The sequence below is a fragment of the Trueperaceae bacterium genome, from assembly GCA_023954415.1.
Classification (GTDB): domain Bacteria; phylum Deinococcota; class Deinococci; order Deinococcales; family Trueperaceae; genus JAAYYF01.
Genome location: JAMLIB010000001.1, coordinates 482,676 through 538,885, shown reverse-complemented (window position 1 = coordinate 538,885; position 56,210 = coordinate 482,676). Strand labels below are relative to the sequence as shown.

General features: G+C 70.7%; 52 protein-coding genes, 6 tRNA genes and 1 pseudogene (2 of these 59 cut by a window edge). 33 read left to right on the top strand and 26 right to left on the bottom strand.

The features are described 5' to 3' along the window. Positions 1-1,102 carry the 5' portion of a YibE/F family protein gene (locus M9914_02445; GenBank protein MCO5173025.1) on the bottom strand. The gene continues 68 nt to the left of window position 1, outside the view, so 1,102 of the gene's 1,170 nt are visible here — the first part of the coding sequence; its start codon is at positions 1,100-1,102; its stop codon lies off the left edge, out of view. A gap of 147 nt (positions 1,103-1,249) precedes the next feature. Further along, positions 1,250-1,600 (bottom strand): TfoX/Sxy family protein, encoded by a 351-nt coding sequence (locus tag M9914_02440; GenBank protein MCO5173024.1) that lies wholly within the window; start codon positions 1,598-1,600, stop codon positions 1,250-1,252. A 128-nt stretch (positions 1,601-1,728) separates the two neighbouring features. Between M9914_02440 and M9914_02435 the strand changes: the two genes are divergently transcribed. Continuing rightward, positions 1,729-2,049 (top strand): type II toxin-antitoxin system VapB family antitoxin, encoded by a 321-nt coding sequence (locus tag M9914_02435; GenBank protein MCO5173023.1) that lies wholly within the window; start codon positions 1,729-1,731, stop codon positions 2,047-2,049. A gap of 49 nt (positions 2,050-2,098) precedes the next feature. On the opposite strand, the gene M9914_02430 is transcribed toward M9914_02435, so the two are convergent. Further along, positions 2,099-2,584, bottom strand: a complete 486-nt coding sequence (locus tag M9914_02430; GenBank protein MCO5173022.1) for an SRPBCC domain-containing protein — start codon at positions 2,582-2,584, stop codon at positions 2,099-2,101. A gap of 242 nt (positions 2,585-2,826) precedes the next feature. Here M9914_02430 and solA point away from each other — a divergent pair, with 242 nt between their 5' ends. Then, positions 2,827-3,981: an N-methyl-L-tryptophan oxidase gene (solA, locus tag M9914_02425; protein ID MCO5173021.1), complete on the top strand. Its 1,155-nt coding sequence runs from the start codon at positions 2,827-2,829 to the stop codon at positions 3,979-3,981. A 6-nt stretch (positions 3,982-3,987) separates the two neighbouring features. Here solA and M9914_02420 read toward each other — a convergent pair whose 3' ends face one another. From M9914_02420 to M9914_02410, 3 genes are all read right to left on the bottom strand, one after another. Beyond that, complete coding sequence (locus M9914_02420; GenBank protein MCO5173020.1) at positions 3,988-5,805, bottom strand: ABC transporter ATP-binding protein/permease; 1,818 nt, start codon at positions 5,803-5,805, stop codon at positions 3,988-3,990. After that, a complete protein-coding gene (locus M9914_02415; GenBank protein ID MCO5173019.1) occupies positions 5,805-7,643 on the bottom strand; it encodes an ABC transporter ATP-binding protein/permease in 1,839 nt (612 codons plus the stop codon). The genes M9914_02420 and M9914_02415 overlap by 1 nt, the downstream gene beginning before the upstream one ends. A 66-nt stretch (positions 7,644-7,709) precedes the next feature. Then, positions 7,710-8,813, bottom strand: coding sequence for a YbfB/YjiJ family MFS transporter (locus M9914_02410; protein ID MCO5173018.1), 1,104 nt, complete (start codon positions 8,811-8,813; stop codon positions 7,710-7,712). Between the two features lie 106 nt (positions 8,814-8,919). On the opposite strand from M9914_02410, the gene M9914_02405 reads away from it, so the two are divergent. The 5 genes from M9914_02405 to M9914_02385 all read left to right on the top strand — a co-directional run bounded on the left by M9914_02405 (position 8,920) and on the right by M9914_02385 (position 13,327). After that, positions 8,920-10,119 carry a serine protease gene (locus M9914_02405; GenBank protein MCO5173017.1) on the top strand — a complete coding sequence of 400 codons (1,200 nt, stop codon included), beginning with the start codon at positions 8,920-8,922 and terminating at the stop codon, positions 10,117-10,119. A 127-nt stretch (positions 10,120-10,246) separates the two neighbouring features. Beyond that, positions 10,247-10,323: transfer RNA gene (locus tag M9914_02400), tRNA-Arg, on the top strand. A 140-nt stretch (positions 10,324-10,463) separates the two neighbouring features. Then, on the top strand, positions 10,464-11,657 hold the full coding sequence (locus tag M9914_02395; GenBank protein MCO5173016.1) for an ABC transporter substrate-binding protein: 1,194 nt from the start codon (positions 10,464-10,466) through the stop codon (positions 11,655-11,657). 91 nt (positions 11,658-11,748) lie between these two features. Continuing rightward, positions 11,749-12,867 carry a peptide chain release factor 1 gene (prfA, locus tag M9914_02390; protein MCO5173015.1) on the top strand — a complete coding sequence of 373 codons (1,119 nt, stop codon included), beginning with the start codon at positions 11,749-11,751 and terminating at the stop codon, positions 12,865-12,867. Further along, complete coding sequence (locus tag M9914_02385) at positions 12,854-13,327, top strand: NUDIX hydrolase (GenBank protein ID MCO5173014.1); 474 nt, start codon at positions 12,854-12,856, stop codon at positions 13,325-13,327. Before prfA ends, M9914_02385 begins: the two co-directional genes overlap by 14 nt. A gap of 111 nt (positions 13,328-13,438) precedes the next feature. Here the strand turns inward: M9914_02385 and icd are convergent, their stop codons facing one another. Continuing rightward, on the bottom strand, positions 13,439-14,701 hold the full coding sequence (gene icd / locus M9914_02380; protein MCO5173013.1) for an NADP-dependent isocitrate dehydrogenase: 1,263 nt from the start codon (positions 14,699-14,701) through the stop codon (positions 13,439-13,441). A gap of 221 nt (positions 14,702-14,922) precedes the next feature. Between icd and M9914_02375 the strand changes: the two genes are divergently transcribed. Beyond that, a complete protein-coding gene (locus M9914_02375; protein ID MCO5173012.1) occupies positions 14,923-15,546 on the top strand; it encodes a DNA-3-methyladenine glycosylase in 624 nt (207 codons plus the stop codon). On the opposite strand, the gene M9914_02370 is transcribed toward M9914_02375, so the two are convergent. The 3 genes from M9914_02370 to M9914_02360 are packed head-to-tail and all read right to left on the bottom strand — an operon-like array spanning position 15,543 to position 18,140. Further along, entirely contained in the window at positions 15,543-16,550 is a 1,008-nt protein-coding gene (locus M9914_02370) for a cation diffusion facilitator family transporter (protein MCO5173011.1), read from the bottom strand. The two genes, M9914_02375 and M9914_02370, sit on opposite strands and share 4 nt — an antisense overlap. 1 nt (position 16,551) lies before the next feature. Next, entirely contained in the window at positions 16,552-16,992 is a 441-nt protein-coding gene (locus tag M9914_02365) for a hypothetical protein (protein ID MCO5173010.1), read from the bottom strand. Continuing rightward, positions 16,989-18,140, bottom strand: a complete 1,152-nt coding sequence (locus M9914_02360) for a M20/M25/M40 family metallo-hydrolase (protein ID MCO5173009.1) — start codon at positions 18,138-18,140, stop codon at positions 16,989-16,991. Before M9914_02360 ends, M9914_02365 begins: the two co-directional genes overlap by 4 nt. A 61-nt stretch (positions 18,141-18,201) precedes the next feature. On the opposite strand from M9914_02360, the gene M9914_02355 reads away from it, so the two are divergent. Next, a complete protein-coding gene (locus tag M9914_02355; GenBank protein ID MCO5173008.1) occupies positions 18,202-19,002 on the top strand; it encodes a hypothetical protein in 801 nt (266 codons plus the stop codon). A gap of 28 nt (positions 19,003-19,030) precedes the next feature. On the opposite strand, the gene M9914_02350 is transcribed toward M9914_02355, so the two are convergent. Then, on the bottom strand, positions 19,031-19,351 hold the full coding sequence (locus M9914_02350; GenBank protein ID MCO5173007.1) for an MGMT family protein: 321 nt from the start codon (positions 19,349-19,351) through the stop codon (positions 19,031-19,033). Between the two features lie 81 nt (positions 19,352-19,432). Between M9914_02350 and M9914_02345 the strand changes: the two genes are divergently transcribed. The 4 genes from M9914_02345 (at position 19,433) to M9914_02330 (ending at position 23,240) form a co-directional block, all read left to right on the top strand. Further along, complete coding sequence (locus tag M9914_02345) at positions 19,433-19,609, top strand: hypothetical protein (GenBank protein ID MCO5173006.1); 177 nt, start codon at positions 19,433-19,435, stop codon at positions 19,607-19,609. A gap of 29 nt (positions 19,610-19,638) precedes the next feature. Then, complete coding sequence (miaB, locus tag M9914_02340; GenBank protein MCO5173005.1) at positions 19,639-20,988, top strand: tRNA (N6-isopentenyl adenosine(37)-C2)-methylthiotransferase MiaB; 1,350 nt, start codon at positions 19,639-19,641, stop codon at positions 20,986-20,988. Positions 20,989-21,141: 153 nt separating this feature from the next. After that, a complete protein-coding gene (locus M9914_02335; GenBank protein MCO5173004.1) occupies positions 21,142-22,725 on the top strand; it encodes an aminoglycoside phosphotransferase family protein in 1,584 nt (527 codons plus the stop codon). Positions 22,726-22,802: 77 nt separating this feature from the next. Then, positions 22,803-23,240, top strand: a complete 438-nt coding sequence (locus M9914_02330) for an NUDIX domain-containing protein (GenBank protein MCO5173003.1) — start codon at positions 22,803-22,805, stop codon at positions 23,238-23,240. Between the two features lie 103 nt (positions 23,241-23,343). Here the strand turns inward: M9914_02330 and M9914_02325 are convergent, their stop codons facing one another. Then, positions 23,344-23,910, bottom strand: coding sequence for a hypothetical protein (locus M9914_02325; protein ID MCO5173002.1), 567 nt, complete (start codon positions 23,908-23,910; stop codon positions 23,344-23,346). A gap of 104 nt (positions 23,911-24,014) precedes the next feature. Here M9914_02325 and M9914_02320 point away from each other — a divergent pair, with 104 nt between their 5' ends. The 4 genes from M9914_02320 (at position 24,015) to M9914_02305 (ending at position 25,049) form a co-directional block, all read left to right on the top strand. Beyond that, positions 24,015-24,527, top strand: coding sequence for a hypothetical protein (locus M9914_02320; protein MCO5173001.1), 513 nt, complete (start codon positions 24,015-24,017; stop codon positions 24,525-24,527). Positions 24,528-24,741: 214 nt separating this feature from the next. Beyond that, positions 24,742-24,818 (top strand) — tRNA-Pro (locus M9914_02315). 54 nt (positions 24,819-24,872) lie between these two features. Next, positions 24,873-24,948, top strand: a tRNA-Gly gene (locus M9914_02310). A 25-nt stretch (positions 24,949-24,973) separates the two neighbouring features. Then, positions 24,974-25,049 (top strand) — tRNA-Arg (locus M9914_02305). A gap of 55 nt (positions 25,050-25,104) precedes the next feature. Here M9914_02305 and M9914_02300 read toward each other — a convergent pair. Together M9914_02300 and M9914_02295 are read right to left on the bottom strand one after the other, a co-directional pair. Beyond that, positions 25,105-26,322: a winged helix DNA-binding domain-containing protein gene (locus M9914_02300; protein ID MCO5173000.1), complete on the bottom strand. Its 1,218-nt coding sequence runs from the start codon at positions 26,320-26,322 to the stop codon at positions 25,105-25,107. Next, positions 26,319-26,645, bottom strand: coding sequence for a helix-turn-helix domain-containing protein (locus M9914_02295; GenBank protein MCO5172999.1), 327 nt, complete (start codon positions 26,643-26,645; stop codon positions 26,319-26,321). Before M9914_02295 ends, M9914_02300 begins: the two co-directional genes overlap by 4 nt. 98 nt (positions 26,646-26,743) lie before the next feature. Here M9914_02295 and M9914_02290 point away from each other — a divergent pair, with 98 nt between their 5' ends. The 8 genes and pseudogenes from M9914_02290 to clpX all read left to right on the top strand — a co-directional run bounded on the left by M9914_02290 (position 26,744) and on the right by clpX (position 33,409). Continuing rightward, entirely contained in the window at positions 26,744-27,226 is a 483-nt protein-coding gene (locus M9914_02290) for a hypothetical protein (protein ID MCO5172998.1), read from the top strand. Between the two features lie 517 nt (positions 27,227-27,743). Then, complete coding sequence (locus M9914_02285) at positions 27,744-28,973, top strand: MFS transporter (protein MCO5172997.1); 1,230 nt, start codon at positions 27,744-27,746, stop codon at positions 28,971-28,973. A gap of 219 nt (positions 28,974-29,192) precedes the next feature. Next, positions 29,193-29,798 (top strand): hypothetical protein, encoded by a 606-nt coding sequence (locus M9914_02280; protein MCO5172996.1) that lies wholly within the window; start codon positions 29,193-29,195, stop codon positions 29,796-29,798. Beyond that, positions 29,789-29,865: transfer RNA gene (locus M9914_02275), tRNA-His, on the top strand. The genes M9914_02280 and M9914_02275 overlap by 10 nt, the downstream gene beginning before the upstream one ends. A 103-nt stretch (positions 29,866-29,968) precedes the next feature. After that, a tRNA-Leu gene (locus M9914_02270) sits at positions 29,969-30,052 on the top strand. A 101-nt stretch (positions 30,053-30,153) separates the two neighbouring features. After that, positions 30,154-31,548 (top strand): trigger factor, encoded by a 1,395-nt coding sequence (gene tig, locus M9914_02265; GenBank protein MCO5172995.1) that lies wholly within the window; start codon positions 30,154-30,156, stop codon positions 31,546-31,548. Between the two features lie 131 nt (positions 31,549-31,679). Then, entirely contained in the window at positions 31,680-32,300 is a 621-nt protein-coding gene (locus M9914_02260) for an ATP-dependent Clp protease proteolytic subunit (protein MCO5172994.1), read from the top strand. Next, a pseudogene (gene clpX, locus M9914_02255) lies at positions 32,297-33,409 on the top strand (ATP-dependent Clp protease ATP-binding subunit ClpX). The gene M9914_02260 and the pseudogene clpX overlap by 4 nt, the downstream one beginning before the upstream one ends. A gap of 111 nt (positions 33,410-33,520) precedes the next feature. Here the strand turns inward: clpX and M9914_02250 are convergent. The 4 genes from M9914_02250 to rho form a co-directional block, all read right to left on the bottom strand. After that, positions 33,521-34,684 (bottom strand): cysteine desulfurase, encoded by a 1,164-nt coding sequence (locus M9914_02250; protein MCO5172993.1) that lies wholly within the window; start codon positions 34,682-34,684, stop codon positions 33,521-33,523. A 13-nt stretch (positions 34,685-34,697) separates the two neighbouring features. Further along, entirely contained in the window at positions 34,698-35,147 is a 450-nt protein-coding gene (locus M9914_02245; GenBank protein MCO5172992.1) for an Rrf2 family transcriptional regulator, read from the bottom strand. Positions 35,148-35,301: 154 nt separating this feature from the next. Then, positions 35,302-35,892 carry a M23 family metallopeptidase gene (locus M9914_02240; protein MCO5172991.1) on the bottom strand — a complete coding sequence of 197 codons (591 nt, stop codon included), beginning with the start codon at positions 35,890-35,892 and terminating at the stop codon, positions 35,302-35,304. Between the two features lie 13 nt (positions 35,893-35,905). Continuing rightward, positions 35,906-37,138, bottom strand: a complete 1,233-nt coding sequence (rho, locus tag M9914_02235; protein MCO5172990.1) for a transcription termination factor Rho — start codon at positions 37,136-37,138, stop codon at positions 35,906-35,908. A 1,122-nt stretch (positions 37,139-38,260) separates the two neighbouring features. Between rho and ileS the strand changes: the two genes are divergently transcribed. From ileS to M9914_02210, 5 genes are all read left to right on the top strand, one after another. Beyond that, entirely contained in the window at positions 38,261-41,629 is a 3,369-nt protein-coding gene (gene ileS, locus M9914_02230) for an isoleucine--tRNA ligase (protein ID MCO5172989.1), read from the top strand. A gap of 220 nt (positions 41,630-41,849) precedes the next feature. Next, positions 41,850-42,842, top strand: coding sequence for a type I glyceraldehyde-3-phosphate dehydrogenase (gene gap / locus M9914_02225; GenBank protein ID MCO5172988.1), 993 nt, complete (start codon positions 41,850-41,852; stop codon positions 42,840-42,842). A 16-nt stretch (positions 42,843-42,858) separates the two neighbouring features. Continuing rightward, positions 42,859-44,049 (top strand): phosphoglycerate kinase, encoded by a 1,191-nt coding sequence (locus M9914_02220; GenBank protein MCO5172987.1) that lies wholly within the window; start codon positions 42,859-42,861, stop codon positions 44,047-44,049. Beyond that, positions 44,046-44,684 (top strand): RimK-like ATPgrasp N-terminal domain-containing protein, encoded by a 639-nt coding sequence (locus M9914_02215; protein MCO5172986.1) that lies wholly within the window; start codon positions 44,046-44,048, stop codon positions 44,682-44,684. The genes M9914_02220 and M9914_02215 overlap by 4 nt, the downstream gene beginning before the upstream one ends. Further along, positions 44,672-45,547, top strand: a complete 876-nt coding sequence (locus M9914_02210; protein ID MCO5172985.1) for a hypothetical protein — start codon at positions 44,672-44,674, stop codon at positions 45,545-45,547. The genes M9914_02215 and M9914_02210 overlap by 13 nt, the downstream gene beginning before the upstream one ends. On the opposite strand, the gene M9914_02205 is transcribed toward M9914_02210, so the two are convergent. From M9914_02205 to M9914_02185, 5 genes are all read right to left on the bottom strand, one after another. Further along, positions 45,522-46,700 (bottom strand): peptidase C39 family protein, encoded by a 1,179-nt coding sequence (locus M9914_02205; protein MCO5172984.1) that lies wholly within the window; start codon positions 46,698-46,700, stop codon positions 45,522-45,524. The genes M9914_02210 and M9914_02205 overlap by 26 nt on opposite strands. Before the next feature lie 38 nt (positions 46,701-46,738). Further along, positions 46,739-47,689: an electron transfer flavoprotein subunit alpha/FixB family protein gene (locus tag M9914_02200; GenBank protein MCO5172983.1), complete on the bottom strand. Its 951-nt coding sequence runs from the start codon at positions 47,687-47,689 to the stop codon at positions 46,739-46,741. 11 nt (positions 47,690-47,700) lie between these two features. Further along, positions 47,701-48,456, bottom strand: coding sequence for an electron transfer flavoprotein subunit beta/FixA family protein (locus M9914_02195; GenBank protein ID MCO5172982.1), 756 nt, complete (start codon positions 48,454-48,456; stop codon positions 47,701-47,703). A 99-nt stretch (positions 48,457-48,555) separates the two neighbouring features. Next, positions 48,556-49,695, bottom strand: coding sequence for an acyl-CoA dehydrogenase family protein (locus M9914_02190; GenBank protein MCO5172981.1), 1,140 nt, complete (start codon positions 49,693-49,695; stop codon positions 48,556-48,558). A 105-nt stretch (positions 49,696-49,800) separates the two neighbouring features. Next, entirely contained in the window at positions 49,801-50,919 is a 1,119-nt protein-coding gene (locus M9914_02185; GenBank protein MCO5172980.1) for an acyl-CoA dehydrogenase family protein, read from the bottom strand. A 320-nt stretch (positions 50,920-51,239) separates the two neighbouring features. Here M9914_02185 and M9914_02180 point away from each other — a divergent pair, with 320 nt between their 5' ends. Next, on the top strand, positions 51,240-51,599 hold the full coding sequence (locus tag M9914_02180; protein MCO5172979.1) for an SCP2 sterol-binding domain-containing protein: 360 nt from the start codon (positions 51,240-51,242) through the stop codon (positions 51,597-51,599). An 86-nt stretch (positions 51,600-51,685) separates the two neighbouring features. Here the strand turns inward: M9914_02180 and M9914_02175 are convergent, their stop codons facing one another. Genes M9914_02175 through M9914_02165 form a run of 3 tightly spaced genes read right to left on the bottom strand, consistent with a single transcriptional unit; the run spans position 51,686 to position 53,801 of the window. After that, the gene (locus M9914_02175) at positions 51,686-52,147 is read right to left on the bottom strand and encodes an 8-oxo-dGTP diphosphatase (GenBank protein MCO5172978.1); all 462 of its coding nucleotides are present in this window, start codon (positions 52,145-52,147) and stop codon (positions 51,686-51,688) included. After that, complete coding sequence (locus tag M9914_02170; GenBank protein MCO5172977.1) at positions 52,144-52,431, bottom strand: hypothetical protein; 288 nt, start codon at positions 52,429-52,431, stop codon at positions 52,144-52,146. The genes M9914_02175 and M9914_02170 overlap by 4 nt, the downstream gene beginning before the upstream one ends. A gap of 38 nt (positions 52,432-52,469) precedes the next feature. Beyond that, the gene (locus tag M9914_02165; protein MCO5172976.1) at positions 52,470-53,801 is read right to left on the bottom strand and encodes an aspartate kinase; all 1,332 of its coding nucleotides are present in this window, start codon (positions 53,799-53,801) and stop codon (positions 52,470-52,472) included. A gap of 67 nt (positions 53,802-53,868) precedes the next feature. Here M9914_02165 and M9914_02160 point away from each other — a divergent pair, with 67 nt between their 5' ends. Further along, a complete protein-coding gene (locus M9914_02160) occupies positions 53,869-55,233 on the top strand; it encodes an FAD-dependent oxidoreductase (protein ID MCO5172975.1) in 1,365 nt (454 codons plus the stop codon). 269 nt (positions 55,234-55,502) lie between these two features. Beyond that, positions 55,503-56,210: the 5' portion of an ABC transporter ATP-binding protein gene (locus M9914_02155; protein MCO5172974.1), read on the top strand. 72 nt of this gene lie beyond the right edge of the window; 708 of the gene's 780 nt are visible here — the first part of the coding sequence; its start codon is at positions 55,503-55,505; its stop codon lies off the right edge, out of view.

The following is a 56,210-nucleotide window of genomic DNA, read 5'->3' as shown; positions in this document are numbered from 1 at the left end:
CCGCGATCGCCGTGGTGATCGGGACGGACAGGACGAGCCCGATGGAGCCGACGAGGGTGTGAACGACCTCGGTGGCCACCAGCTCGATGTTGACGGCGCGGGCCAGCGTGAAGTCGCCCATCGTGAGCAGCACCAGGAGGGGTAGGGCGGAGCCGGCGTAGGCGAGCACGAGGGTGTTCACCAGGGAGCCGATGTGGTCGTAGCCAACGCGCATGCCCGAGCTGTAGAGGCTGAGCCACGGCAGTTCGGGGTCGACGTGCGCCAGCTCGCGCACCACGCTCGCCTGCACGATCGTCGTGTCGGTCAGCGCGCCGAGCGCTCCGACGAGCAGGCCGGCCAGCAGCAGGCCGCGCATGCTCACTTGGCTGGCGCCGAAGGAGATCATCATGGCCTCCTCGGTGCCGAAGCCGGTCAGCCGAGCGAAGTGCATGAAGGCGACGCCGAGGACCATCGTCACCACCACGGCGCCGAAGGTGCCGGCGATCGCGGCGGTCGTGGACCAGTTGAGGCCGTGCACGAAGTAGATGGAGAGGAGGAGGATGCTGCCGGCCCCCACGAGGCTGACGAGTATGGGGCTCCAACCGTCGAGGATGCGGGGCACGATGAACGCGATCACGATGGCCAGGCTCGCACTGGTGGCCACGAACGCGCGTAGGCCCTTGAAGCGCGCCACGGCCACGCTCGTGAAGAGGAACAGCGCGACCAGCACGAAGAGGGCCGGCCGCCTTATCCAGTCGACCACCACGACGGTCCGCTGCCCGCCCGGTCCCTGCGAGTAGTAGAGCTCGACCTGGTCGCCCACGCGGTAAGGGGTGATGGCCGAACCCGCGACCTCGACCGAAGCCGGCACCTCCGCGTTCACGCGTTCGCCGCTGCCGAGCCTCACCACGGCGGCCCCGCCTGCGGTCGGCGCGGCCGGGTCGGTGTACTGCAGCTCGACTATGCGCCCTTCGAGGTAGCCGAACTCCGGGTTGGGCGTCTGGGCGCTCGCCACGGCGGCGAGCAGGCTCAGCAGTAGCCAGGCAGAGGCAAGCAGCAGACGGGCCGGCCGCAGGCGGCGCGGCGCGGTCGGCACGCTCGGGCATGTTTGGCTGTCACGCACGGTGGGGCTCCGATCACGATCCGCGGGCGTGCGAGCCGTTCCGGCCGCCCCGGGGATCTCCGAGGATACGCAGGCGCAGCGGACAGATGCAACCGCCCTACCTGGCAGCTATCTCTACCTGCGCAGACCAGGGGTACCTCCCATCCTTCACCCGCGTCCCCGGGCCGCGGACTCGTTGTGGCTCATCGCGGCAGCGATCCAGTAGGCCAACTCCTCCTCGGCCGCGAGCGACTCCGCGGAGACGGTCAGCCAGCCCGGGCCCATGGTGCGGCCGGCACCCATCTCGGCTTGCCTCGCTCCGGGTCGAGCGAGCAACTCGTCATGGCGGCGCGCCGGAACGCGCACGAGCAGTTCACCGCTCCTGCTAGCGCTGACGATCATCTTCTCGTTCACCATGACCGCCCGACCGCCGAACATGGCCACCTCGCGCACGGGGAGGTCGGGCGAGAGCAGGGAGCGCACGCGGAGGATCAGCTCTTCTTGGAGGGCCGTTGCCATGAGCGTGACGATATCCTCTCCGCGGGGCGGTAACGCCGGCTGGCACGGTCGAGTCGACAAGCGCCCGAGCACCGCTCCCCTTTCCACCTTCCACCGCAAAAGGTATGTGGTGGAACCAGGAGGCGCGCATGGCGCTCAACATCAAGGACGCGATCACCCACCGCCTGGCCCGTGAGTTGGCCGAGAGGCGCGGCACCACCATGACCCAGGCCGTCGCGGACGCGCTGGCGGAAGCGCTGGCACGAACCTCGACACCGCCAGCGTCCCCGAAACTCTCCAGGCTGGAAGCCGACCTCGCGAGGCTCGCCTACGCCAAGTACGGCCGCGGAGCGCATAGGGCCGCCCTGAACTTCGGCGACTGCTTCGCTTACGCGCTCGCGACCAGGCTCGGAGCGCCCCTCCTCTACCAGGGCACGGGCTTCTCGCTCACCGAGGTCACCAGCGCCTGACCGCCGCGCTTCTCGTAGGCGAGTCGGGCGCTCGAGCACCGCGTGCGTCCTACGGTTCTCGCAGCACCTCGTCCAGCTGCTCGAAGTTCGTGTCCATGCCCCCGTCCATGCCGCTCGCGACCATGGCATCGCAGGCCTCCCTCGACGTGAAGGTCGAGAGGACCTCGAGCGCGCTGCGACCGCCGGGCAGGTCGAAGAACCTGAGCGTCTCGAGCGTGGCGCCCGGCTCGTCCTCGTACTCCCACGTGTGGACGATCTGGCCAGGCGAGACCTCGTGGTACGACCCGCGGAACGCCCACCTGCCCTTCTCAGCCTCGACGATGTAACGGAACGCGCCGCCCGTGACCGCGTCGAAGTGGGCGATGCTCACCGTGGTACCGCGGGGGCCCATCCACCGCACGAAGAGCTCCGGATCAGTGTGGGCGCGCTGCACGAGCGCGGCAGGGGCGTCGAACTCGCGACGGTGGAAGAGGCTCTGCTCGCCTGTCCGGGTGTGCGTGGTCGGCTTGGGGTCGCTTGCGTGGTCGTGGCTCATGGTCTCTCCTTCGTGGCTCCGAGTAGCGGTTCGTCCAGCCCGCGGTAGCCTCCTCGAGGCGCGCCCGGCGCGCTCGCATGCGGCCCTCGGCGTCCTCGAACGCGGCGGGCCGGAGCTGCCCCGCCTCGTGCAGCCCTTCGCGGTGCCTGACTATGTCAGATGCTAGGCAGGGGTGTCCGTGTCGGCAGCGAGGGCGACCGGTATGCGCTCGCGACCCCCTGATATGGCATACTTGGCCGCCGATGACCACCTTCGACACGATCGTGATCGGCGCCGGCGTGATCGGCGCCGCGGCCGCCCGCAGACTGGCCCTGGACGGTAGCGTCCTCGTCCTGGAGCAGCACGAGCTCCTGCACGAGCGCGGCTCGTCGCACGGCGGCTCGCGGATCTTCCGCCATGCGTACGTCGACGAGTTGCACACGCGCCTGGCCGTGCGTGCCGACCCGCTGTGGGGCGAGTTGGAGGCTGAGACGGGTGAGCGGCTCCTCTTCCGCACGGGCGGCGTCGACCTCTTCGCGCAGGAGGACGAGGACGCCGAGGCCATGCTGGACTCGCTGGCGGCCGCCGGCAGCCCGGGCGAGCGCCTGAGCCGAGCCGACCTGGCGGCGCGCTTCCCCATCTTCGACGTCCTCGACGGCACGCACGCCGTCTACCACCCCGCCTCCGCGGTCCTGCCCGCCACGCGCGCGGTCGCCGCCCTCCTCCGCTCGGCCGCCGCCCGCGGCGCCGAGCTGCGCGAGCGCGAGCCGGTGCTCGAGGTGCTCCCGGGCCCGAGCGGCGTGGCGGTGAGGACGTCCCGCAAGACCTACGCGGCCGGGCGGCTCGTCATCGCGGCCGGCGCCTGGCTCGGCCGCCTCACGGCCGACCTGCGGTTGCCGCTGGTCGTGGAGCAGCAGCAGGTCGTCTACCTGCCGATCGAGTGGAACGCCGACCGGCAGAACGCCGACCGGCAGAACGCCGGCGCCTACCTCGTCGGACGCATGCCCGTCTTCATCGAGCGCCGCGCGAACCGGATCGACGGCATCTACGGCCTGCCCGCCTTCGAGTACCCGCACGCCGTCAAGGTCGCGCACCACGACCGGACGACGCCCTTGAAGAACGCCGACGAGCGCGACTTCGCGCTCGACCAGGCGCGCGCGGCCGACACGGTCGCGGCGGCGACGCGGCTCCTGCCGGGCCTGGGCGACACCCCTATCGCCGGCACCACCTGCCTCTACACGCGGACGCCGGACGAGGCCTTCATCGTCGACCGCCACCCGCTGCACGCGAACGTCGTGCTCCTGGGCGGCGGGTCGGGGCACGCGTTCAAGTTCGGACCGCTGTTCGGCGACTTGGCGGCCGACCTGCTTGACGGCGCGCCCGCCATACGCGAGTTCCGCGCGGACCGCTTCGGTTGAGCCCGCTCAGACCGCCGACGGGTCGTACGCCGCGCTCTGGTGCCTGAAGTACGTGTCGTACAGCTCGGCGTAATGCCCGCCCCGGGCCAACAGCTGCTCGTGCGACCCCTGCTCGACTACGGCGCCCTCCTCCAGGACCAGGATGCGGTCGGCCGAGCGCACGGTCGAGAGCCGGTGGGCGATCACGATCGCCGTGCGCCCCGCCAGGACCTCGTCGAGGCCCTCCTGGATCTGCGCCTCGGTCAGCGGGTCGACGCTGGCCGTCGCCTCGTCGAGGATCAGGATGCTCGGGTCCTGCAGGAGCACCCGCGCCATGGCGACGAGCTGGCGCTGGCCCATCGACACGCCCCTGCCGCCCTCGCCGACGTCCGTGTCGAGCCCGTTCGGGAGCGCCCCCAACCAGTCTCCCCCGCCGATGCGCGCGGCGGCGGCCAAGACCTCGGCGTCCGTGGCGCCTTCCTTGCCGTAGCCGATGTTGTCGCGCACCGTCCCGCTGAAGAGGAACGGGGTCTGCTGGACCACGCCGAGGTGGCGCCGGTAGCTCGCCAGGTCGAGAGTGCGGATGTCGCGCCCGTCTATCGTCAGGCGCCCGCCCTGGAACTCGTAGAACCGCGCCACGAGCTTGCCTATGCTCGACTTGCCCGCGCCCGTGTGGCCGACGAGCGCGACGGTCTCCCCCGCCTCGATCGTGAGGTCGAACCCCTCTAGGACGAGCTCCTTGTCGGTGTAGCCGAAGTCGACGCCCTCGAACCGGATGCGCCCGGCCACGCGCTCCGACTGGACCGCGTCCGTCTGCACCACGCGCGCCTCGGCGTCGATGAGCGCGAAGACGCGCTCGCTGGCGGACAGCCCGAGCTGGAACTGGCTCCAGAACGACGCGATCGAGGTGAGGGGGAACCAGAAGAGGCCCACGACCTGCACGAACAGGAACCACTCGCCGGCCGTGATGCTGCCGTCGAGCGCGCGTAGCCCGCCGAAGTAGACGATGAGCGCGGTGCCGACACCGCCGACGATGCCAAGGACCGGGAAGATGGACGAGAAGATGTAGCCCTGCAGGAGGTTGAGGCGGTAGGACTGGTCGTTGACACCGAGGAACAGGCGGTAGACGGCGTGCTCCTGCCTGAAGGCCTTCGCGACCGAGATGCCGGTGAGCGACTCCTGCACGTTCGCGTTCACTTCCGCGAGGACGCGCCGAGCCTGCACGGTGACCACGCGGGCGATGTGCCTGAACGCTAGCGCGATGGCCACCACGACGGGCGCGATTGCGAGGGCGATGAGCGCGAGGCGGGCGTCGATGTAGAGCAGGATGCCGAGGAGGATGACGACCTGCAGCACCTGGCTGATCAGGTTGAGGGTCAGCGTGACGACGTTCGAGAAGTCCTGCGTGTCGGACGTGACGCGGCTGACGATGCGCCCGGTCGAGAACTCGTCGTAGAACGACATGTCGCGCTGCATCACGGCCTCGAAGGCGTCGTAGCGCAGCTCGAGCACCACGTCCCCGACGGCGCGCGCCGTCAACCATTGGCGCAGGAAGTTGAGGCCCCAGGAGAGCGCCCCCGCCAGCGCGAACGCCGCCACGAGCCAGCCCGCGCGGTCCCACAGCTCGCGGCGCATGTCCTCGGCCGCCGCCAGGCCGTCGATGCCGGCGGACACGAGCACGGGCAGGGTGGCGTCCAGCGCCGCGGCCACGAGCACCGCCAGCCCGACGATCAGCATGATGGCGAGGTGCGGCCTGAAGTACTTGACGATGCGCCTGACGAGCTGACCGTCCGTGTACTCGCGGTCGTAGCCTTCGGCCGAGAGGCCGTCCATGACGAAGCCCATCAGTCCTGCCTCGCGAAGATGCGCCGGTAGAGGTCGCTACCGGCCAAGAGCTCCTGGTGGTTGCCGCGCGCCACGACCCTACCGCCGTGCATGAGGAGCACGAGGTCGGCGCGGCGGATCTGCGCGAGGCGGTGCGTGATCATCAGGGTGGTCCTGCCCTCCAGAACGGCGTTGATGGCGCGCTGGATGGCGTCCTCCGTCGCGCTGTCGATGGCGCTCGTCGAGTCGTCGAGTATCAGGATGCGCGGGTCCGTTAGGAGCGCCCGCGCGATGGCGAGGCGCTGCCTCTGACCGCCGGACAGCGTCGCGCCGCGTTCGCCGATGACGGTGTCGTACCCTTCCGGCATCGCCATGATGAACTCGTGCGCCTGCGCGGCCTTGGCCGCCTCGACCACGCGCTCGCGCGTGGCGGACTCCCCGAGCCCGAAGGCGATGTTCTCCGCCACTGAGCGGGAGAAGAGGAAGACGTCCTGCTCGATGACGGAGACCTGCGAGCGCAGGGCCTCGAGGTTCCAGTCGCGGGCGTCGACGCCGTCGATGAGCACGCGGCCTTGCGTCGGGTCGTAGATGCGGTTGACGAGCTTGGTGATGGAGCTCTTGCCCGACCCGGTCTGCCCGACGACCGCGACCGTCTGGCAGGGCGCCACCTCGAACGAGACGTCCTTGAGCGCCTCCTTGGCGTCGGCCGCACCCTCGTAGGCGAAGGTCACGCCGTCGAAGGCCAGGGCGCCGGCGATGCGCGCGTTATGGCCGGCGGCGTTCTCGTCCATCTCGACCTCGGCCGTTATGAGGTCGAGGATGCGCCTGGCGCCGGCCATGCCCATCTGCACGAGGTAGAACGTGAAGATCGAGATGAAGGCCGGGAAGCGCATGACGGCCATGAGGCCCATGTAGGCGACGAGGTCGCCCGTTGAGATCGCGCCGTGCGCGAGGAGGTAGAGGCCGTGGGCGAACGCGCCCGCGACGGCCAGGCCTATGAGCAGCAGGGGCAGGTAGCGCGCCTGCACGAGCCCGGCCTTGACGAAGTAGTCGCGGAACGCCTTGGCGTTGCGCGCGAACGCGAGGCGCTCGGCGTCCTCGCGCACCGTGGACTTCACGACCATGATGCCCGTGATGGTCTCGTTGAGCGCCGCGTTCAGGACGCCGAACTGCTGGCGCTGAGCCGTCGAGACGGGCTCGAGCTGCCGCATGTAAGAGCGCAGGGCGAAGTAGAACGACACGACGAACAGGGCGGGCGCGAGGAGCAAGCGGACGTCGATGAGCGCGATGAACACCATCGGCGTCACGAGGCTGGCGAGCGACTCCGTTATAAGCGCCACGCCGGGGTTCATCATCGGGTTGAGCTGGCGCACGTCGTTCGCGGCGCGCGCCATCACGTCGCCCACGCGGTTGCGGTTGTGGAACGTCTGGCTCTTGCCGAGCAGCGCCACGTAGAGCTCGTGGCGCGCGTCGCGCTCCAGCCGCTGGCCGAGGGTCTCCACGGAGAAGCTCATGGCCAGGTCGAGCACGCCGCGCGCGGCCACCAGACCGAGGATGAGGAGCCCGACCCTCAGCAACGCGCGCGCGTCTGCCTGGCCCGAGATGACGAGGTCGAAGGCGTCGCCCGTCACGCGCGGGATGATCGAGACGAGCACGTTCGTGCCGACGGCGCAGGCCAGGAAGGCGAACAGGAGCGGCCAGAACTGGAGCAGGTGCGATAGCACCCACCTGAGCGGGCTGCGGCGGTCGTACTCGCGCAAGCCGGCTACGGCGAACTCGCCCTGCGCCTGCGAGCCTGGCGGCTGAGGGCCCGGCGGCTGGGCGCCCTGGCCTCTAAGTGTCGTGGTCGGGATAGCCATCGGCTGCGGCCCTCCGAAGGCCGGCAACCAGTCTAGACCGGAAGACGCGGTTTCCGGCCACAGGGGTCATGGCCCGGTGGCCGGTCGCCCCGCGCCCAGGAGCGCCACGACGAGCGCGAGCGCCAGCAGGGCGCTGCCCGTCCAGAGCGCGCCGGTCGCCCCGCCGAAGGCCTCGCCGAGGGCGCCGGTGAGGGCCGGGCCGAGCGCCTGCCCGGCGGCGAACGCCGCGGTGGACAGCCCCATGGCCCGCGGCCAGGCGCCGGCCGGCAGCCGCGCCCTGATCAGCACCGTGATCGCCGTGACGACGCCGAGGAACGAGACCCCGAAGAGGAGCGCAGAGACGTGCGGCGCCGCGGCGACGAGCGGGGGCAGGCTCGAGACGAGCAGGGTGAGGAGGACGACGGCCTGCGCCACCGGACCCCCGAGCCGCCCGGACAGGGGCCCCCACACGGGACCGTTGAGGACGGCGCCGAGCCCGAGGACGAACCAGAACGGGCCGGTAGCCACCCGCAGGTCGGTGGTCACGAACGTCATGTAGGCGATGTAGCCGGCGCCGTAGAGGCCGTAGCTGACCAGCGCCGCGACGACGGGGCGCAGGCTGCCCTCCCCGGCCGCCACCGGCGGCGCGGGCTCGCGAAGCCGCGACCACGCGCAGAGGCTCACCGCCACGAGCGCCGAGGCGAGCAGCCCAAGCCACAGCCACCCGGTCCGCCAGTCGGCGGCGAGGGGAAGTACGGCCGTGGAGACGGCCATGCCGACGCCGATGCTGCCGAAGTAGAGCCCGAGGCTCGACGCCCTGCCGCCCGCCGCCATGACCAGCGCCGCTCCGCCGACGAAAACGACGGCGCCGAGCACCCCCTGGGCGAGCCGCAAGGCGGCCATGGCCCAGAACGGCGGGGCGGAGGCGAGCGCCAAGAGCGTCAGGCACTGCAAGGCCGCCGCCAGGTAGAAACCCTTCCCGTGGCCGGCGGCTCGCAGGATGCGGTGGCTGCCGAGCGCCCCGAGGAGGTAGCCGCCCGTGTTGGCGCTCCCGAGGAGCCCGGCTTGGGTGAGGCTCAGCCCGAGGCCGGTCAGCATGTCGGGTAGCACGAGGGCGTAGGCGAAGCGCCCCACCCCCACGGCCGCCGCCGGGCCGAGACCGAGCAGGGCGGCGGCGACCAGTGTGCTCACGGGCTCCCCACGCGCGGCAGGTGTTGGCGATGTCACGTCCTAGACGTTATCAGGTCGGGCTACAATGACATATCGACTCCCCCCTTCACCCGAGAGGAACCTGCCGATGCGCGTCGCGTATAAACTCCTAACCCTGCTGCTCCTCGCCACGAGCGCGGCCGCGCTCGCCCAGGCGATGCCGCGGGAGACTCGTCTCTCGATCCTTCAGGCGGTCGTGCAGATCGTCCCTTACGACACGGCCGCCGACGACCTCGTCAACTGGTCCGGCTCCGGCACCATCATCAGCCCGTCCGGCTACGTCCTCACCAACTTCCACGTCGCAGGCGACCTCACTACCCGTCGCAGCTACGAGTGGCACACCATCTGGGTCACGGATCCGGAGTTCACGGACCAGCCGCCCGAGTTCTACTTCTGGGCGCAGTACGTGGCCGGCGACCCGACCCACGACCTCGCGCTCCTCAAGATCGTCGAGTGGTACGACGAGGAGCCCGTGGAGGACGGCTTCGTGTTCCCTCACGTGCAGGTCGGCGACTCGAACAACCTCATCCCTGGCGACCCCATCACCATCGTCGGCTACCCCGGCATCTCGGGCTCCACCATCACCTTCACGGCCGGCCTCATGTCCGGCTGGGTGGGCGAGAACTTCGAGAGCGGCGGCAAGCAGTGGATCAAGACAGACGGCAAGATCTCCCACGGGAACTCGGGCGGTGGCGCGTTCGACGAGAACGGCTACCTGATCGGCGTCCCGACGGCCGGGCGCACGGTCAAGTACGACGACCTCGACGTCGAGGAGCAGGCTTACGTGAGGCCGATCAGCCTCGGCTGGGCCCTGATCGGGCCCAACGTGCCAGACGTCGCGCGCGCCGGCTCCAGGGCGCCCGTGGCGCAACCGGGCACCACGCAGTCGAACACCCAGACCAGCGACCAGCCGGCTGCCCCGAGCAGCAGCGGGGTCGGACCGTGCGACTTCTGTTACGTGCAGGAGCTCAGCCTCGGCGACAAGGTGACGTACGCCATCGGCGGAGTGCCCCAGTACATCAACTTCCACTCTTACAGCGTGAACGTGCCGGCCGGGACGGCGGAGCTCACCGTCCTGCTCGACTCGGACGACGACCTCGACCTCGCCATCAAGTTCGGCGCGCCCATCGAGTCCTGGGGCGACGAGGGCGACTGGGAGTACCGTGACATCACGGAGGCTCCGGGCGGAGCCTTCACGATCTCGCTGCCCACGCCGGGCGAATGGCATATCGACGTCATCCAGTACTACGAGGACCGCAGCACGAACTACACGCTCTCCGTCAGGTAAGGCCCGGTCCCGGTCAGGCCGACCGCGCCCTGGGGGTGGAGCCGGGCCACCTAACCTCGCGCCCTAGCCACACCTGTTATCATCGGTCGCGCTCCTTGGAACAGCACGAGGAGCGCGACCTTCGCGTGCGCCCGTAGCTCAGTTGGATAGAGCGGGGGACTCCTAAGCCCTAGGCCACAGGTTCGACTCCTGTCGGGCGCACCACCTTCCCCGCCACCCCCCACGCCTGCCTTCCTGCTTGTTGGGGTAATCGTGGGAGTAGTTACAGCGGGGGCAATCGTGGGGAGCCGCCCCCAGCCAGTGATCGACGGTCGCCAGGCAGGGCAAGAACCGGTAGGTGCAGCATGCGCAGACTCGTCCTCACCGCCTCGCTCCTCGCGGCGCTCACCGCGCCGTTCCTGTTACTCCCGACCGCCTCCGCCGCCTCCGAGCTCATCGTCGGCCTCATCGCCTCGCGCACGCTCGCGCCCGGCGCCGCCCAGACGCTCGTCGGCACCGCATGGGCGTCCGAGGTGCGGGCCGGAGGCGGGGTCTTCGGCGTGCCCGTCGAGCTCCTCATGGCCGACGATGGCGGCGACCCGCAGCGGGCGGCCGAGCTCGCCGAAGGGCAGATCGCGAACGGAGCCTTGGCGCTCGTCTGCTGCACCACGACGGCGGCCAGCCGCGCGGTGGCCGCCGTCGCCGAGGCGGCCGGGGTCGCGCTGCTGGCGCCCGTCCCGTTCGAGCCGGCCGACCGGCAGAACTACTGGGCGTTCTCGCTCGCGCCCTCGGATACGGACGCGCTGGCCGCCATCGTGGCCGACGCGTACCGCAAGGGGCGTTCGTCGCTCGCCCTCCTCGCGCCCGACCTGCCCCTCACCGCCACGGCCGGCGATCAGCTCGTCGCGCTGGGCGCCATCGTCGGCATCAGGCTCGTCGCCGACGAGCGCTACCCGGCGGGCCAGAGCGAGCTGCGACCCGAGGCGCTCCTGGTGGCGAGCAACCGGCCGGGCGCGGTGGTGGTCTGGGGCTTCGCGGACGACCTGGAGAACGCGGTCTCGGCCTTAAGGCGCCGGGGCTACGAGGGCGACGTGTACGGCAGGAGCCTGCCGTTCTTCCCCGGGGGCGAACCGCCGGCCGGAGCGCGCGTCGCCGACATGCTCGTGGCGGCTCCGCCCGCCGCCGCGCTGGCCGGGGACCGCGGACTTGCGCGGTCGCTCGACGACCCCGACGCCGTCGGACCGTGCACCGCGGCCGCGACCGAAGACGCCGCGCGGCTGGCCGAGGTTCCCGGGGCCGCGCGCAACGCGCTCGTCACCGCGCCGGTGCTGGCGGGGCTCGATCTCCTGCGTTCGGCTTTCGAGCAGGTCCTCGCGCTCCAGATCCCGACGAACGACGCGGGCGTCCTACGTCAGGCGGTGAGGGACGCCCTGGTCGGCCTCCCGCCGACCTGCACCGGTGCCGGCAGCATCGACCTGGAGGACGGCCGCACGAGCGCGGTCCAACCGCGCGGTCTGGTGATGATCGAGGTGACACAGACCGGTCTGACCGTTCGTTGAGGCACCCTCACCAGGGTAGCAGACCGGTCTATCTATGGCTTTTCTTGCACGCGCTCGGGAGGGTCGAGGCTCGGAGAGTACACTCTAGGCAATGACCGAGCGCATCCAACCCCTCAAGTACGAGTTCGAGACGCTGGAGCGCAGCCTCTCGGACCCGACCCTCCTGGCGGACGCCACCGCGTACCGACGCGTGCTCAAACGTTACGGCGAGGTCAAGAGCATCCTCGACACGGCCGCGGACGTCGCCCGCCTAGAGAGTCAGCTGGACGGGCTCGCCGAGCTGCTGTCCGACCCCGACCTCAGGACCGAGGCCGAAGACGAGGCTGAGCGCCTAGAGGAGTCCGTAGCCAAGCGCAGGGCCGAACTCGCCGACCTCCTCACGCCCCGCGACCCCTTCGACGACAAGGACGTCATCGTCGAGATCCGCGCCGCCGCCGGCGGCGACGAGGCCTCGCTCTTCGCCCGGGAGATGCTGGGCATGTACTTGCGCTACGCGAGCGGCCTCGGGTTCAGGACCGAGCTCATCGACTCCCACCCGACCGAGGTCGGCGGCCTGTCGAAGGTGTCGTTCGCCGTGACCGGCGCGGGCGTCTACCGCGCCTTCAAGTTCGAGTCGGGCGTGCACCGCGTCCAGCGCGTGCCGGCAACGGAGGCGCAGGGGCGCATCCATACGAGCACGGTCACCGTGGCCGTCCTCCCCGAGGCCGACGAGGTCGACGTCGCGCTCTCCCCGAGCGACTACCGCGTCGACGTCTACCGGTCGAGCGGGCCGGGCGGGCAGTCGGTCAACACGACGGACTCGGCCGTCAGGGTCACGTACCACCCCGGGGAGGCCGACGAGATCATCGTGACGTGCCAGGACGGCAAGTCGCAGATCAAGAACAAGGAGCGCGCCCTCACGGTCCTGCGCTCGCGGCTCCTGGAGCGCGAGCGGGAACGCGCCATGAGCGAGGCGCGTGAGGCGCGGCTCGTGCAGATCGGCACGGGCGACCGCTCCGAACGCGTCAGGACCTACAACTTCCCGCAGTCGCGCGTCACCGACCACCGCATCGACTTCACCACCCACGACCTCGCGGGCGTGCTGGCCGGCGAGCTCGAGGACCTCACGGCCGCCCTCCAGGCCGAGGAGCGGGCAAGGCTAACGCTCGAGGCCGCGCACGCGGGTGGCGACGCCCTCGCCGAACGGCTGGGCGCTCGTGGCGCGGCGTGAGTTCGTCGTTGCCGCGGCCATCCTGCTCGACCCGTCCGGTCGAGTACTGCTCGTAGGCAACGACTGGCAAGGGCACGGCCGGGTCCGGTACACGCTCCCGGGCGGGGTGGTGGAGCGCGGCGAGTCAACGCTCGACGCCTTGGTGCGCGAGGTCAAGGAGGAGACCGGCCTCGAGATAACGGGCGTGAAGGGCTTGGCGTACGCGGTCCACGTGGAGGACAGGCGCCGCAACGACCGCGCCGTGTCGTTCGCGTTCTTGGCCGAGTACCAGGGGCTCCTCAACCCGCGCGACCCGGACGGGTTCATCGTCGAGGCGCGCTTCTTCCCGGTCGAGGAGGTCGCCATGATCGTCCCCATCCCGCCGCTACGCGACCCGCTCGTGACCTACCTGCGCGAGCGCGTGCCGGGGCGCTTCTACGCCTACGGCGGTTGGGACGGCCGGGCTTTGCAGAAGGCCTGACGCTCACCATCATGGTGTCAGCGCGGCAGGCGAACGGCCAGGGCGCCTAGCGACGAGAAAGGCGGCGAACGCCATAGCGCGTTCGCCGCCCCGTCGCCTAGGAGGTACGGCTCAGAGGTTCTCTACGAGCGCCTCGCCGAACTCGCTGCACTTGAGGAGAGTGGCGCCTTCCATGAGCCGGTGGAAGTCGTACGTCACGCGCTTCTGCCCGATCGTCCCGCTCACGGAGCCGAGCACCATGTCGGCGGCCTCCGTCCAGCCCAGGTGACGCAGGAGCATCTCGCCGGAGAGGATCACGGAGGACGGGTTCACCTTGTCCTGGCCCGCGTACTTGGGTGCCGTGCCGTGCGTCGCCTCGAAGACGGCGTGGCCCGTGAGGTAGTTGATGTTCGCGCCGGGCGCGATCCCGATGCCGCCCACCTGGGCGGCGAGCGCGTCGGACAGGTAGTCGCCGTTGAGGTTGAGTGTCGCGATGACGCTGTACTCGCTGGCGCGCGTGAGGACCTGCTGCAGCATGGCGTCGGCGATGACGTCGTTGAGGACGATGTCGCGGCCCGTGCGCGGGTTCTTGAAGGTGCGCCACGGCCCGCCGTCGAGGAGCGTGGCCCCGAACTCGCGGTCGGCGAGCTCGTAGCCCCAGTCGCGGAACGCCCCTTCGGTGAACTTCATGATGTTGCCCTTGTGGACGAGCGTGACGGTAGGCTTGTCGTTGTCGATGGCGTACGCGATGGCGGCGCGCACGAGCCGCTCAGTGCCCTCGCGCGACACGGGCTTGATGCCGATACCGGACGTGGCAGGGAAGCGGATCTTGTCGTACGCCTTCGGGAACTCGCGCTTGAAGAGCTCGAGGAAGCGCGCCGCGTCATCGGTGCCCTCGCGGAACTCGATGCCGGCGTAGATGTCTTCCGTGTTCTCGCGGAAGATGATCATGTCGACGTCCTCAGGGCGCTTGACGGGGCTGGGCACGCCGGTGAAGTACTGGACGGGCCGCACGCAGGCGTAGAGGTCGAGGAGCTGGCGGATGGCGACGTTGATGCTCCGGATGCCGCCACCGACCGGCGTCGTCAGGGGGCCCTTGATGCCGACCAGGTACTCGCGGATGGCGTCGACCGTCTCGTCAGGCAGCCAGACCTGTTCGCCGTAGACCTCGTTGGCCTTGTCGCCGGCGAACACTTCCATCCAGGCGATGGCGCGCCTGCCGCCGTACGCCTTGGCCACGGCGGCGTCCAGCACGCGCTGGGAGGCGCGCCAGATGTCCGGGCCCGTGCCGTCGCCCTCGATGTACGCGACGATCGGCCGGTCGGACACTTGCAGCTGGCCGTCCTGCAGGACGATGCGGTCCCCTTCCGGGACCTTGATGTGGCGGTAGCTCATGCGCTTCCTCTTCCGTGCGCCCACGCCTCGCCGTCGACGGCGCCCATGGGCCACCCAAGCAACTGATCGCCTCTCGCCGCCGGCATGGAACCTAGAACCCGGCGGCGTGCGTCGCAGGCGAGTTTACCACGGTGCCTGGCGCGTTCCGGACGCCGCGGGCGGCGCGGCGCGTAGCCGGTCCGCCGAGGAGCGCCCGCCTCCACGGCTAGACTGGCGGGTCGATGGTGCCTGACGACCACGAGACCCGGATCTCCACCCTGCTCGGCGCGCCGCTGCCGGAAGCGTTCTACCGCCGCTCGGCTGACGAGGTGGCGCCCGACCTCCTCGGCGCCTACCTCGCCGTGCGCCCGGCCGGCGAAGCCCCACGCGTGGGCCGCGTCGTCGAGGTCGAGGCTTACGTCGGCGAGGAGGACGCGGCCTGCCACGCCTACAAGGGCCGGACGAAGCGCACCGCCACCCTCTACGGCCCGGCCGGCACGGCGTACGTTTACCTCGTGTACGGCATGCACGAGCTCTTCAACGTCGTCTGCCAACCCGAGGGCGTGCCGCACGCCGTCCTCGTAAGGGCGGTCGAGCCCGTCGAGCGCACGGGCGCCGACCCGCGCGCCGCCAACGGACCGGGCAAGCTCACGCGTCTCCTCGGCATCGACCGCAGCCACGACGGCGGCTCGCTCCTCGCGCCCCCGATAACGCTGCACGCTGGACCAACGCCACGGCGCATGGTGATCACGCCGCGCGTCGGCGTGGCGTACTCCGGGCGCTGGGCCGACGCCCCGTTGCGCTACTACGACGCGGACAGCCCGGCCGTCTCACGGCCGCCCAGGGGGCGCGTCGGGAGCGGCTAGCCGTTCTCGACCTCCTCCTTGAACTCCTCCTTGGGAGTGAGGGTGCGGTCGCGCACCCCTTGCACGAACGGCTCGACGTGGATGGTCGTTACGAGGTCCTCGAGCTCGGCGTGGATGGCGTCCTCCACCCTCCCGACCAGGTCGTGGGCCTCCTTGACGGTCAGCTTCGGGTCGACGAACACGTCGACCTCGGCGAAGCTCGCATGCCCGGAACGCCGCGTCCGCAGGCGGTGGAAGCCGAGGACGCGCGGGTCGGCTTCCAACACGGCGAGGATCTTCGCCTCCTCCCGCTCGGGGAGGCGCTCGTCGAGGAGCCGCGAGAGGGCCTGGCGCATGACGCGCACGCCGACCACCACGATGTTGGCGGCCACGACGAGGGCTACGAGCGGGTCGAGCGGCTGCCAGCCCGTGAGCGCCACCAGCAGCACGCCGACCACCACGCCGAGCGAGGTGTAGACGTCCGTGAGGATGTGGCGGGCGTTGGCCGCGAGGGCGTCCGAGCGCTCCTTGCGCGCCACGGAGAAGAGGTAGACGGCGAGGAGGCCGTTGAGCACGGCTGCGAGGACCGAGACGCCCACCCCAAGTGCGACGTTGGTGAGCGCCTCCGGGGCCAGGAGGCGACCCACGGCGCTCCACGCGATGACCCCGGCCGCGACGATGATGAGGGCGGCCTCCAGCACGCTCGAGAGGTACTCCGCCTTGGCGTGCCCGTACGGGTGCCGGTAGTCGGGCGGCGCCACGGAGACGCCTAGCGCCACGAGGAGGACCACGGCGGCGACGAGGTTGACCAACGACTCCGCCGCGTCGGAGAGGAAGCCGACGGAGCCTGTCGCCAGGTAAGCGGAGAACTTCAGGCCGAGGATGAGCACGGCGCCGGCCAGGCTCACCCAGGCAGCCCGGCCGCGACGCCCGCGCGGCGCCTCGGCCGCTGGGGTCCCGGTTCCGGGCGCCTCGGCTCCCCGTGCCGCTTGCGGCCCGGCGCCGGCGAGGGCTTCCGGCGTCATGTCAGGTCGGTTCGCCCTCGTCGCCGGTACGAGCCGTCCAGCCGGCGTCCTCGTAGCGTGCGGCTCCTTCGTCGCCGTCTTCCCCGGCCTCGCCCTCCGCCGCTTCATCGCCCCAAGCGTCCATGAGCTCTTCCGGGACCTCGCCGCGCTCCATGCGCTCGAGGAGCTCGGCCAGCTCGTCGCCCTCGAAGTCCGTCACCGTCTCGGCGATGACGGCCATGGCGCGCTCGCCGTCCGCCTCGGGCACCAGGACGTACGTCGCCTGGGCCGAGGTGAGGCCGAGGTGGGAGAGCACGTCCGTGAACGACTCAGCGCCGCGGATCGTGGTGATCATGCCCTCGTCCTCGAGGATGGTGGCGACCATCTCGGCCAGCGGCATGGCCGGCGCCACGTCGACGATCGTCCAGCGGTCGCCGTTGATGAGGACCTTCTCACCCTTCATGCTGTCTCCCCGTTCTTCCGGCGCGCGAGGTAAGCCTTGGCGAACTCGGCGTAGGCGCGCCGGGCGGCGTGCAGGTCGGCGACGGCCACGCTCTCGTTGGTGGTGTGCGCCAACTCCTCCTCGCCAGGCCCGAAACCGATGACGGCCGCGCCGCGCCGCGCCAGGTGCGGGGCGTCGGTGCAGAACCACCACACATCTTCCTCGAAGCGCCTGCCGACGGCCGCGAGGGCGCGCCCGAACGCCTCACGCGCCACCCGGACGGCCGGGGCGTCCGGATCGGCCAGGTACGCAGCGGTGGAGCGTAGCGCGTCCTCGCCGCCCCTGCCGCTGTCCGCGATCCGCACGACGATGCGCTCGTCGTGCGCGATGGAGCGTAGCCGCTCGACGACCTCTGCCGGCCCCTCGCCGGGCACCGACCGGTAGTCGACCGTGAGGACGGCGGAGCCGGGGACGACGTTGGTCGAGTCGGACGGCGAGCTGACGACGCGCGTCGGCGTCGCGCTGGAGCCGCCCAAAGCTCCCCCGCGCGGCAGCTCGAGCCCCTCGAGCGCGAGGACGTAGCGGGCGACGTGCGCCAAGGCGTTCTCGCCGAGCGAGGCCCGCGCCGCGTGCGCGATGGCGCCCGGGAACACGACCTCGACGACGTTCGCGCCGCGGTGGCCTAGCATCATGCGGCACTTGCTCGGCTCGCCGAGCACCACCGCGTCGTAGGCGAGCGTGGCCGCGATGTGCCTGGCCCCGAGGCCGCCGACCTCCTCCTGGACGACGCCGCTGACGATCAACGTGCCCTCGAAGCCGGCCGCGGCGGCGTCCGAGGCCGCCATGACCATGCAGGCGAGCGCGCTCTTCATGTCGCAGGCGCCGCGCCCCCAGAGCCGCTCGTTCACCACGGCGCCGGAGAGCGGCGGGTAGGGCCACAGGTCGGGGTCTCCGACCGGCACGGTATCGATGTGGCCGTTGAGCATCAGCGTCCTGCCCTCGCCCCGGCGGATCACGCCGATGGCGTTGCCGACCTCGTCGAGGTAGGCCTCGTCGAAGCCGTTCGCCTCGAACGCCTCCAGCATCACGGCGGCGGCAGGCCCTTCCTTGCCGGTCTGGCTCGGCGCCTTGATCAGCTCGGAAGCGAGGGAGACGAGGGAGTCTTGCATCCGGTCATCATACGAATAATCGCAGCGGCGCCGGACGGCGGGCAATATGCTGGCTGCCGAGATGACCAGCGCTACCGCCCTGCCCGCCGGCGCGTGGGCTTGCCCCGCTTGCGGGCAGGTGAACCTCGCGGGCGTCACCTGCGAGGCGTGCGGCATCGCGCTTCGCTCGCTGGACGACCCGCCGCTCGACATCCCGTACCAGCCACGCCTCACCCGGCTCCCGAGCTTCTGGTTGGCGCTCGTCTGGGCGTTGGCCGCCGTCGGCGGGCTCGCCCTGTGGCTCTCCCCGGTCGCCAGGAGCAACCTCGGCAACCTCTTCCTCGTCGGCGAGGTGGTCGCCTCGGGGGCCGCCGCCTTCTCGTCGCTCTTCACGGCGTTGTGGCAGCGGGTGTTCAACCAGCTCGAGGTGGTCGTCCCGCCGCACGTCAAGAGCGGGGAGGAGCTGAACGTGGAAGTGCGCCTCGTCCCGTACGCGACGGTGGGTCCCGTCTCCGTGGACGTGCGGCTCGTGGATCGCTTCTACGTGAAGGTCGACGACCGGGTCGAGACCGCCAAGCGCGAGTTGGGAAGCACGAGCCTGCTGAAGCGCGGCAGACTGCGCGGACGCCGGCTCACGAGCCTGTCGGCGCGGTTCGTAGCGCCGTTCCCCGCCACCACGCACCAGAGTTTCCAAGTGGACGTCATGGCCGACCTGCTCGGCATCCTGGCGTTCGCGATCCCGGCCCTAGGCTGGCAGGCGCGCAACCTGAAGGAGCATGGCGGCTACTACGTCGAGGCGGTCGTGCGCGTCGGGCCGCTCACCAGGCGCTACCACAAGCGCGTGCTCTCTTACCTCGTCGGCGAGAGGCTCTACGTCGGCTGAGCCCGGTGGCGTGCCGCGGAGCTCCTACCTACTCGACGTCGCCGAGCCACCTGTAGCGCCGCAGGTCGACGCGGTCGTCGCTCACCTCGACCCCCTCCGAGCGCAGCAGCGCGACCTGCAGCTCGCCGGAGCCGACCTTGTACGTCGAGATGCCGCCGCTAGCGTTGATGACGCGTTGCCACGGCACGTCGTCGACCTCGCCGCCGCGTAGCCCGTAGAGGATCGCCCCCACCTGCCGCGCGTGGTTCGGCCTGCCCGCCAGGAGGGCCACCTCGCCGTACGTCGTCACCCTGCCGGCGGGAACGGCGCGCACGACGCGCAGGACCGCCTCCCTGAAGCCTTCGTCCATGCCCGATGCTAACGCCCACAGAGGTGCCGTGGGGCGTGTCGGCGCGGCCCGCTTCCGTTATCCTCTCCCTCGGAGGCGCTGGTGCTGACGTTGACGGTGCAGGTCGCCAGTTACGTGTTCCTGGTCGGCGTGCTGCTGCTCTTCTCGAGCGCCGCGCCGAAGGTGCGCGAGAGGTTCCCGCGCGGCTTCGCCATCGGGTCGCTCCTCGCGTTGGGCAGTGTCCTGCTGGTCCTCGTCGGGGCGCTGGTGTTCCGCTGAGGCGTTCGGCGAGGCGATTGGAGCGGCAGTTGCGAGCACACGTCATCACCTTCGGGTGCCAGATGAACGAGTACGACACCCACACCATCCAGTCCGAGCTGGTTGCCGGCGGGCACGAGCTCGCCACGCACCCGGCCGACGCCGACCTGCTCCTCCTCAACACGTGCGCCGTGCGCGGCAAGCCGGTCGAGAAGGTCATCAGCGTGCTCGGCGACCTGCGCAAGCAGCGCTCCGAGGGGCGCGACGTGACCGTGGGGCTGATGGGCTGCCTCGCCCAGTTGGACGAGGGGCGCGAAGTGGCGCAGAAGTTCGGCGTCGACCTCCTCGTCGGGCCCGGCGCCATCACGGACCTGCTCGAGGCGCTGGAGGAGTACGGCAGCCTGCGCTCCGGGGAGCGCGGCGGCATGATCGAGCGGCTCGGCTTCCAGGCCGAGCTCCACGACTACCAACCGCCGGCGCCCCGAGGCCTGTCTGGCTTCCTCACGATCATGCGGGGTTGCAACCACCACTGCACCTACTGCATCGTCCCCGACACGCGCGGACCGGAGGTCTCGCGCGCGCGCGAGAGCGTCATGCGGGAGGCGGCCGCGATGCGCGCGGCGGGGCTGGCCGAGGTGACCCTGCTCGGCCAGAACGTCAACTCCTACGGCATGGGCCAACCCGGCATGCCAAGCTTCCCGGAGCTCCTCCGCGCGGTCGCCGACCTCGGCTTCGAGCGCGTCAAGTTCACGACCAGCCACCCGATGAACTTCACGAGCGAGCTCATCGACGTCATCGCCACGCATCCGAACGTCTGCAACGACATCCACCTCCCGATGCAGTCCGGCTCCGACCGGGTGCTGCGGCGCATGGCGCGCGAGTACCGCATCGAGCGGTACCTGGACATCGTCAGGGAGATCAGGGAGAAGGTCGCCGAGGTCGTCATCTCGACGGACATCATCGTCGGCTTCCCCGGCGAGACGGAGGAGGACTTCCAGGCGACGCTCGCGGCCGCCGAGACGGCGGCGTTCGAGCAGGCGTACATGTTCATGTACTCCGCCCGCCCGGGCACGCCGAGCTACAAGCACTTCGAGGACATGCCCCGCGAGGTGAAGGTCGAGCGCCTGCAGCGGCTCATCGAGGCCCAGAAGGCGCGGAGCCTGGCCGCCAACGAGGTGCTCGTCGGCAAGACCTTGCGCGTGCTGGTGAAGGACCTCGGCCGCGACTCGCGCTACGCGGTGGGCCACTCGGACCAGAACCACACGGTCCTCGTGCCCGCCGAGAGCGTGACGAGCATGGGCGTGAAGGACGTGACGATCACTGGCGCGACGCCGCACGCCCTGCACGGCGAGGTAGTCGGGGCCGCCCCGCGCGGCATCGAGCTCGTGATGGCGTCGTGATGGCAGCGTTGATGGCAGCGTTGATGGCGTCGTGATGGCAGCGTTGATGGCAGCGTTGATGGCAGCGTGGCGGCAGCCTGGTCGCAGCGTGATCGCGGCGCGATCGACCCGCCGACCAGCTCGCCGCTGGACTCGTGACGCGGTCGTGAGCGCATGACCGACATCGCACCTCAGCACCTGATGCGCCGGCACCTAGTGATCGTTCACCCCTCGCAGCCCAAGGTGCTGCTGGAGCGCGGTCCGGACGGTGCGCCGCGCCTGCCCGTGCAGGACGAGCCGCTCGGCGACTCACGCAGCGCCCTCGGGCTCGCCGGGCTGCTCGGGCCGGAGCTGCCACTCGTGTCGCTCGGGCAGATCGCCTTCTTCCGCCGCGCGGCGGAAGAAGGGGCCGACGGCGTGGTGACGGAGCTCCTGACCACCTGCGAGCTCTTCCCCGCCCCGCCGGTCGACGTCCTACGGCGGCACGAGTGGTCGGGCGCCGGAGAGGGCGCGACGGTCCTCGGGCTACCCACGCCGCTCGCGGAGGCCCTGGCCGGGTACCTGGGCTGGCTGGCCGCCGAGAACGGCGCCACGGAGGCGGAGCCGGCCCCCGCAGAGGGCGCGGCGCGGCGCGGTCACGCCCCCGGAGCGCCCGCTCCGGCCGAGCCACCGCCCCACAGCCTGCCGGGCTCGACCGCGGCGCTGGCGGCCGCCATGCGGGCGGAGGTAGCGGAAGGCGACGGCACCCGCGAGGGAGCCTGTTCGACCCTCGAACCCCTCGTGCCCGGCGACGGCTCAGCCGCCCCGTTGCGGCAGCTCCAGTCGTGGGTCCTGTCCAGCGTGTGGCTCGGGGACGCCGCCGCCGTCAAGGTCACCAACCCGCTCTGGCCGAACGAGCCCGCCGTCACCGCGGCCATCCACTCCCTGAGACCGGACCTCGTGCCCGCGGTCGTGGCGCACGGCCGTTACGCGGTGGCCCGCGGGGCGTCCGAGCCGGCGCGCGGCGGGTCGGCGGAGCCGGCGCTTGGCGGTTCGCACGTTCCGGACCGCGACCACCGGGTCGCCGCATGGATGGTGACGCGCCGGTTCGAGGAGGACCACGTCCGTACGGCCACCACGAGCGACGTCCTGAACGCCCTCGCCGAGCTCCAGGCGGCCGCTTCCGGGCGTCACGCGGAGCTGCTGGCGGCGGGTGTCCTGAAGCGCGGGCCCCACGAGGTGGCGGCCGACCTCGGCATGCTCTGGTCGTCGCCTCAGCTCGCGCACCTCACGGACGCCGAGCGCGCGGCGTTGCCGGTGCTGGAGCGCCGGCTCGGAGAGCGCCTCGCCCGGCTGGCGAGCGCGGCCCCGCTCCTCCTCACGCATGGTGACCTCCACCAGGGCAACGCTGCGTTCACGCGCGCGGGCGGCGAGCTGCCCGTGCTCTTCGACTGGACCGACGCGGCGCTCGCCTGGCCGGGCGTGGACCTGGTGACGCTCGCCGGGATAGACGAGGAGCCGAACGCCGCCGAGCTGCTCGCCCTGCGCGACGCCTACCTGGTCGCCGTCCGCGCCGCGTTCCATGACCACCCCGGCCTACTGACGGGCGTCGAGGCGACGCTCGACGAAGGACTGGCGCTCGCGCCCGTCTACCACGCCGTCGCCTACGCCCATATCGCGGCGGCCGTGCCACCGGCGCAGCGCGCGTTCGTCGACGCGGGGCGGGTGGTCTCCTGGGTGGTCAGGAGCATGCTCGCACGGTGGCGGGCGGACGCGTGAGGCGCAGCGTGACGGACGGGTCGGGCGCAGCATGACGGACGCGTCAGGCGCAGCATGACGAACGCGTCAGGCGCAGCATGACGCGCGACTTGGCCGTCAGCGTGTTCGTGGTCTGGCGCGACCGGGTGCTGCTGCACCGCCACCGGAAGCTGGGGATCTGGCTGCCGCCCGGCGGTCACGTCGAGCCAGGTGAGCTGCCTGACGATGCCGCGACGCGCGAGGTGCTCGAGGAGGCCGGTATCGCCGTCGAGCTCGTCGGGCCGCCGCCGATCGTCGCCCCCGGTCCCCGCCAGCTCGTCAGGCCCCGCGGCGTCCAGTTGGAGGCCATCGCGGCGGATCACGAGCACGTCGACCTCGTCTACCTGGCGCGGCCGGTCGCGTCTTACGCGGGCGCCTTGGCCGGTGAGGAGCCGAGCATGGGCTGGTACGACCTCGTGAGCGCCCTTAGCCTGGGCCTCACGCCTGAGCTCGACGCCTGGGTGCGGTTGGCCTTGAGCGAACTCGGCGAGGGTTGAGCCGCGCCGTCAGGGGGTCGTGAGGGTCGGCCTGCCGCTTAGAGGGCGGCTGCTCTAGCGGAGGCGCAGCGCGGCTCCCCGCCGCTGCCCGAGCGCTGGACGGCTACCCTAGCGGCTCCCCTAGCCCAGCCAGCCACGCTTCGGCCTCGGCGGGCGACCGCAGTCGCACGACGCTCAGCTCCGGGCGCAGCTCCAACAGCTCCGCGACCCGCTTGGGCGTAGCCTCGTGCGTGCGCCAGGCCCACCGGACGATGTGATCGCGGTCGACGAGGACGCGCCAGAGGCCACGCTCGCGGTTGCCGTTCCACAGCTCCTCGTTGCGTATGCGGCGCCTGACGGTCCGCGCGACGACGCGGCGCATGACGACGTGCCGCGGGTAGTCGAGCCACACGAGCAGGTCCGCCCTCTCTGCCAGGAGCGGCCTCACCGTGTGGTACTGCCACTCCGTCACCCAACCGGTACGAGACGTGAAGCGCTCCACGTCAGCCACGAACTCTGGGCGCGGCACCCAGCCGGGGCCGTGGAAGAGCCCGTCGATCTCCACGTGCTCGAGCCCGAACACGGCCGCCAGGCGGGCGGCCAAGGTCGACTTGCCGGAACCGGAGGTGCCCGCGACGAGCACGCGGCGCGGCGGCCTCATCAGGCGGTCGGTGACTTCCAGCAGCGGCACGGACGGAGTCTAGCAACCGCTCCACGCAATCTGCACCGGACGACGCCATGCTCCTACCAAGCCGGCCGGAAGAGCCACGGGACCGGCAGACTAGGAGAAAGACCATGAAACGTTCAGCCCGCCTACTGGCCGCCCTCGCCGCCCTCCTGACCAGCGTCAGCCTGGCAGCCGCCCCCATCCGCATCGACGACTCCGGCGTCAAGTACTCGAACAGCGACCTGACCACGGCGTACCTAAGCTTCGCTAAGGTCGGTGACACGTTCTCCGTCGTGCTGAACGACCGCGTCGCCACTGCCCTGCCTGTCGACATGGACGGCATCCCCGTCATCGTCGGCACCAACTTCTTCGGCTCCACCACGTACTCCGGGGAGCTCAACGGTGAAGGACCCGTCGCCGTGGAGTCGACGGGCAACGTCGTCGACGGCGTCAGCCTCGAGCATGACGGCATCGAGCTGGCGGACGCCGTGGCCGCCTACCAGGCGAGCCTCGCCAGCGTCGGCGAGTCCGTCACCGTCGAACTCGACGGCAACTACGCCGTGATCACGAGCGCCTCGGGCCTTCGCATCGTGCTCCAGGACGTCTTCGACGGCGTGAAGGCGCACATCGCCGCCGGCTGAGCGCGCCGCGGGCTCGAGACCCAGCCATCTGACCTCCCTCCCCAGCCGCACTTCCGAGAGCCGCCTCGCACCGTCCACGACCGACGTGCGAGGCGGCCGCTTTCTCGTCGTCAGGGTCGCGCCGGGGCCGTGCGTAGCGTGCGACCCGCCCTTCCGGGTATACTCCCTCCGCTGCCAGCGGGTCGTGGTTCGTCCTCGGCCCGGCCGTCCTCGTCGGGGCGTAGCGCAGTCTGGTAGCGCACCTGGTTTGGGACCAGGGAGTCGCTGGTTCGAATCCGGCCGCCCCGACCACGCCACTCGCCGGTAGCGGTGTGAGTAGGCCGAGGCGGCGCCACGCAGGGTCGGGCGGGAGTAGCTCAGTTGGTAGAGCGACAGCCTTCCAAGCTGTATGTCGCGGGTTCGAATCCCGTCTCCCGCTCCACACCTCACGCCGCACGCGGTCGCGTGCACCAGTAGCTCAGGGGATAGAGCAGCCGCCTTCTAAGCGGTAGGCCGAGGGTTCGAATCCTTCCTGGTGCACCATATGCACGTACGGTTCGACCGCGCCGATCGCCGCCCGGCTACGCGGCCGGGCCCTTCAACGACCACCGAACTCGACAGCGGCAGACGCCGCTCCACGCAACCTCGCCACGTGCTGCGCCTCTTCCCGCAGCTCCTTCATGGCCCGCTCGGACAACGGGCCGAAGGCCTCGACAGTGACGACGAGCTTCCGACCGCTCTTGCGCGGCCGCCAAGTACCGACGATCTCGCCGTCGACGAGGAGCGTGCCCAGCTCGCCGACTGCCTTCCAGATCTGTCGGTGGTACTTCTCATCGACGATCGTCGCCCGGTCACGCAGCTGCGTGTAAGGGTCGCGCGGCGGGAGCATGCGCACGCCTTGTGGGGCGGACGACGCCCGCAGGGCGTCGAGGTCGGACGTGAGTAGCCAGGAGGCTCCACCGAACTCCACGCGCGTCAGCTCGCCCTCGAGCAGGCTCCACCAAGGTTCGGCATCGCCGACCGTGACGCCCAACCATGCGGCGAAACCAGCGCGGCTCGCCGGGCCGTAGCAGCGCAGGTAGCGGCGCAGCAGCTCGGCGCGCGCCGCTGGCGCCTCCACGTCCGGAACGGGTTCGCCCAGCCACTCCTCGACGAGCACGAACGGCGCCTTGTTGTCGGATCGGGGCGCGAAGCAGACGACCCGCTGCAACGCGAGGACCCGGAGGCAGAAGTGCACGACGGCCTCGCCGACGGGCTGGCCCGGAGCATGCGGGCCCTCCGCCTGCCAAACGGGGCGTTGGTCCTTCGTGAGCCTTCCCGTGATCCGCTCGGCGAGCTCCGCGCCGAGCTCACCGATGGCGAGCCGGCGCCCCGCCAGCACCCCTCCGATCTCCGCTCGCGTCAACTCGACCGCCGCCGTGACGTCGATACCGAGCCTGGCGACGGACTGCTCGATGCCCGGGATGAAGTGCCGCAGCGCGGCCTCGGTCGGCGGCAACACGCCGGCCGTGAACACGGCCGCGTCCGCGGTCGGAAAGTAGAACGGCGCGCCGCGCATGCTCCAGGTCTGCAGGAGGCTCTTCTCCTCGGCGACGGCGTGGTCGACGTCCGCTCGCGCGAGGTCCCGCACCCGCGCCTGCAGCGCGAGCAGCGCCGAGCCCGGTGGGCTGTTCTGAACGCCGCAGGCACCGGCGGCGGCGAGCAGCCCGGCCGGGCTCAGCCGCTCGGCAAGGTGCTGGGCGCCGAGCCGGAAAGCGATGACCTCGCCTCTGGTGACCTCGTTGGCTCGGCGGCGTCCGGCAGCGTTCGTGCTCACGAGCTCTCCTCCTGCTCGGCGACGAGCCGTTCAAGACCGGCGGTGCGTGCCTCCCATAGGCGCCCCAGCCAGTCGTCCACGAGGGCGCGCCGCCCGCGATCCAGGGTGCACATGCGCACCCTTCCGGGCTTCACCGTTCGGATCGGTCCGCTCGCTTCGAGGGTTCGCACATGTTTCATGAACGACGGCAAAATGACGGGCAGCGCACGCGCCAACTCCCCCACGCTCGCCGGGCCGGGTCCGGGGCGCCGGATCACCGCCCCACGGGTCGGGGCCGCGAGCGCCACGAAGACCTCCTCCGAGACAGACACGTACTTAGCCACCTGGCAAGGTATAGCACCGCGCTCAACGACCCGGCCAAGCGTCGATCTAATGCGCATCCGACGGGCCGCGAGTGCCGAGCGTGGTATTCCGTGGCACCATGCCCATCGTGCTGGTTGAAGGCGCCAGCGACGCCGTCGCCGTCGAGGTCCTTGCGAGGCGCCTCGGGCTTGGCGTGCCGCGAGTGCTTCCAGTCGGCGGGTCCAGGGGAGTCAGCCGCGCGGCCGCGCGGCTGGCCGCGGAGCACGTGATCGGCCTCGTCGACGCTGCCCAGCGCGGCGACTTCGAGCGCGTCCTCGACACCGTGTTCGTCTGCGACCCCGACCTGGAATCGGAGTTGGTCCGCGCCCTGGGCATCGACGGCGTCGAGGCCGTGATCGCGCAGCAGGGCGAGCTCGACTCGTTCCGTCGCCTCCAACGGCAACCGTTCCAGCGTGGGCGGACCGGCGAGGAGCAGTTGGCCCGCTTCTTCGGCGGGCGCAGCGGCAACAAGGCGCGCTACGCGCGTCTACTCACGGAGGCGCTGCCGCTCGACCGGATACCCCCTCCGCTCGCGGCGTTGCTGGCCGCCCTGCCGGGGTGAGGCGCCTACGCTCCTGCCGACACCGGCCCATCGTCGAGCACCTCCGAGCCGGCGAGAGCGACGTTGCCATCGACGTTTCGGTGGAACGGGCCGGGAACGCATGGACGCTGATCATGCGCCGTGAGTTCCCGCAGAGCCCGGAGCGGCTGTGGCAGATGCTCACCGACCCGGCACGGCTGCCCGCTGGTCACCGGTCGTACCGGACCGGGCGCTCGCGTACGGCTGGCGGGAGTTGCACGACGGTTACGCGTCGGAGTTCCGCGCCCAACCCCGGGAAACGCGAGCGTTCTCCTAGCGCATCTACGTAGCCACGGCATCGAACCCCTCGCCCTGGACGACGTCGTGGTCACCATCACGGACCCGGACGGACGCAAGGTCATGTTCGGGACCGCCTGAGAGCCCGCGAACCTGCCGGGCTTCAGGCTCCCGCGCCTCGGGGCCACGGACCCGTCGGTGTGGAGGCAAGCCGCCAGCTTCTTCCTCTCAAGCCCCTTCAACCGCGGTACGCTCAGCAGCCATGGCGCGAACGACGCTGTCGGAACCGGTCCCCCCTACGCAGAGCTCGAACAGGCGCGCGTCCCGGCTGGTGGTCGGTAGCGGCGTCGTAGCTGTCCTCCTGTTCCTCGCGCACTTCTTCAACGACCTGTTCTCCGGCACGCTCGCCGCGCTGCTCCCCACCCTGCAGATCCGCTTCGGCGTCAGCGAGCTCACGCTCGCCCTGTTCGTCGCCTCCCTGTCGTTCAGCTCGTCGGTCCTGCAGCCGCTGTTCGGCGCGGTGGCGGACCGGCTCGGCCACCGGCTCGTCGCGTCCGCCGGCGTGATCGTCTCCTCTTCCATCCTGAGCCTCATCGCCATCATGCCCTCACCCCTCTGGCTCGTACCCCTCCTGCTCCTCGGCGGGCTCGGCTCGGCCGCCTACCACCCAGCGGCGACGACCCTCGCCCGCCGCGCCGCCAGCTCAAAGGGCGGTCTGGCGCTCGGGGTGTTCAGCGCCGGCGGCACGATCGGCCTGTCGTTCGGACCGCTCGTCATCGGCTTCTTCCTCATCAGGGGTTGGCTCGATTACAGCCCGGTCCTGATGGTCCCTGGCATCGTCCTCGGCGCGCTCATCTACCTCCTCACGCCGCCGGTGCCCCAGCAGACGGGCTCGAGGCGCGCGAAGGTCTTCGACGTCGACCTGTTCCGCGGCCCGGTCGGGCAGCTCTGCCTGGCGGGCGTGCTGCGCTCGATCGCGTGGGTGTCGATGATCAACGGCGCCCCGCTCTGGCTCGTGAACGCGAAGGGGCTCTCCGCCACCGATCCTGTCGTGTTCTGGACGATCACGGTCTTCACCTTCTCCGGGGCCGCCGGCGGCATCCTCATCGGCCTCATCGAGAACCGGTTCAGCCGCCAGTTCCTGGTGACCGGCACGATGCTGCTCGCCGCCTTACCCCTCGCCGTGCTCCTGCTGAGCCAACCCGGCACGGTCCTCTACTTCGTGGCCGTCGCGTTCTCCGGCATCCTCGCGAACGGCGGCCTGCCCATCATGGTGCTGGCGGCCCAGGACGCCGCGCCGCACGCGGTCGCCACGGCCTCCGGCATGATGATGGGCCTCACCTGGGGCACCGCTGGGCTGCTCTACCTCGTCGTCGGGGCCGTCCAGGAAGCCATCGGCATGAACGCGGCCATGTGGCTGAGCGTCGTGCCGCTCCTGCCGGGCGCGCTCGTGGCGTACCGGGTGCTCAGAAGGCTGGAACCGGTCGAGTAGGGTCTATCTTCTGCAACCCCTTGCCTGATCGGCCTTAATCTGCCATATAATGTCCATAACATCTATTATAACGGGGTTTTATGCTACGCGTTCGGTCTTTGCTGGCTGCCGGCGTTCTGTTTGGTCTGGTGGCGTGTAGTTCGTCTCGGGTCTCACCGCGGTACGACATTCGCGCTGCTGCCGATGTGGTTCCGATGGCGGTTGAGTCAGGCCGTTAGCTTGAGTCATCGTCTCAACTGGGGGCTGCAGGCTCAGGACGTTGGAGAACCGAACTTCTACACGCTTAGGACCGTAGACCTGGATGGGGAGCCGTTCATCGACATCACCGTCTCATCGCCGGTCGTCGCGAACGGGTTCTGGGATCTGGCGTTCTCCGTCTCTGGTGACGAGTGGGATCCGGAGGACTTCGAGAGCCCCTGGACCACTTCCCTTACGGGTGCCAGTACTGCGCGCGATGTGCTCGTCGTCGGTAACGTCGGCCTGTCGCTGCCTATGCGCATGGCAGCTACGGTTACGGCGCTTGGCGGGTTGGAGAACGTCCTTGAAGTCGTAGCGATCGAGCAGCAGACATTCGTGATCAGGGACGTGCAGAACCGGTTGTGGGACACTTACGCTCAACAGCCACTGAGTGTAGAGCAGACCGCATACGTGCATAGCCTGTACGCGGATATGGTTGGCGTGAACAGCGACCCGGCCGTCGCGGCTCGCCCGTGTCTTCCCGCCCTCCAGCGCCTTAGGACTAGCCAAACCCGCCTCCCACGCGGTAACCTTCGGTTCGGCCTCGCGAACCCTGCGGGTTCGTTTGCGCCTGCTTGGTGGGTGTAGCTCAGTTGGTTAGAGCACCGGATTGTGGTTCCGGGTGTCGTGGGTTCAAATCCCATCATCCACCCCAGCCGGCGGGGTCTCCCGCGAAGAGGGCGGGTCTCGAGCAGTTCGACCCGCCCTCCCTTACTTCCGCGCTGGCGAAGTCGGAAGGAGACCGCGGGCATCTGCGCGCGAGGATGGCGGAACTGGTAGACGCGCTAGACTTAGGATCTAGTGGCCTAGCCGTGCGGGTTCAAGTCCCGCTCCTCGCACCACCGCGGCAAGCCGAGCGCTTGCCGCTACCTTTTGGCGCCCCACCGGGCGCATGCATTAGCGGTTCGCGGTCGCGGCGACGGTCAAGCCGATTAGGAGTGTCATGGAAGCCAAAGTAGTCGAGAAGCAGGGGGCCAACGTCACGCTCAGCGTGCGCGTCGACGCCGCCACGGTAGACGCCACCTTCGAGCGCGTGCTCGCGCAGCTCTCGCGGACCGTGAAGGTGCCCGGCTTCCGCCCGGGCAAGGCGCCCCGCGGCGTGCTGGAGAAGCGCGTGGGCGCCGAGGCCCTGGCCGAGGAGGTCCGCGACGCGCTCGTCGAGGAGACCTACCCGCAGGCCGTGCGCGAGCTCGAGCTCTACCCCATCGACGCCCACTTCCACGCCGACGGCGCCGTGCGCGGCCAGGACTTCGAGTTCACCGTCCACGCCGACGTCTACCCCGACATCACCCTGCCCGACCTCGAGACCGTGAAGCTGGAGGCCGAGCCCAAGGTCGTGAGCGACGACGACGTCCGCGCCGCCCTCGAGCAGTTGCGCCGCGAGAACGCCACGTTGGTGCCGGTCGAACGTCCAGTCGAGGCCACCGACTGGGTGCTCGTGGCGCGTCTCGACGAGGGCGACGAGGCCGACGAGTCCTCCACCTTCCAGGTCCACATGGACCGCGCCGGTGAGGAGCTCAAGGGTCAGCTCGTCGGCAAGTCGATGGGCGATGTCCTGACGGCTACGTTCACGGACCCGGCTCCAGAGGGCGAGGATGGCGGCACCAGCACCACGCAGATCCGGCTCAAGGTCCTGGACGTCAAGGGCAAGGAGCTCACCGCCTCCGACGACGACCTCGCCCTGCAGCTCGGCCTCGCCGACGGCGCGGAGCTGACGCGCCGCGTGCGTGAGAGCCTCGAGACCGACGCGCGGCGCGCGACCCTCGAGGCCCGCCGCGACGAGGTCGTCGAGAAGCTCGTCTCAGGCTCGACGCTCGAGCTGCCCGGCAGCCTCGTCAGGCGCCGGCAGCGCAGCCTCCTGCAGGACCTCGCCCACGACCTCGGCCACCAAGGCACCACGCTGGAGCGCTACGTCGACCGCCTCGAGCAGCGCGGCAAGCGCGATGAGTTCGAGGCCGAGCTCAAGGAGGCGGCCGAGAAGGGCGTGCGGCGCGACCTCGTGCTCGAGCGCCTCATGGAGGTGCGCGGCACGGAGGTCTCCGACGCCGAGTACCGCTCCGCCCTGAAGCGGCTCGCCGACTCGCGCGGCCAGGACGTCGGTCGCATGCGGCAGGAGCTCGGTGAGGAGTACCTCGCCAACTACCGCTTCTTCCTGAAGCGCGACAAGGCGCTGCGTGAGTTCATCAACGAGCTGGCCGGCGAACCGAACGAGGCGCTGGACGAGACCGATGCCGACGAGGCCGCCGAGGCCGCTGCCCTGAGCGAGGACGAGGCGGCCGACCACGATCACGATCATGGGCACGACCATCACCACGATCACGACCACCATCACCACTGAGGTCCGGCCGAACCGAAGGTAGCAGGGGCGCCGCCTGGCAGGTGGCGCCCCGCCTGTCATGGCCCGTAGCCACGCCCTAACCGCGTGGGGGAACGCCACGGGCCCCGGCCCGGTGCTACGCTAGCCGCAAGATGCCGCTCATCCCTTACGTCATCGAGCAGACCGGGCGCGGCGAGCGCACCTACGACGTCTACAGCCGGCTCCTGAAGGAACGCATCATCTTCCTCGGCTCGGCCATCGACTCGGAGGTCGCCAACGTCGTGACCGCCCAACTGCTCCTCCTCGACTCGCAGTCGAGCGAGCAGCCCATCAACATGTTCATCAACAGCCCCGGCGGCGAAGTGTACGCCGGCCTCGCCATCTACGACGTCATGCAGTTCATCTCCGCGCCGGTGCACACGAACTGCGTCGGCATCGCCATGTCGATGGGCTCGCTGATCCTGACGGCCGGAGCGGCCGGGCACCGCGTCGCCCTGCCGCATAGCCGCATCATGATCCACGCGGGCTCGGCCGGCTTCCCGCGCTCGAGCCTCCCCGACCTCGCCGTTCAGGCGCGCGAGTTCGAGGACCTGCGCGACATGATGGAGACCATCTACCACCGCCACACCGGCGTCGCCGTCGAGCAGTTGCGCCGCGACATGGAGCGCGACAACTTCATGGCCCCCCAGCAGGCCCTCGCCTACGGGCTGATCGACAAGGTCATCGAGCCCCGCGGCCCCGGGCGCGTCGACGGCGCCAAGGGCGCCAGATGACGGCCACCCACTGCAGCTTCTGTGGACGCGCCCACACGGAGGTGCGCTTCCTCGTGGCAGCACCGGGCGGCGGGGCGCACATCTGCGACCAGTGCGCGGGGCGCGTCCACGACGTCGTGGCGGAGGCCGGGGCGCCCGCCAAGCCGTTCGTGCACCTACGGAGCCTCCAACCGCGCGAGATCAAGCGCGAGCTCGACGCCTACGTCATCGAGCAGGAGGCCGCCAAGCGCGCCCTCGCCGTGGCCGTCTACAACCACTCGCGCCGCATCGCCAACCCCCATACGGAGCTGCAGAAGAGCAACGTGCTCCTCATCGGCCCATCCGGGACCGGCAAGACGCTGCTCGCCCAGACGCTCGCGCGCACGCTCGACGTGCCGTTCGCCATCGCCGACGCCACCACGCTCACGGAGGCCGGCTACGTCGGCGACGATGTCGAGAACATCATCCTCCGCCTCCTACAGGTGGCCGATTACGACGTGGCCGCGGCGGAGCGGGGCATCATCTACGTCGACGAGATCGACAAGATCGGCCGCAAGTCCGAGGGTCCGTCCATCACGCGCGACGTGAGCGGCGAGGGCGTCCAGCAGGCCCTGCTCAAGATCATCGAGGGCACGGTCACGCACGTTCCGCCCCAGGGTGGGCGCAAGCATCCGCACCAGGAACTGATCGACGTCGATACTAGCAACATCCTGTTCATCTGCGGCGGGGCCTTCGAGGGCCTCGACGCCATCCTGCGCCGCCGGCTGGACGTCGCCAAGGTGGGCTTCCAGACCCCGGCGGCCTCCGAGGGCGACCCGTTGGCCGGAGCGGAAGTGATGCCTTCCGACCTGATGGCGTTCGGCCTCATCCCCGAGCTCATCGGGCGTCTGCCCGTCGTCGTGCGCTTGGAGGAGCTCAGCCTCGAGGCGCTCGTCGACGTGCTCACGAAGCCCCGGAACGCGCTCGTGAAGCAGTACCAGGAGCTCTTCGGCTTCGACGGCGTGAAGCTGACCTTCTCCGACGAGGCGCTGCTCGAGGTGGCCAGGCGCGCCCAGGCGCTGAAGACGGGTGCCCGCGCACTGCGCTCCGTGATGGAGCGCGCCCTCATGCCGCTGATGTTCGAGGTGCCCGGCAGCGGGATCACGCAGCTGCACGTCGAGGTCCTGGACCTCGACGAACCCGCCAGGCTGTTGGCGACCGTGGCAGCACGCAAGTCGGCCTGACCGTCCCCTAGTAGCGCCCTACGACGCCACGACCGAGCGTGCTCGTTCGACGACGGCGCTCAACCGGCTCGCCGCCTCATCGACTAGCGCCTCGTCGACGGCCTTGCCGTAGCTGAACCTGACGCTCGCCTTCGCCTCGTCCCGTCCCAGCCCCATGGCCAGGAGGACGTGGCTAGGCTCCACGCTGCCCGCGGCGCACGCCGAACCGGCGCTGGCGTACACCCCAGCCTCGTCGAGCAGCATAAGCAGCGTCTCGCCGTCTGCGCCCCGCACGCGCAGGTTCGTGTGCTTGACGGACCTAGGCGTCCCGGCGGCGTTGATCGCCACGCCCGGGATGGCGCCGGCAGCGGCCTCGAAGCGCGCTTGCAGGCCGGCGAGCCGCGCCCGCTCGGCGGGCAGCCGCTCGGCGGCGAGGGCCGCCGCGGCCCCGAGCCCGACGATGGCTGGCACGGCGTGGGTGCCGGGCCGGTGGCCGCGCTCCTGCGCGCCGCCGGCCAGCAGCGGGGCCGGCTCGCTGCCTTCCCTGAAGACGAGCGCTCCCGCGCCCTTCGGCCCATAGATCTTGTGCGCCGAGAGCGTCACGAAGTCGGCTCCAAGGCTCGCGAGGGTGAACTCCTCGACGCCGTAACCTTGCACCGCGTCGCAGAGGAAGAGGGCGCCGTGGGCGTGCGCCAGCTCGGCGACGGCCCCTACGTCGAGCAGCGCGCCGGTCTCGTTGTTGACGAGCATGGCGGCGACCAGCGCGGTGCCGCCGCGCGTCGCCTGCGCGGCGAGGGCGGCCTCCCACGCGGCGAGCGGCGAGCCGCCGTCCGGCGCGAGCGGCACGAAGGTCACGTCGCGCCCTCGAGCTGCCAAGCGGCGGGCCGCCTCGAGCACGGCGGCGTGCTCGCCGGCGCTCACCACGAGCCCACCCGGCCGCGCGGCCGCGGCCGCGAAGACGGCCTGGTCGTCGGCCTCTGTCGCTCCGGACGTGAAGACGACCTGGCGCGACCGCACGGCCAGCGTCGCGGCGACGCGCTCCCGCGCCTCCTCCACCCCGCGCCTGGCCGTCTGACCGAGGCGATGAACGCTCGAGGGGTTGCCGAACTCGCTCTTCAGGTACGGCAGCATGGCGCCAAGGACGCGCTCATCGAGAGGCGTCGTGGCCGCGTGGTCCAGGTAGATACCCGATATCGGCTGCACGGGGTGGAACTCGTCAGTCGTCGCGCCCGAGGTACTGCGGCAACGGCTGGATGCCGAGCAGCCGGCGCTGCTGCACCAGGTCGGCGAGGCTAGTGGAGCGCAGGACCTGACGCACGGCCGCGTCCACGCGCCGCCAGAGGCTCTCGGTCGAGCACATGCCGGCGCGGACGCAGTTGGCGGAGTCGACGATGCAGCTGACGGGCGCCACGCTGCCCTCCAGCAACTCGACGACCTCGAGGCTGTCGATCTCCTCGAGCGGCCGCGCGAGGCGGTAACCGCCGTGCGCGCCCCTGATCGCCTCGACGATGCCGGCGCGGCGCAGGATGGCGAAGATCTGTTCCAGGTACTGGTGGCTGAGCAGTTGGCGTTCGGCGACCGTCTTGAGGCTGATGGGTTCGTCGCCGCTGAGCGCCACTTCCACGAGGGCCCTCATGCCGTACTGCGCTTTGGTCGATACCCACATGCCTTGACCTCCCCAGCGGCCTGACCGCCTTCGCCCACTCTACAACCTTTTACCTCGGAACGGTTCCGATTTGGCGACCAACGGGCGGCCGCGCCGTCCGTCACCGAGGCATGCCCAAGACTACCGCACCGGCCGGGACGCGAGACCCCGCCTCTTAAAGACGCCCCTGCAGGTACGGCAGGGGGTCGACCGCCCGGCCGTCGAAACGGACCTCGAAGTGCAGGTGCGGGCCGGTCGAGGCGCCCGTGCTGCCGACCGCGCCGAGCACGTCGCCCTGCCTGAGGGCCTGGCCCACGCGCACGGCCACCGCGCTGAGGTGGGCGTAACGCGTCTCGCTGCCGTCGCCGTGGTCGAGCACCACGACGTTGCCGTAAGTCCCCCACCACCCTGCGCGGGTGACGACGCCGGAGCGCGCCGCCTTCACGGGCGTGCCGGACGGCGCGGCGATGTCGAGGCCGCCGTGGTAACGGTTGCCGTTGACCGAGACGTTCCGCCAGCCGAAGTAGGAGGAGACGCGCCCTTGCACGGGCAGCGCGAAGCCCGTGGTGCTCCAGTCGACGCCCCGCAAGGAGTCGAGGGCGCCGGCGAGCGCGGCCGCCTGAGCGGCGCGCAGGGTGGCGCGCCGTGCCGCCACGCCGCCAGCCCCCGGCTCGGCCGCGAACGCGAGGCCGAGCACGACCGCCAACAGCCAGACCGACCGACGAGGGGCGCGCCGCCCGGCGCGGACAGCGGCGCCCCCCTTCACGTCGGCGCCGACCTCAGCCCTGGGTGAGGGTAGCGAGGAACTCGGCGTTGCTCTTGCTGCGTCCGAGGCGCCCGAGGAGCATCTCCATGGCCTCGGCCGGGTCCATGTCCGAGATGACCTTACGCAGGAGCCACATCTTGGCAAGCACGTCCTCGCTGAGGAGCAGGTCCTCGCGGCGCGTGCCCGACTTGAGGATGTCGATGGCCGGGAAGATGCGCCGCTCCTCGAGGTGCCTGCTGAGGTGCAGCTCCATGTTGCCGGTGCCCTTGAACTCCTCGAAGATCACGTCGTCCATGCGCGAGCCCGTCTCGACGAGGGCGGTGGCGAGGATGCTGAGGCTGCCGCCGCCGCGGATGTTGCGTGCGGCGCCCAGGAAGCGCTTCGGCCAGTGGAGGGCGTTCGAGTCCAGGCCGCCCGAGAGGGTGCGGCCCGTCGGGGGCGTCACGAGGTTGTTGGCCCGGGCGAGCCGCGTTATCGAGTCGAGGAGGATCATGACGTGACCGCTGTCCTCGACGATGCGCCGCGCGCGCTCGTGCACGAACTCCGCCACGCGGATGTGGTTGCTGGGGGGCTCGTCGAACGTGCTCGCGATGACCTCGACGCCGTGGACCGACTCGCGGAAGTCTGTGACCTCCTCGGGCCGCTCGTCCACGAGGAGCACGATCACCTTGATGTCGGGCTCGTTAGCCACGACGGCGTTGGCGATCTTCTTGAGCAGGGTCGTCTTGCCCGCCTTCGGCGGCGCGACGATCAGACCGCGCTGGCCGCGGCCGATGGGCGCGAGCAGGTCGATGACGCGCGTGGAGAGCTCGTTGCCGACGGTCTCCAGCTTGATGCGCGCTTCCGGGAAGGTCGGGGTGAGCTCCTCGAACCGCGGGCGCTTGGACGACTGGAACGGGTCGACGTTGTTGACGGCCTCGACCCTGATGAGGGTGCCGTAGCGCTCGTTCTCGCGCGGGCGCCGGGCCTTGCCTAGGATGAGGTCGCCCGTGCGCAAGCGGAACTGCTTGATGAGACCGGCCGAGACGATGACGCTACGGGTGTTGTTCTGCAGGAGCGACTCCTGGAGGAAGCCGTACCCGTCGGACGAGATCTCGAGGTAGCCCTTGACGAGCCTCAGACCCTCGCTCTCGGCCGAGCGCTCCAGGATGGCAACGACCAGGTCGTCCTTGCTCATGCGACGGTAGTCCTCGAGCTGGACTTCCTTGGCGAGCAGGTGCAGTTCGGGCAGGATCTTCGAGTGCAGCTCCCGGAAGTTGTAGCCGGGCTTGCGCGCCGTGCGGTTGCGGCGGTTACGGCCGCGGCCCCGCTGGCCGTCCTCGCCGCCCGCCGCGGAGTCCTCGCCCTCGGCGCCATCGTCCGCGTCGTCCTGGACCGGCTCCGCCTGGCGCCCGCCCCCGGAACGCCGCGGCTCCTCCACGCCGGACTTGGCCGCCCTCCCGCGCTGACGCTCGTTACCGCCGTCCTCTTCGCTCCGCGCGGAGGGTTCGCTCCGCGCAGGGGGTTCGTCGACGACCGGCGCCTGCGTGGGCGCGACCGGGGCCGGCGCGGGCGCCGCCGCGGCGGCCTCCGGGTTCTTGCGAGGCCGACCACGCTTGCGGGGGGCTGGCGCCTCCACTACGTCGGTCGCGACGGGACGCGCTTCTTCTTTCGGGCTCATGCCATCTCCTTAGGCACCTTCCGGCTACACGGTCTGCGTTCTATCCGACGCGTGAACCACGACACGTTTCCTTCAGGATCCGGGCGCTTCCGGCCTTCGACCTGTCCACCACGCTGCCGCACGGAGGCGTATCGCCTTTCGAGGGGTCGCTCCTTGGCGCCGCGGAGGCGAACGGTCGCTCAAGTCGACGGTCGGTTGCTGGCTTGGTTGCCGTACCAGGAAGCGCCTGGTTGTGCTTAGGGGCAGCAACAGTACCTATTGACGTGCCTCATGCCTGCTGCTACGTTTGAGTCTAGCGCCGACACTGCTGGTTGTAAAGTGTCACGCGCTCAGAGGACGTGACCAACGTCACCGCTCCTCGCAAGGCCAAGGCGACGACGGGAACAGTCCTCGCGCATGGGGCCGCCCACAGCGATCCGGGAACGGTGAGAGCCCGGAGGCCGGTCGGCGCGTCAGGTATCCTCCCCGAGCCGCTCCCCGAAGCCTGCCCTGGGCCGCGGAACGTCCAGTAGGTGGTAGACGGAGCCGGGCGGTGCCCGTGACAGCACCGGGCCGTCGCTTCAGCAGCGGCGGTCGGCGAGGCCGACGCCGGCGACGGCGAACGGCACGGTTGGGTGGTACCGCGCTCCCGAGGCGCCCCAACACATCGTGGCTGGGGCGCCTTGTCGTGTACCCGCTCCCACGGACCTCGGGGACGAGGTGAGCCGCATGTTCGACGAGGTCAACTCAAACGTCGACTTCCCCGCGCTGGAGAAGCGCGTCATCCAGCTCTGGCGGGAGCGCGACGTCTTCAGGCGCAGCGTCGACCGCCCAGCGCCGCGCGGCGACTGGGTGTTCTACGAAGGTCCGCCGACGGCGAACGGGAAGCCCGGCATCCACCACGTGATCGCCCGCGCCTTCAAGGACCTGTTCCCGCGCTTCAAGACGATGCAGGGCTACCGGGTCGGACGCAAGGGCGGCTGGGACACGCACGGCCTCCCCGTCGAGATCGCCATCGAGAAGCGCCTCGGCTTCACGAACAAGGGTCAGATCGACGAGTACGGCATAGCGGAGTTCAACGCTCTCTGTCGCGCCGACGTCTTCAGCAACATCCAGGACTGGAACGCCATGACGGAGCGCATCGGCTTCTGGATCGACCTGGCCGACCCGTACATCACCTACACGAACGAGTACATCGAGTCGTGTTGGTGGATCATGAAGGACCTCTTCGACCGCGGGCTGCTCGTCGAGGACTACAAGACGACCTGGCACAGCCCGTCGTCCAACACGACCCTCGCCTCGCACGAGGTGTCGCTCGGCTACCAGGAGGACGTCGAGGACCCCTCCATCTACCCGAAGTTCCCCGCCATCCTCGGCGACCTCGTGGCGCGCGGCGTCGTGGCGGCCGACGAGACGCGGCCGGTGAGCTTCCTCGCCTGGACGACCACGCCGTGGACGCTGGCCGCCAACTCGGGGCTCGCCGTGCGCGCCGACGCGACCTACGCGTTGGTGGCGGGGCCCGCCCGTCGGCGCGAGCCAGCGGGCGAGCGCGAGCTGTACCTCCTCGCGAACGAGCTCGTGGCGCGCGTCTTCGAGGCCGGCACCTACGAGGTGCTCGGGAGCGTGCCGGGCGCCACGCTGGCGGGCGCCACCTACCGGCCCCTCCTCGTCGGACGGCCGGGCGACGGCGCAGACCCTAGCTCCGCCTACCGGGTGGTGGCCGACGACTTCGTCAGCCTCACCGACGGCACGGGCATCGTGCACGTCGCGCCCGCCTACGGCGACCTCGACGTCGGTCGCGCCCACGGCCTGCCGGCCATCTTCTCGGTCGACCTGACGGGCAAGGTGATGCCCGAGGTGCGTCTCGTCCCGGACGAGGACGCGGCGCTCGGAACGGGCTCTGACGCGCTCGGCGCTCGGGGGCCCTACGCCGGCGTGTGGTTCAAGGACGCGGACTCCGCCATCACGGCTGACCTCGACGCGGCCGGCAGGATGTTCGACTCCGGCACCGTCAGGCACGCCTACCCCTTCAACTGGCGTGACGGGAAGCCGCTCATGAACGTCGCCAAGCGGAGCTGGTACGTCCGCACCACGGCCGTGAAGGAGCTGCTGCTCGCCAATAACGACCGCATCGGCTGGCACCCCGACCACGTCCGCACCGGCCGCTTCGGCAAGTGGCTCGAGAACAACATCGACTGGGCGCTGAGCAGGGAGCGCTACTGGGGCGCCCCCATGCCCGTCTGGGAGACGGAGGACGGCGGCAAGAAGGTCTGCGTCGGCTCCGTCGCCGAGCTCGAGCGGCTCACGGGCAGGGACCTGAAGGACCTCGACCTGCACCGGCCCTACGTCGACGAGATAACGTTCGAGCTGGACGGCGAGACCTACCGACGCGTACCGTACACGGTGGACGTGTGGTTCGAGTCCGGCGCCATGCCGTACGCGCAGTGGCACTACCTCGGCGACGCGTCCGGTCCCGAGGCCAAGGAGCGCCTGGCCGCCAACTTCCCTGCCGACTACATCTGCGAGGCCGTCGATCAGACGCGCGGCTGGTTCTACTCGTTGCACGCGCTCGCCACCCTGCTCACCGACCCGGGCGACGAGGCGAGCGGCCGCCGACCCGGCCCGTTGGCGCGGCTGAGCGCGCCCACGTCGGCGTTCAAGAACGTCAACGTGCTCGGTCACATCGTTGACGAGAACGGCGAGAAGATGTCGAAGTCGAAGGGCAACACGGTCGACCCGTGGTCCGTCCTCGACGTGCAGGGCGCCGACGCCCTGCGGTGGTACCTCTACTCCGCCTCCCCGCCGGAGTCGACGAAGCGCTTCAGCGCGGGGCTCGTCGACGAGACGCTGCGCGACTTCTTCCTCACCCTGTGGAACGTCTACGGCTTCTTCGTGCTCTACGCCAACCTGGAGGAGCCCGACCTGGCCTCCGCCCCGCCGCGCGCGGAGCGCCCGCTCGTCGACCGCTGGCTCGTCTCGCGCCTGAACGCCGTCGTGGCCGGCGTCACGGCGGCGCTCGAGGGGTTCGACCCGACCACGGCGAGCCGCCTCGTGCGCGACTTCGTCGTCGACGAGGTGAGCAATTGGTACGTGCGTCGCAACCGCCGGCGCTTCTGGCGCTCCGGCCAGGTCCAGGGCGAGAGCGGCAAGCGCATGCTCGACCCCGACAGCCTATCTGCCTACGCCACGCTCCACGAGGCGCTCGTCGCCGTGACCAAGCTCATGGCGCCCATGGCGCCCTTCACGAGCGAGGCGCTCTACCAGAACCTCGTGCTCCGCCACGACCCCTCGGCGCCGGACAGCGTGCACCTGACGGATTGGCCGCAGGCCGAGGCGGCAGCGATCGACGAGGACCTCATGCGCGACATGCGCGCGCTGATGCGCCTCGTGGAGCTCGGCCGCGCGGCGCGCGCGGCGTCGGGCGTGAAGCTGCGCCAGCCGCTGCCGGAGGTGCTCGTGCGCGTGCGCAGCGAGGAGGAGCTCGAGGGAGTGAGAAGCCTGAGCGACCAGCTCCTCGACGAGCTCAACGTCAAGGCCGTGCGCTTCCTCGCCGTCACCGACGACTTCGTCGACTACGCGCTCAAGCCGAACCTCCCAAGGCTCGGCAAGCGCGTCGGCAAGCTCATCCCGCAACTCCGGGCCGCCCTCGAGGGCATGGACGGCAGGGCCGTCGCTGCCAACGTCCGCGCCGGTCTGCCCACGACCGTAGCGCTGGCCGACACGACGCTCGAGCTCGAGCCCGAGGACCTGTTGCTCGACGCCAGGAGCCCGGAAGGGTACGCGGCGCAAGAGGAGCGCGGCTATCTCGTGGCCCTCGACACGCGCGTCAGCGACGTGCTGCGCCGCGAGGGGCTCGTGCGCGACGTCGTCCGCCTCGTGCAGAACGGCCGCAAGGCCGCGGGGCTCGACGTCTCCGATCGGATCGCGCTCAGCATCCGCGCCGAGGGCGAGCTGGCCGAGGCCGTGCGCGAGCACGGGGCGACCCTTGCCCGCGAGGTCCTGGCCGTGAGCCTCGACGACGCCCCGGCGCCCGGGTCCTTCCAGGAGAGCCACGAGGTGGAGGGGGCTTCGCTCACCTTCGCCATCAGGAAGGCCTGAGCGCCTAGGGCAGGGGCTCGCTAGGCGACGTGAGCAGCGCGGGCACCGGGGGCGCCCAGGGCAGGGGGACCTGTGCGCCGCACCGTGAAGGGCGGCTGGGACGAAACGCCATCCTGCGCTCACCTCGCGGCGCGCTACAATTGCTTGGCTAGAGAGGGCGCCGCCGACGCGGCGGGCCTCGAAGACGACAACTCACCCGCCACCGGGAGGCGAACCAGTCATGAAGATAGGTATCAACGGCTTCGGCCGCATCGGCCGCCAGATCTTCCGCATCGCACATCAGCGGGGGCTAGACGTCGCGCTCGTCAACGACCTGACCGATACGACGACCCTGGCGCACCTCCTCAAGTACGACTCCAACTACGGCCGCTTCCCCGGCGAGGTCGGCCACGACGATAAGAACATCATCGTGGACGGCAGCAGGGTCGCCGTCACCGCGCACAAGGACCCCACCGCCATCCCGTGGGGCGAGTACGGCGTCGACCTCGTCATCGAGTCGACCGGCATCTTCACGAAACGCGCGCAAGCCGCCGCCCACCTCGCCGGCGGCGCCAAGAAGGTGCTCATCAGCGCCCCTAGCCCCGACCCGGACTTCGACATCATGTTGGGCGTCAACCAGGGCGAGTACGACCCGAAGAAGCACGACATCGTCTCCAACGCGTCCTGCACCACCAACTCGCTCGCGCCCGTGATGAAGGTGCTCGACGACACGTTCGGCATCGAGCAGGCGCTCATGACGACCATCCACTCCTACACGAACGACCAGCGCATCCTCGACGCCCCGCACAAGGACCTCCGCCGGGCCAGGAACGCCGCCACGAACATCATCCCGACCTCCACCGGCGCGGCCCAGGCCGTCGGCAAGGTCCTCCCGCAGCTCGACGGCATCTTCAACGGCTCCTCGCTGCGAGTGCCGACGCAGACGGGTTCGATCTCCGACATCACGGCGCTGCTGAAGCGCGAGGTCTCCGCCGGCGAGATCAACGCCGCGCTCGAGGCCGCGGCCAACGGCCCCCTCAAGGGCATCGTCAAGTACACGACCGATCCGATCGTGCTGGCCGACATCGTGGGCGACCCGCACTCCGGCATCGTCGACAGCCTGCTCACCAAGGTCCAGGGGCGCCTCGCCAAGGTGTTCGTCTGGTACGACAACGAGTGGGGCTACTCCAACCGCATGGTGGACGTCATCACCATCATGGGCAAGACCCTCTAGAGGAGCAGACCGGAGCATGTACCGCCGGGTCGACGACCTGAACGTGACAGGCGAACGCGTCCTGGTACGCGTGGACTTCAACGTGCCCATCAAGGACGGCGAGGTCAAGGACGACACGCGCATCCGCGCCGCGCTCCCGACGCTGCGAGCGTTGTTGGAGCGCGGCGCAACGCTCGTCCTGACCTCGCACCTCGGCCGGCCCAAGGGCGGGCCGGACGACAAGTACCGGCTCGGCCCCGTCGCCAAGCGGCTGGGCGAGCTGCTTGGCCGTGAGGTCCGCTACGCCCCGACGCCGGGGCCGGCGAGCACCGAGCAGCAGGAGTTCGTGGCGGCCGCGCCGCCGGGCAGCGTGACGCTCGTCGAGAACAGCCGCTTCGACCCGCGCGAGGAGGCGAACGACCCGGCCCTGGCGCGCGTCCTGGCCAGCTACGCCAGCGTGTACGTCGACGACGCCTTCGGCGCCGCCCACCGGGCCCACGCGACCACCGAGGGCGTGGCGCGGCTCCTGCCGAACGCCGCCGGCTACCTCATGGACGCCGAGCTCGCGGCGCTCGCCAAGCTTGTCGAGCGTCCGGCCCGCCCCTTCGTCGTCGTCCTGGGTGGCGCCAAGGTCAGCGACAAGCTCGGGGTCATCACCCGGCTGCTCGGCCTGGCCGACACGATCGCCGTCGGGGGCGCCATGGCGTACACCTTCGTGGCGGCGCGGGGCGGCAGCGTCGGCAAGTCGCTCGTCGAGCCCGAGCTGTACCACACGGCGCGGCGGATCCTCGACGACGCGCGCGAACGCGGCGTGCGCGTGCTGCTGCCGCTAGACTCCCTGTGCGCGCGCGCCATCGGGGACGGGGCGGGCGCGAGCGTGCACCCGTCGGACGCCATCCCCGACGACCTCATGGGCCTCGACATCGGCCCCGCGGCGCGCCAGGAGTTCGTCGCCGCCCTCCAGGGGGCCGGCACGGTCTTCTGGAACGGGCCGCTCGGCGTCTTCGAGACGCCCCCGTTCGACGGCGGCACCATGGCGGTCGGCGCGGCGCTGGCCGCCCTCCCCGCCTACACGGTCGTGGGCGGCGGCGACTCCATCGCGGCGCTCAACGCGGCCGGCCTGCAGGGCCGCGTCTCGCACGTGTCGACGGGCGGCGGAGCCTCGCTCGAGTACCTAGAGGGCAGGGTCCTGCCTGGCGTGGCCGCGCTCGACCCCGCCGCGCCGTGAGCTTCCGCCCCTTCCTGCACCTCGACAAGGGGCTCTTCGGCCGACCGACCAGCCCCGTGCGAGCCGACCTCGCCAACGTGGCGGGCGACTACACGTACCTCACGCGCGGTTACTACGCCAGCCTCGACGCCCAGATGGAAGGCGCGCTCGCCATCCCGAGCACGACGGACGCGCTGGACGCCTACGTGGTGGCCATCGCCATGGAGAAGGCCAAGCAGGCCGGCATCCCCGTGCCGGAGTACGAGATCGTGACGGACCGCTTCCCCGAGCCGCCCATGATGGCGTACCCCATCAACCCGTTCTCGCTGTCCGGCGAGCTCCTGCTCGACGCCCAGGCCCTCGAGTCGCGGCGCAAGGGGCTGACGTACACGGGCAAGTACGCAGTGCTCGCCCAGCGCCTGCCTCACGACCACCGCGTCGACGTGGTGCGCCTCGTCCTCGGGCGCACGGTGACGGCCGAGTACCGGGAGTTCGGCGAGCGGCTGTTCGAGGTGTTCCGGCTGCCCCTCATGCGCGTCAGGGTCATCGTCACCCTGAAGGCGTACCAGCTCTCGGCCATCGAGCCGCTGCCGTTCAAGGACCTCGACGAAGGGGAGCGAGCGGTCCTGGAAAGCCTGGGCACATGGCGCGCCTAGCCATCTTCACGGAGCGTTACACCATCCGCTCGTCCGTCGAGCTCACGGCGCTGACGAACTTCCGCCTCGCGGCGTTCGAGCTGGGCCACGACCTCGACTTCCTCTTCAAGAACGAGCTCAAGTACTTGAGGAACTACGACGGCATCTTCATCCGCGCCCTCACAGACCCGCTGAACACGACGTACGTGGTGGCGCGCCAGGCCGAGATCCTCGGCAAACGCGTCCTCGACCACTCGTCGGCCATCCTCATCTGCTGCGACAAGGTCAACATGTACGCGAGGCTCGCGGCGCGCGGCGTTCCCATCCCGGAGACGCGCTTCCTCGTCGAGAGCGACCTCAACGCCATGTCGGCCTCGCGGCTCTTCGAGGAGCTCGGCACGCCGCTCGTGCTCAAGGCGCCGAACTCGAGCTTCAGCGCCTACGTGGACAAGGTGGCGACGCCCGACGCCTTCGTCAAGGTCGGCAAGCGCTTCTTGCGCCGCGCCGACCGCGTCGTCGTGCAGCAGTACATGCCCAGCGAGTTCGACTGGCGCGTGATCACGCTGAACGGCAAGGTGCTGGCCGTCGTCAAGTACGCGTTCGCCCCGGCGCAGTGGCGCCTCATGGACCGCACGGAAGGCGGGGAGTGGGCGAAGACGCAGGCCGTCCACCGCGACGCCGCCAACCCGAAGCTCACGGCCACCGCCCTGGCCGCGGCCAACGCCATCGGCACGAGCCTCTACGGCATCGACATCAAGGAGATCGACGGCGAGTTCTTCGTCATCGAGGTGAACGACAACCCGACGATCGCCGCAGGCGACGAGGACCAGCAGAACCCCGAGATCTACGCCGAGATCATCAGCTACCTGGCAGGAGACGCCTGACGTTCCCCCAGCGCTCCACGACGACCATGGCACGGTGGCGGCCCCTCCCCCACCTGGTGACCTTGTCGAAGAGCTCGCGCTTGATGGGTAGGTGAACGCTGTCCGCCCTGCCGCTGCCTTCCGGCACGATAGGGTCGTGCAGGTAGATGTGGTCGTCGTCGAAGCCCGTCACGACGACCCAGTGCGGGACGCGCGCCTCGTACAGGCGATAGCCGGACACCAGCACGATGGGCACGGCCCCGCGCGCGACGATGTCGGCCACTTCCTGGTGACCGAAGTCGCGCAGCTCGATCTTGCCCCCGAAGCCGCGCAACTCGCGCTCGAAGGTCGTGTGGGCGATGCGCACCACCTCGCGCTTCTCGCCCCGCACGCTCGCCTCGAACGGCGTGCCCGGGTCGGACGTGACGACGCTCGCCTGGAAGCCCCGCCGCAGCGCGGCGACGGCGATCCCGTGCGCGCTGCAACCGCCGTGCCCCGAGAGCATGAAGACGGTGGTGGCCTCCCGCCACAGCGTGAGCTCCAGCCACCGCTCCAGGGGCACGGGGTAGCCGTGGTAGCGCATGACCATCATGAGCGACGACGGCCCGCAGGTGAAGTCGAGCGTCTGCGGGTAGTAAGGGACGCCGAGCACGGTCGCGCCGCCCCTGGCGAAGCGCTTCCGCATGCGCAACGCCGTCGAGTGATCCTCGTAATAGTCGGCGGTGCGGCCGCTCACGGAGTAGCCGCAGGCGCCGTAGAGCGCGATGGCGGCCTCGTTGTCCTCGCGCACCTCCAGGCGCATGACGATGGCGCCCCGCTCACGCGCGCCCTCCTCGGCGGCGGCCAGGAGCCGGCGGGCGGCGCCTCGGCCGCGATGCTCGGGGTTGACCACCATCGAGTAGAGCCGCGCGGACTCGAAGCCCCGCCGGAACAGCACGACGGCGTCGCCGACGACCTCGCCGCCGACCTCGGCCACCCACACCTCGGCGCTGTCGCGCCCGAGCAGCCGGGCGAGCGACGCCCTGGACATGCGGTCGCCAGGGAAGTAAGCCTCCAGCTCGTTGATGGCCTCGAGGTCGCCCCGCTCCGCGCGCCTGACGACGAGGCCGGCGACCGGTACCCCGGCGGACGGAGCCGGCGTGCTCGGCGCCCCGGTGGCCGGTTCACCAGACACGTCGCGCCGACGACCGGACCCGGAGCGCTGGCCCGGCACTAGCCCTCTAGCCCCTTCACCGCCTCGCGCAACGCGGGAGCGATGGCCCCGACGTCGCCGACGATGCCGTAGTCGGCGACCTTGAAGATGGGGGCGTCGGGGTCCTTGTTGACGGCCACGACCACCTTGGAGCGGCTCATGCCGGACAGGTGCTGCACGGCCCCCGAGATGCCGAGGGCGATGTAGAGATCGGGGGCGACGCTCTTGCCCGTCTGGCCGACCTGCTCGTCGTAGGGTCGCCAGCCCGCATCGACGACCGCCCGCGTCGCGGCCACGCCCGCGTGAAGGAGCGCCGCGAGCGGCTCGACCTCCCGCGTGAACGCCTCGGCGCTGCCGAGGCCGCGCCCGCCGGCGACGACGACCTTGGCCTCGTCGAGGGCCACCCGACCGCCGACCGAGGCGGTGCGCTCTCCGACCGTGACGCGCCCGTCCGTCGGAAGCGGCTGCGGGGTGAACTCCGTCACGGCGCCTGGACCGGCCGGCTCGGCCGGCTTGAAGACGTTCGGCTTGACGCTCACGACCGTCGTGCCGGCGCCGCCGCTCGTGCGGACGGTCTCCGTGACGCGGGCGAGGTAGCTGTAGCGCCTGGCCTCCAGGCCGCCGCCGACCGCCGCGATGGCGATGACGTCCTCGAGGAGGGCGGCGCCGAGGCGGACCGCGACCCGGGGGGCGACGCTCTGGCCGAGGCGGTTGGCGCTGAAGAGCAGCGTGTCCGCCCCGAGCTCGCGCGCGAGCTGGCTCACGGCCGTCGTGACCGCCTCGGCCGTGAGGCGCTCTGCCGCCACGTGGCGGACCGTGGGAACGTACGCGCCCAGGGCGTCGGCGGCCGCGCGCTGCCCGATGACGGCGGCGGCGACCCCTTCGGGTGAGAGTCGGCGAGCGACGGAGACGAGCTCGAGGGCGCTCTTCTGGAGGCGGCCGTCGAGAGAGGTAGTGATGACGAGTACCATGGCAGCCTTCCTTAGATGACCTTGGCCTCGTCGCGCAGGAGGCGGACGAGTTCCTTGGCGGCGGTGGTGGCGTCGCCCGCGACGATGACGCCGCGGCGGCCCTGCGTCTGGATCTCCTGGGAGACGAGCTCGGTGAGGGCCGCGCCCGGGGCGAACTCGGCGAGGTCGCGCTTGGCGAGCTCCTTGCGCTTGGCCTTCATGATGTTGGGGAGCGTCGGGTAGCGGGGCTCGTTCAGGCCCTGCTGGGTAGTGATGACGGCCGGGAGCGGCAGGGTGAGCTCCTCCTGACCGCCGTCCGTGTCGTGCCTGACGTTGGCGACGCCGCCTGCGAGGCTTAGGGCCGTCGTCCAGTCGGAGTGCGGCCATCCGAGGACCTCGGCGAGCGCCGGGCCGAGCGCGGCGCTGTCCCAGTCGGCTTGCTTGCCACCGACGAAGACGAGCTCCGCCCCCTCGGCCTCGACGACCTTGGCCAGGACCCTGGCCTGCGTCAACGGGTCGAGCCACGCGTCGGTCTCGATATGGACGGCGCGGTCGGCGCCTAGCGCGAGGGCCGTCCGGAGAGCGTCCTCGGAGCGGCTCGGGCCGAGGGCCACGGCCACGATCTCGAGCTCGTGGCCCCCTTCGCGCAGGCGGATCGCTTCCTCGACGCCGTACTCGTCCATCCCGTCTATCACGAAGGTGACCCCGGCGAGGTCGACGCTTCCGCCCGCCGCGCGGACGCGCGCCTCGGCGTCGGGCACCTGCTTGATGATCGTCACTGCCTTCACTTACCTACCTCCATGGGCGCCGGGAACGGCGCCGGCTCGGCGTATTGCGACCGCGGCGGACCGCCGGTCGAGGACCGGGCCACCTCGCGCGTGCTGGACTCATTCTAGGACGTGGCGCGCGATGACCAACCTCTGGATCTCGTTCGTGCCCTCGTAGATCTGGTTGAGCTTGACGTCGCGCATGAGCTTCTCGACGGGGTACTCGTTCATGTAGCCGTAGCCGCCGAAGATGTTGATGGCCTCCTGCGTGGCCTCGAAGGCGCTGTCGGAGGCGTACGCCTTCGCGATGGCGGCGGCTTCGGCGTGCGGTCGGCCCGTGTCGGCGAGCCAGGCGGCATGGTAGGTCTGCCAGCGCGCCGTCTCCAGGGCGATCTTCATGTTGGCAAGCTTGAACTGGATGGCCTGGAAGCGGGCGATGGGTCCGCCGAACGCCTGACGCTCGCGGGCGTACCGCGCCGACTCGTCGAGCGCCCTGCGCATGACGCCGACGGAGCCGGCCGCCACCGGCACCCGCGTGCGATCGAGGGTCCGCATGGCGATCTTGAACCCCTCGCCCCGCTGGCCGAGCATGTTGGAAGCCGGCACGCGCACTGCGTCGAAGACGAGCTCGTACGTCGGGCTGGCGCGCTGGCCGAGCTTGCCGTGAAGCTGGTTGGCGCTGAAGCCGGGGCGGTCGGTCTCCACGACGACCGCGACCGTCCCCCTATGCTTCAGGCTCGGGTCGAAGGTGGCGAAGACCACGTTGAAGTCGGCGATGCCGCCGTTGGAGATCCACGTCTTCGTGCCGGTTATCACGATCTCGTCGCCGTCGAACTCGGCCTTGGTGGCGAGGCCGGCCGCGTCGGAGCCGTTGTTCGGCTCGGACAGGGCGAAGGCCGCCAGGCGGGGTCCGCGCGTGAGGGGCGCCAGGAACCGCTCGTGCTGCTCGTGGGTCCCGGCGATGAGGAGCGGCGTGATGCCCAGCTCCGAGGCCATCAGGACCGTGTAGATGCCCATGCAGCCGTAGCCGAACTCCTCGCCGATGATCGCCTCGTCGAGCAGCTCGAGGCCGGCGCCGCCGACCGCGCCCGGGACCCCGACGTTGAGGAGCCCGACCGCGAAGGCCGCCTCCACGACGTCCTGGGGGTACGTGGCGTCGCGGTCGTGCTGCGCCGCCACCGGGATGACGCGCTCGCGCACGAAGTCGCGGGCCAGCTTCTGGAACTGCTTCTGCTCTTGCGTGAGTTCGAAACCGATCATGGCTCGCTCCTTGCTACGGCCTTGGGCCGGGACGGCCCCAGGCGCCCGTCGTGGACTGACCTGCCCGCTTCGGGGAGGCGGCCCGGCTCGCCGCCACCGCCTTCCTCAGCGGCCCAGCTCGCGGTAGATCTGGCGGTGGATGACCATCCGCTGGATCTCGCTCGTGCCCTCGTAGATCTCAGTGACGCGGGCGTCACGGAAGTAACGCTCGACAGGGTACGCCTTCGTGTAGCCGTAAGCGCCGAACACCTGCACGGCGCCGTGCGTGACGGCGACGGCCGTCTCGGACGCCTGCAACTTGGCCATGGCCGCCTCGCCCGTCGTGCGGTACCCGCGGTCCTTCAGCCACGCCGCCCGCTGCGTCATGAGCCGCGCGGACTCGATCGCCACCGCCATGTCGGCCAGCCTGAAGCCGATGGCCTGGTGCTCGTGGATCGGCTGGCCGAACGCCGTGCGCTGCGCGGCGTAGTCGCGGGCCGCCTCGTAAGCCGCCCGCGCGATCCCGACGGCGAGGGCCGCGATGCCGATCCGCCCGCCGTCGAGTCCGGCCATGGCGATCAGGAACCCCTGCCCGACCTGGCCGAGGACGTTCTCCTCGGGTACGAAGCAGTCGTCGAAGGTGACGGTGGTGGTGATGGCGGCGTGCTGACCGAGCTTCTCCTCCGGCTTGCCGAACGCGAGGCCGGCGGCCCCCTTCTCCACGAGGAAGCACGTCACGCCCCGCGCCCCGGCTGCCCGGTCCGTCTTGGCCATGACGAGGTAGAACTGCGCCTCGCCACCCGACGTGATCCAGGCCTTCGTACCGTTCAGGACGTAGCCGCCTTCCACGCGCGTGGCCCGCGTCTCCATGGCGACGGCGTCGGAGCCGCTGCCGGGCTCGGAGAGGCAGAACGCCCCTATCCACTCGCCGCTTGCCAAGCGCGGGAGGTAGCGGCGGCGCTGCTCCTCCGTGCCGTGCTTGTACAGGAGCGACTGCGGCAGCCCGTTCGTAACGCTCATGATGGTGGCGTGCGCCGCGTCGACGGCCGCTATCTCCTCGAGCAGCACCGTGTACGCCAGCGTGTCGAGGCCGGCGCCGCCGTACTCGGGGGGCGTGAGCATGCCGAGCAGGCCGAGGTCGCCCATTTTGCGCAGCGTCTCCCACGGGAAGCGCGGCGCCTTGTCGAGGTCGGCCGCCACGGCACCTATCTCGTTGCGCGCGAACTCGCGCACTGCCTGTTGCATGCTGATGATCTCGTCCGGCAACGCGAAGTCCACGCGGGTTCTCTCCTAGGGTGGCGGGTCGGGACCGGCATGCGGCAAGGTACCCACCCTGGATGCGCGCGCCGCGGCCGGGAAGCGCCGGCGCGGCGAGAACGCGCATCGTCCACGGCGAGTATAGCGGAGGGTGCGGCGCGCCCTGGGAGGCCACCGCGGCCTTCGACGGTCGCGCGGCGTCGACCGGGACGGCGCCGCGCCCTCGCTCACGACCGCCCGATTGGCGCTCGCCGGTCGGCGTCGCTCCCGAGGACGCCGCGTCGCTCGGGCGCCGCTAGACTGGGCGCATGAGGACCAAGGACCTGCTCATGCGCGTCCCGGAGGCCGTGCGGGCGTCGGAAGTCACGCGCTCGGCCACTCAGGCCGGGCGCACAGTCGTGCAGTACGCCGTCTCGGAGCCCGTGTACCACGTGCTCGAGGGTGGCGCGGTGGTGGCCCACGAGGGCACGGCGGCCGACCCGGACGTGACCATCAAGGTGAGCGACGACGACCTGGTCCGGCTGCTGGCGGGCCAGCTCAGCGCGACGACCGCCCTGTTCACGGGCCGCCTCAAGGTGCGAGGCGACATCGGGCTCGCGCAGCGCCTGCTTGGCATGGTCGACAGGGAGAAGCTGGCGGCCGTCGCGACCGAGCTTCGCGACGCCTGAGCCGTTGGCCGTTGCGGCGTCGACTACCCATTGACGTGCCGTCGCTGCTGGTAGCGGATCATCCTGCTCGTAGCGGACCACCGCTACTAGTAGCGGACGACCTCATGACCCAAGTACCTGCCGTCCGCGTACCGGAACTTCGCCGAGAAGGTGCCGGGTTCGTCCAACCACGGCAGGAAGTGCCTGTCGCCCTCCCACAGGTCGAGCGCGGTGAGCTCGGCCGTCTCGACCCAGAAGAGCTCGCCCTCGCTCGAGGCGCGCGGCTCGCCCGTGAAGCGCGTGACGACGAAGACGAACACGTAGACGTCCGTCTCGCCGTCGAAGCCCGGGAAGGTGAGCAGACCCTTGTAACGCGCCTCCTCCACCCTGAGCGAGGACTCCTCGAAGACTTCCCTGCGCATGCACTCCTCGGGCGTCTCGCCCGGCTCGAGCTTGCCGCCGAGGCCGTTCCACCTGCCATGTTCGCCCGCGTACCCCGGTCCCCTGCGCAGCATCAGCGTCCTGGTGCCCTGGCGCACGTAAGCCAAGGTCGTGAGCCGCGACGTCATGAGCCGCGCCCCCGCCCGAGGCGCTCCAACTCGGCCAGGAGTTCGCCGCGCGCCTCGCGCGCCTCCTCGAGCGCGGCGCCGCGCTCGCGCCGCACGCGCACGAGGCCGGCGGTCGTCCCGCCGCGGTTCCACAACCAGCGCGCGACGTAGCGCGCTGCGGCCAGCTCGGCGGCCGCGTCCACCCCGCTCGTCGGGGACGAGAGCGTCACGCGCTCACGCGCGCCGGCTTCCGACTCGAGGACGATCAGCGCCTGCAGCCGTCCGGAGCTGGGCCGAAGGAACACCTGCTCTAGGCGATCGGCGCGCACGCTCGTCTAGGCGTCTAGTCGTCCGCGGCGGCGCCGTCCGCGGCGTCCAGACCGAAAGCCGCGTGCACGGTCTCGAGGACCGCCTGGGCGCGCTCCGCCGGGATGAGCACGCTGATGCGCACCTCGCTCGTAGTGATCATGTCGATGTTGGCGTTCGCCGCCGCGACGGCGTCGAACATGCGAGCGGCGACACCTGGCGTGGAGCCGATGGCGATGCCGACGATGGAGACCTTCGCGACCTCGGTGTCGACCTCGGCGTGCGCGCCCATCTCGGCGAGCACGGGCTCGAGCGCGGCGAGGGCGTCAGGGACGACGTCCTTACCGACGATGAAGGCCATCTGCTGGCGGCTGTCCGACGCCCCACGCACGCCCTGGATGATCATGTCGACGCTGACGTCGGCGCGTCCGAGCGCCCCGAAGATGAGCCCCGCCACGCCCGGCCGGTCCGGCACCTCGTGGAGGTCGACGCGGGCATGGTTGAGATCGAGGGCGACCCCCGTTACCGGCTTGTCGGCGATCATGCTCATGTTCCCCTCCTGTGGGTGCGCCACGCGCGTGACGATCGTGCCGGCCGCGTTGCCGAACGACGAGCGCACGTGGACGCGCACGCCGTAGCGCCGCGCGTACCAGACGCTGCGCGGGTGCAGGACCTTGGCGCCCTGGCTCGCGAGCTCGATCATCTCGTCGTAGTCGACGACGGCCAGCTTGGTGGCGCTGGAGACGCGGTGCGGGTCGGTGGTGTACACGCCGTCCGTGTCCGTGAAGATCTCGCACTCGGGCGCGCGGAGCGCGGCGGCGAGCGCCACGGCCGTCGTGTCCGAGCCCCCGCGCCCGAGCGTGGTGATATGCCCGCCGGCGTCGGCCCCTTGGAAGCCGGCTACGACCACGACGTCGACCTCCGCGAGGGCGGCGAGCACCGGACGCGGGTCGACCTCCAGGATGCGCGCCGACCCGTGTCGTGAGTCGGTCAGGAAACCGGCTTGTGCGCCGGTGAACGAGCGGGCCTCGATGCCGCGCTCGTGGAGCGCCATGGCGACCAGGGCGATGGACTGCTGCTCGCCCGTTGACAGCAGCACGTCGAGCTCGCGCCGCGACGGCCGGCTCGTGACCTCGCGCGCCAGCCCGATGAGCTGGTCGGTGGTCCTGCCCATGGCCGAGACCGTCACGACGACCTTCTCGCCGACAAGGACGGCCCGTTCGATGCGGGCGGCCACCTTGCCGATGCGGTCGAAGTCACCTACGCTCGTGCCGCCGTACTTCTGCACCCTGATGGGCCACGGCGAGGCCGCCTGCGGCTCGTGGTTCGAGCGCGCGGCCTCGGATGGGTGTGCTGGAGCGACTTCCATATGGCCGAGCAGCTTACCGCGCCGCGTGCTTCCCGTGCCAGGTGAGCCGGCCTGCCATAATCGAGGCATGGAAAGCGACGCCAAGGTGACTCGCATCGCGGTTGTCGGCGCCGGCCCGGCCGGCTTCTACGCAACGGAAGCTCTGCTGAAGGGGCTGGGAGACGGCGCTTCCGTCGACCTGATCGAGCGCCTGCCCACGCCCTACGGCCTCGTGCGCTTCGGCGTGGCTCCCGACCATCAGAAGATCAAGTCCGTCACGCGCCTCTACGATCGCACCCTGGCCGACCCGCGCGTGCGCTACCTCGGCAACGTGGAGCTGGGCAGGGACCTGAGCCTGGACGACCTGCGGCGTCACTACCACGCGGTCGTCCTCACGGTCGGGTCGCCGACGGACAGGCGCCTCGGGATCCCGGGCGAGGACCTGCCCGGCAGCATGTCGGCCACCGAGTTCGTCGCCTGGTACAACTCGCACCCGGACTTCCAGGGCCTCGAGGTGCCTCTCGACGCCAAGACGGCCGTGGTGATCGGCGTCGGCAACGTCGCCATCGACGTCACGCGCGTCCTCGCCAAGACGGTGACGGAGCTTGGCGAGACCGACATCGCCGACCACGCGCTCGAGCGGCTGCGGGGCTCGACGGTCGAGGACATCGTGATCGTCGGCCGCCGCGGCCCCGCCGAGGCGAAGTTCACCACCAAGGAGCTCCGCGAGCTTGGCGAGCTCGCCAACGCCGACATCTTCGTCCGCGAGGACGAGCTCGACGTCGGCGAGGCCAGTCTGGCCGCCATCGCGGGCGACGTGAACGCCACGAAGAACCTCGAGGTGCTGCGCGGCTTCGCCAAGCAGCGGCCGGAAGGCAAGCCGCGCCGGGTGCACATCCGCTTCCTCCTCTCGCCGCTCGAGCTCCGCGGCGAAGGACGCGTGCGCAGTGTCGTGTTCGGCAAGAACCGCTTGGACGAGCGGCCCGGTGGCGGGCTCGCCGCGGTGGCGACGGGCGAGACGGAGGAGTTGAGCGCCGAGCTCGTCTTCCGGTCAGTGGGCTACCAGGGCACGCCGCTGGCCGGCGTGCCGTTCGACGAACGTTCCGGCGTGATCCCGAACGACGCCGGCAGGGTGCTCGAGGCGCGCGGTGGCGCGCCCGTCCCCGGGCTCTACGTGGCCGGCTGGATCAAGCGCGGACCGAGCGGCGTGATCGGCACCAACAAGGCGTGCGCCATGGAGACGGTGGCTAGCCTCCTGTCCGACGAGTTGCCCGCCCCCGTCGACCCGCGTCCGGAAGCCGTCGACGAGATGCTGGCGACACGCGGCGCGCGGCCGTTCACGGCAGCCGACTGGGCGCGGCTCGACGCCGTGGAGACGGCCGCGGGCGCGGGCGCAGGGAGGCCGCGCGTGAAGCTGGTCGCCGTCGACGAGATGCTCGCCGCGGTGCGCTAGCGCCGTCGGGCCGGCGCCCCACCGCCCTAACCAAAGGACGCCGCGCCGGGCCCGGACGAGTCGCTCCACGACGCAACCGGCGTGGGCCGACCGCCGGCGCGCTCCACGGCGGCCTCCCGGCGAGCTCGCACGAAGTGTTACGATGCCGCCGAACTAAGCGCAAAGAAGCGCACAAAGCGAGGTCAATGAACGTGTCGGATACTCATCCCGCAAGTTCGTCACCGGGGTCGGTCCGGCCGGCCGGCCGGCCAGGCGACGTCCGTGCGAGCGTGCCGCTGCTGAGCATCCAAGGGCTGACGAAGGATTTCGGGGGCCTGCGCGCCGTCAACGCCTGCTCGTTCGATGTCGCGCCTGGCAGCATCACGGGCCTCATCGGCCCGAACGGCGCGGGCAAGACGACCCTCTTCAGCCTGGTGTCCGGCTTCCACCAGCCCGACTCCGGCCGCGTCTACCTGGACGGCGAGGACGTGACCGGGCTGCCGTCCCACCTCCTCTTCCGCAAGGGCCTCTGCCGCACGTTCCAGATCCCGCGCGAGCACAAGAGCATGACGGTCACCGAGAACCTGATGCTCGTGCCCAAGGGCCAGATCGGCGAGCGGTTCTGGAACCCCGTCGTACGGCCGGGGGCCGTGAGGGCCCAGGAGCGGCGCCTGCGCGAGAAGGCCCGCGAGGTCCTCGAGTACGTGAACCTCGCCCACATGGCCGAGCAGCCGGCCGGGGCCATGTCCGGCGGCCAGAAGAAGCTGCTCGAGCTCGCGCGCACGCTGATGGCCGACCCCAAGGTCGTCCTCCTCGACGAGCCGGGCGCCGGCGTCAACCCCACGCTCATGGGCAAGATCCGCGAGAAGATCGAGCAGCTGAACCGCGAGCGCGGCATCACCTTCCTGCTCATCGAGCACGACATGCCCCTCGTCATGGGCCTATGCAACCCGGTGGTCGTCATGAACCAGGGCAGCAAGCTCGTCGAGGGTCCGCCG

What these genes read in the sequence shown, in the direction of transcription:
- M9914_02440 (MCO5173024.1), bottom strand. Translation starts at nt 1,600, where the DNA reads ATGGCAACGGCCCTCCAAGAAGAGCTGATCCTCCGCGTGCGCTCCCTG.
- M9914_02435 (MCO5173023.1), top strand. Translation starts at nt 1,729, where the DNA reads ATGGCGCTCAACATCAAGGACGCGATCACCCACCGCCTGGCCCGTGAG.
- M9914_02430 (MCO5173022.1), bottom strand. Translation starts at nt 2,584, where the DNA reads ATGAGCCACGACCACGCAAGCGACCCCAAGCCGACCACGCACACCCGG.
- solA (MCO5173021.1), top strand. Translation starts at nt 2,827, where the DNA reads ATGACCACCTTCGACACGATCGTGATCGGCGCCGGCGTGATCGGCGCC.
- M9914_02420 (MCO5173020.1), bottom strand. Translation starts at nt 5,805, where the DNA reads ATGGGCTTCGTCATGGACGGCCTCTCGGCCGAAGGCTACGACCGCGAG.
- M9914_02415 (MCO5173019.1), bottom strand. Translation starts at nt 7,643, where the DNA reads ATGGCTATCCCGACCACGACACTTAGAGGCCAGGGCGCCCAGCCGCCG.
- M9914_02405 (MCO5173017.1), top strand. Translation starts at nt 8,920, where the DNA reads ATGCGCGTCGCGTATAAACTCCTAACCCTGCTGCTCCTCGCCACGAGC.
- M9914_02395 (MCO5173016.1), top strand. Translation starts at nt 10,464, where the DNA reads ATGCGCAGACTCGTCCTCACCGCCTCGCTCCTCGCGGCGCTCACCGCG.
- prfA (MCO5173015.1), top strand. Translation starts at nt 11,749, where the DNA reads ATGACCGAGCGCATCCAACCCCTCAAGTACGAGTTCGAGACGCTGGAG.
- icd (MCO5173013.1), bottom strand. Translation starts at nt 14,701, where the DNA reads ATGAGCTACCGCCACATCAAGGTCCCGGAAGGGGACCGCATCGTCCTG.
- M9914_02375 (MCO5173012.1), top strand. Translation starts at nt 14,923, where the DNA reads ATGGTGCCTGACGACCACGAGACCCGGATCTCCACCCTGCTCGGCGCG.
- M9914_02370 (MCO5173011.1), bottom strand. Translation starts at nt 16,550, where the DNA reads ATGACGCCGGAAGCCCTCGCCGGCGCCGGGCCGCAAGCGGCACGGGGA.
- M9914_02365 (MCO5173010.1), bottom strand. Translation starts at nt 16,992, where the DNA reads ATGAAGGGTGAGAAGGTCCTCATCAACGGCGACCGCTGGACGATCGTC.
- M9914_02360 (MCO5173009.1), bottom strand. Translation starts at nt 18,140, where the DNA reads ATGCAAGACTCCCTCGTCTCCCTCGCTTCCGAGCTGATCAAGGCGCCG.
- M9914_02355 (MCO5173008.1), top strand. Translation starts at nt 18,202, where the DNA reads ATGACCAGCGCTACCGCCCTGCCCGCCGGCGCGTGGGCTTGCCCCGCT.
- M9914_02350 (MCO5173007.1), bottom strand. Translation starts at nt 19,351, where the DNA reads ATGGACGAAGGCTTCAGGGAGGCGGTCCTGCGCGTCGTGCGCGCCGTT.
- M9914_02335 (MCO5173004.1), top strand. Translation starts at nt 21,142, where the DNA reads ATGACCGACATCGCACCTCAGCACCTGATGCGCCGGCACCTAGTGATC.
- M9914_02330 (MCO5173003.1), top strand. Translation starts at nt 22,803, where the DNA reads ATGACGCGCGACTTGGCCGTCAGCGTGTTCGTGGTCTGGCGCGACCGG.
- M9914_02320 (MCO5173001.1), top strand. Translation starts at nt 24,015, where the DNA reads ATGAAACGTTCAGCCCGCCTACTGGCCGCCCTCGCCGCCCTCCTGACC.
- M9914_02290 (MCO5172998.1), top strand. Translation starts at nt 26,744, where the DNA reads ATGCCCATCGTGCTGGTTGAAGGCGCCAGCGACGCCGTCGCCGTCGAG.
- M9914_02285 (MCO5172997.1), top strand. Translation starts at nt 27,744, where the DNA reads ATGGCGCGAACGACGCTGTCGGAACCGGTCCCCCCTACGCAGAGCTCG.
- tig (MCO5172995.1), top strand. Translation starts at nt 30,154, where the DNA reads ATGGAAGCCAAAGTAGTCGAGAAGCAGGGGGCCAACGTCACGCTCAGC.
- M9914_02260 (MCO5172994.1), top strand. Translation starts at nt 31,680, where the DNA reads ATGCCGCTCATCCCTTACGTCATCGAGCAGACCGGGCGCGGCGAGCGC.
- M9914_02245 (MCO5172992.1), bottom strand. Translation starts at nt 35,147, where the DNA reads ATGTGGGTATCGACCAAAGCGCAGTACGGCATGAGGGCCCTCGTGGAA.
- ileS (MCO5172989.1), top strand. Translation starts at nt 38,261, where the DNA reads ATGTTCGACGAGGTCAACTCAAACGTCGACTTCCCCGCGCTGGAGAAG.
- gap (MCO5172988.1), top strand. Translation starts at nt 41,850, where the DNA reads ATGAAGATAGGTATCAACGGCTTCGGCCGCATCGGCCGCCAGATCTTC.
- M9914_02220 (MCO5172987.1), top strand. Translation starts at nt 42,859, where the DNA reads ATGTACCGCCGGGTCGACGACCTGAACGTGACAGGCGAACGCGTCCTG.
- M9914_02210 (MCO5172985.1), top strand. Translation starts at nt 44,672, where the DNA reads ATGGCGCGCCTAGCCATCTTCACGGAGCGTTACACCATCCGCTCGTCC.
- M9914_02200 (MCO5172983.1), bottom strand. Translation starts at nt 47,689, where the DNA reads ATGGTACTCGTCATCACTACCTCTCTCGACGGCCGCCTCCAGAAGAGC.
- M9914_02190 (MCO5172981.1), bottom strand. Translation starts at nt 49,695, where the DNA reads ATGATCGGTTTCGAACTCACGCAAGAGCAGAAGCAGTTCCAGAAGCTG.
- M9914_02185 (MCO5172980.1), bottom strand. Translation starts at nt 50,919, where the DNA reads ATGCAACAGGCAGTGCGCGAGTTCGCGCGCAACGAGATAGGTGCCGTG.
- M9914_02180 (MCO5172979.1), top strand. Translation starts at nt 51,240, where the DNA reads ATGAGGACCAAGGACCTGCTCATGCGCGTCCCGGAGGCCGTGCGGGCG.
- M9914_02175 (MCO5172978.1), bottom strand. Translation starts at nt 52,147, where the DNA reads ATGACGTCGCGGCTCACGACCTTGGCTTACGTGCGCCAGGGCACCAGG.
- M9914_02165 (MCO5172976.1), bottom strand. Translation starts at nt 53,801, where the DNA reads ATGGAAGTCGCTCCAGCACACCCATCCGAGGCCGCGCGCTCGAACCAC.
- M9914_02160 (MCO5172975.1), top strand. Translation starts at nt 53,869, where the DNA reads ATGGAAAGCGACGCCAAGGTGACTCGCATCGCGGTTGTCGGCGCCGGC.